Origin of the sequence: Streptomyces sp. NPDC059582 (assembly GCF_042735715.1) — a bacterium.
GTDB lineage: Bacteria > Actinomycetota > Actinomycetes > Streptomycetales > Streptomycetaceae > Streptomyces.
The window spans coordinates 1-53,763 of sequence record NZ_JBHWCC010000038.1 but is presented as its reverse complement, the minus strand read 5'-3'; the positions used below and the strand labels follow the sequence as shown (position 1 = coordinate 53,763).

Below are 53,763 nucleotides of genomic sequence, written 5' to 3'. Positions count from 1 at the left end.
CGAGGGCAACGCCGTGCAGGGGCAGGTGGGTTCGCAGGGGCCGAAAGGCGCAGAAGGCCGCCTGCCGTATGCACGGGAGGCGGCTCTGTCACGCGGTGAGTTGTCGATGGCCGGCCGCGCCCGGGGGATTGGCGCGGCCGGCCATCTCCCTCAGGAGGCGGTCAGGGAACGAGAACGACCTTCCCGAGCTGGGCCCGGGCCTCCATCAGTTCGTGCGCCTTGACGGCGTCCTGGAGGGAGAGCCGCTCGTGGACGACCGGGCGGACCTTGCCCGAGCCGATCATGTCGAGCAGGTCGCGCTGGCCCGCGGCGATGGCCTCCGGCTTGTTGTAGAGCATCGCGTAGAGCGCGAAGCCGGCGACGGTCTTCATCCGGCTGAGGGCCAGCGGGTGGATGGGCTGGATGTTGCCACTGGCCGAACCGTAGAAGACCAGCCGGCCGAACTGGGCGGTGATCTGGATGCTCTTGGTGAGGATGTCGCCGCCGACGGTTTCCAGGACGACGTCCGCGCCGCGGCCGTCGGTGGCGGCCTTGACCTGCTCGTCCCAGTCGTGGTCGGTGTAGTTGATGGTCACATCGGCACCGAGGCCGCGGACGAAGTCCAGCTTGGCCTGGGTGCTGGCGGTGGCGATCACGCGGCCGGCGCCCATCGCCTTGGCGATCTGCACCGCGAGGTGGCCGACGCCGCCGGACGCGGCGTCGATGAGGATGGTCTCGCCGGGCTGGAGCTGACCGGCCTCCTTGATGGCGTGGTAGGCGGTCTGGGCGGGGCTGGGCAGCAGGGTCGCCTCGGCCGCGTCCATGTTCTCGGGAATGGTGATGGTCCAGGCGGAGTCGGCGACGACGTAGTCGGCGTAGGCGCTGTGGTCCACGTCGACCACGACCCGGTCGCCGACCCTGACGTTGGACACGCCCTCGCCCAGCTCCTCGACGGTGCCGGCGACGTCACCACCGGGGGCGCCGGGCAGGTCGGCGTGGCCGCCGATCGGGATGCCCTGCCGGCGCTGGACCTCGGCGAAGGTGACGCCGATGGCCTCGGAGCGGATCAGCACTTCGCCCGGACCGGGCTGCGGCCTCTCCACCTCTTCGACACGCAGCACTGCGGGGGCTCCGTGCTCGTAGTGGCGGACGATGCGCATGGTGTTCTCCCAACTAGGAGGTTTCTTCGAGCCGCGGTCTTGGCCTGCTGGCTCCGCCCAGGATTCCGGGTTGCATTTACATGCTCTTATGCATGTGTTGACGAGTATACACATGATTGCAGACAGTTTTCACCGCTGCCCGCAGGAGGCTCTCTCAGGCCGTTCCGAACCAGGCGGCCAGGGCGGCGCCGAGCCCGTCGCGCAGTTCTGCGGCGGTCGCATCACGGTCCGCGGCCCACGCCACATAGCCGTCGGGGCGCACCAACAGGCCCGCCAGTTCCGGCTCCTGGTCGCAGACCGCCCGAATGTGGCGCACCCGCTCTCCCCCGCGCACGCGCTCACCCCACTCCCCCAGGGCCTGCGAGACCTCGGGGCGGCCGGCGAGGTCGAGCAGCACGCCGGTGGCACCGCGCAGGTGCTCGGGCAGCAGGCTCTTCCCGTCGTCCGCCCGCAGTTCCAGGTCGCGGGCGAAGTCGCCGAGCAGCCGGTGCCCGGGGCCGTCGAGTTCGTAGCGGACCGTCACACCGCTGAGCATCTCGGCCAGGTGCCGGTTGACCTGCTCCTTGCGCATCAAGTCGGTGAAGAGCTCGCGCAGTTGCGTGACGTAGGGGTCCGGGTTCATCAGCGCGATCTGGGCGCGGGTGTTGGCCAGCACCCGGCGGGCGGGGGCCTGCCGCTCCTTGTCGTAGCTGTCGAGCAGGCCCTCGGGTGCCCAGCCGTGGACGGTCGCGGCCAGTTTCCAGCCGAGGTTGAAGGCGTCCTGGAGGCCGAGGTTGACGCCCTGCCCGCCCACCGGGAAGTGGGTGTGGGCGGCGTCGCCGGCGAGCAGGACGCGCCCTTGGCGGTAGCGGTCGGCCTGGCAGGCGGAGTCGGTGAACCGGGACAGCCAGCGCGGGGAGTGGGCGCCCAGGTCGGAGCCCCAGATCTCCCGCAGGCTGGCGGTGAGTTCGTCCATGGTGAGCTCTTCGCCGGGGTCTTGGCCCGGCTCGAAGTCGAACGTGGAGACGCGGTGGTACGTGTCGTCCAGCGGCACGCAGAACAGCAGACCGCGCCCGGTGCGCTCCATGCCCATGGGGGCGCCCTCCCGGTCGGCGAGCACGACGTCGCCGAGGCGGGCCGTCACCCGGCCTCCCGTGCCGGGGAAGCCGATGCCCGCCTCCCGGCGGACCAGGCTGCGGCCGCCGTCGCATCCGACGACGTACTTGGCCCGCAGCGTGTAGCGGGCGCCGGGACCGCTCACGTCGACCTCGGCGCCGCCCTGGTCCTGGCGCACCGCCGTGACGTCGTGGCCGCGCCGTATCTCGGCGCCGGCCTCGACGGCGTGCTCCTCGAGCAGCCGCTCGGTCCGCGTCTGCTCCGAGAGCAGCGCATAGCCGTGGTTGCTGTCGAGCGCGGAGAAGTCGACCCATTCGTCGAGGCCCGCGAAGTGTCCGTTGTTCCATGAGCGGGCGCCCTCGCGAAACCGCTCGACCAGTCCGCGCCGGTCCAGCGACTCCAGCGAGCGGGCGTGCAGCCCGAACGCCTTGGAATGCGGGGACCGTTCAGGCAGCCGTTCCAGCACGACCACGCGAACGTGCGCCATGCGCAGTTCGGCCGCAAGCAGCGTGCCCACGGGGCCTGCGCCGACGACGACGACGTCAACGTCCTGATCGATTACCTCGGTTGCCATGATCCAGCCCTTCTGGGTGCGGAAAGCAGGTGATTGCCGAGTGGATGATCACGGAGAAGATATATGCTTTAAAGCATGCAATAGCTTGTGAGCATACAGATGCTCGCTGCTAGTTAACAACTCGTCTAGGATGTCGTCCATGGACACTCCGACCCAGAGCCCGACCCGGGCAGCAGAGCTGCTCGACGCCGTGGGACCGGCCTTCTCTCGGCTGCGGCGCTCCGCGGCCCTGAATGTCGAGAAGAAGGTGCCGCGCAAGGACCTCACCAGGACCCTGGTGCTCAACATCGTCCAGGACGGTCCGGAACGAGCCGGCCAGGAGATCACCGTCGGTGTGGTCGGCGAGCGGCTCGCCGTCGACCCCTCGGTGGCCAGCCGGATGGTCTCCGACTGCATCTCCTCCGGCTATCTCGTTCGCGCGGCGTCCCAGCGCGACGGCCGCCGCATCATCCTGCAGCTCACCGACGAGGGCGAGAAGATGCTCGCCGGCTTCCGCAGGCACCAGCGGTCCGCGTACGAGCGCATCACCCGGGACTGGCCCGACGAGGAGCGGCTGGAGTTCGCCCGCCTGCTGATCAAGTACACGGACTCCCTCGCCGCGCTGCAGCCGAGCGCGGACCCCGAGTAGACAGCCGCCGGCGCCGGCGGGGCGCACGGTACGCCGCAGTGCGGTCGTGCCGCGCGCCGCGCCCGTGCTCATCCGCGGGCCAGCACCGTCCGCAGCACGTCGGTCAGGACGCCGCTCTCCTCGCCCGCCGGCTCGGCTCCGTGCGAGCGCCAGGCGACGAGACCGTCCGGCCGTACCAGTACCGCGCCTTCGGGCCCCGCCGCGTAGGCGGTGCTCCAGCGCCCCTGCGGATCACCGAGGACGCCGTCCCCGCCCTCCGCTGCCGGCACCACGCGCAGAGCGTCGAGTCCGAGCCCCAGGCGCTGCGCCGCGACGGCCCCGGCACGGGTCCAGGCCGTGCCGCGCTCCCCGGCGAGCAGGACGAAGTCGCGCCCGAACAGATCGAGTGTGGACAGCGGGGCACCGCCCCGCTGCAGCACCACATGCGGTGCCCGGGTGCCCGGTTCACCGCGCAGGGTGCGGGGATCGGACGCGTGCACCGGCGGCTCTTTGCCCGTCTCGGCAACGACCGCGGCGGAACGGACGGCCTGGCCCATCGTCACCGTCAGCTCGTCGGCCACCTCTGCCTGCTGCTCGGGCGTGGCGCTGCCCGAACGCACCGCGAGCTGCAGCGAGCCCTGGCCCGCCGTGTAGGTGGCGACGGGGCGGCGCTCGGTGTCGTAGGTGTCCAGCAGCGCGGCACCGGCCGAGCCCTTGAGCACCATGGCGAGCTTCCATGCCAGGTTGTGCGCGTCGGCGATACCGGTGTTGGCGCCGTAGCCGCCGGTCGGCGGAATGACATGGGCGGCGTCGCCCGCGAGCAGCACCCGGCCGTGCACGAAGCCCTCGGCGACCTGCTCCGCCATGTCCCAGGGAAAGCGCGAGCGGATCGTCACCGCGACCTGCGGCGCGCCGATCGCCGAACTCACCAGCTCGGTGCAGCGGCGGTCGGTGAAATCGTCCAGGCTCTCGCCGTCCTCGGGGCTGTAGCCGACGATCAGGGTGCCTCCGGTCAGCGTGTCGTCGTGCACCAAGATCCCGGTGACCTGGGGGTTCTTCACATGGACGACGCTGTAGCGGCGCTCGCCGAGCACCCCGCTCAGATCCGCCCCGAAGGCGATGCTGACATGCCGGGAGAGGACACCGCGCCCCTGCCGGGGCACCTTGAGGGCCTCACGCACAGTGCTGCGCGGCCCGTCGCAGGCCACCAGATAGCTGCTGCGGACGATGCCGGTGCCGGCGCCGTGTCCGAGCACCGCCGTCACCCCGTCGGGGTCCTCCGCGAAGGAGAGCAGCTCGGTGCCGAATTCGAGCTGCACGCCCAGCTCCTCGGCGCGGGCCCGCAGCAGCGGCTCGAGCCGGTCCTGCGGAAGGAGCAGCAGCCGTGACGGAGTGAGCTCGTCCAGGGTGTCCTCCCCCTGCAACTCCTCGCGGCTGAAGAGGACTTCGCCGGCCAGGGACTCCACCCCGGCCCGGGTCCTGTGGTTGTCGAACCCCGACGCCTCCCGGCGGGCCGCCTCCTCCAGGCCCACCTGCCGCAGCAGCTCGCAGGTGCGCGGGTAGTAGCCGACGGCCCGGGGGTGGACGGAGGTGCCGGGATGCCGCTCCACCAGGGTGCAGGCGACACCGTGGTGAGCGAGGAACACGGCGGCGGACAGCCCGACCAGGCTGCCGCCGACGATCAGTACGGGGGTTTCGCTGGAACTCATCGCGGATCCTTCCCTCGGCACGGACGACGCTCAGGCCTTGAGCGCGTAGGTCGACCAGTACGAGTCGGCCGTGAAGCCGAGCTTCTTGTTGAGCGCGACGACGGCGGTGTCGGTGATGTCGTTGAACACCTGGACCAGGGCGAGCTGTTCGTTCTCGCGTGCCGCCTGGAGCAGGAGTTCCGCCTTCAGCCAGGTGGCGAGGGAGCGGCGGCGCAGATGCGGCAGCACGAGGGTCTCGCCCGTGTCGGCCATGGGGCTGTCGCGTACGAAGAGCGTGCTGTACGCGACGACTTCGGCGCCGCCGTCCGCGACGGCCGCCACCACGTACTGGCGGTGGCCGGCCCGCAGCGCCTCGGCCTCCCGGGCGCGTACGTCCTGCACGGACGGATTGCGCATCCGGGCCTGTCCGTTGGCCTGCCCCTCCAGGGCGCCCCAGGCGCGGGCGTACCCCTGGACGAGGTGGTCGGGGCAGCGTCCGCTCCAGCGCCGCAGCCCGAATCCGGGCACCGGCCGGCGTGCCGCCGCCTCCAGCTGTGCCCGCGCGGGCCCGGCCGGCAGCAGCCGGTTCCGCATGGTCACCGACGTGCGCCGGGCCCCGAGCCCGGTGGCGAAGGCCTCCGCCGCGTCCGTGCGCGGTGCGTCCACCAGCAGCAGCTCCCGGCCGCGATCGCGCAGCGCGGCCTGTGCGGCTTCGGCCAGCGCCCGTCCGGCGCCACGGCGTCGGAAGCCGGGGAAGACCCACAGGGAACCGTGTCCGGGACCGGTCGGGTCGCCCAGGTCGAGGCCGAGTTTCACGACGCCGGCGGGGCGTTCGTCCTCGAACGCGGCCAGCACGATCCGGTCGGCGCCGTGCCGGCGCTGCAACAGCCGGGCGAGAAGCGCCTCCGTCACCGGAGGGTCTCCGGGCAGTTCATGGCTCATGGTGTCCCGGAAACCGGGGAGCAGGGCGGCGATCGTCGCCGGGGCGTCGCCGTCGAGGGTGCGAATCTCCATGGCCGTCACCCTGTCCCCCGGATCTCGAGGCGCTGTCCAGGACAGCTCGACAGCCCTTGGCCGGCGCGGTACGGATGGTGCGGCCGGACACCGAGGAGCCCGCGGCTCCAGAGCGGCCGGGGCCCCTGGGACGTCTCGTTCGCCCCATCGGCCGTCGGGCGGTTGCCGGGATCTTCCGCGACAGCGAGCCGGGCCGGCAGCCGGCCGCGCGCAGCGGACACGCGCAGCGGACATGCCGAAGCCGCCGCAGTCCGGGCCGTCCGGGGCCTGTCCCGGCAGCAGCGGCGCTGAAGCGGGAGCACTTCAGGCGGCCGTGACCGTCGCACCGCTGCTCGCGGTGCTGGTCGCGGCCTCGGGCGTGCAGGGAGTGCGCCGCCGGACCGCACCTGGCCGGACCGGGCCGGGCCGGCCAGGTCGCCGCTGCGTCCCTCGGCAGGGCCTGGGCCGACGGCGGCTACCGCCGGCACCTCGTCGGGCGCCGGACACTCGCGGCAGGGGCAGGGGCATCGCCCGCGGTCCCGGGACGATCGGGACAGCACACCTAGGCGCCTCCCGTGACGCGCAGGGTCTCCCCGTGGGTGTTGCCGTTCGCCGCGGACCCGAGGAAGACGACCGCGTTCGCCACGTCCTCGGGCACCGACATCCGCCCGGAGGGCAGGGTCTTGCCCTTCTCGTCGAGGAAGGCAGCGGGCACGTTGCCCCGTACGGTCTCGGTGAGGGTCTGGCCCGGGACGACCATGTTGACCAGGATCCCTTCCGGGCCCACCTCCCATGCAAGGCTGCGGACCAGCCCGAACAGCGCCGACTTGCCCGCCCCGTACGCCCCTGCGCCCGGCTTGCCCGTGTCGGCGAGCCCGGCGCCGATCATCACGATGCGGCCCCAGGGGCGCCCGCGCATCGCGGGCAGCGCGGCCTGCAGCGTGTGGAACACGGCGTCGACCGAAGTGCGCAGCACCTCCTGCCACTGCTTGGCCGCGACGTCCTCGAAGAGCGGGACCGGCTTGCCGGGGCGCGGAATCGCCTCGCCCCACACCACGGCGTTGTTGACCAGGACGTCGATACCGCCCCATTCCTCGGCGACCCGGCTGACCGCGTCCCGGATCGACTGCTCGTCGGCCAGGTCGTAGCGGATCACCAGCGGGGTGCCGCCGGCCGCGGCCACCAGCCGGGCCGTCTCCTGCGCCCCGGCCTCGTTGGTGTGGTAGGTGATCGCGACGCGTGCGCCCTCCGCGCCGTAGGCCACGGCCGTGGCCCGGCCGATGCCCGAGGATGCCCCGGTGACCAGCACCGCCTTGCCCTGCAGATCGGTCTTCATGAGGCCGCCTTCGTCGTGGGGGGCCGGCCGCCGATGCTCTGTGCGTGCCGGAAGAAGTCCTCGGGGTCGTAGTGCTGCTTGACCTGCCTCAGCCGGGAGAGGTTCTCGCCGAAGCAGTCCGCCTCCCAGCCCTCGCTCACCTGTGAGCTGGGGAAGTTGATGTACGAGCCGGACGCGAGCGGGGCCAGGGCCGCGGCGCAGTTGCCGGCCCAGGCGGTGAGTGCGGCCGCGGTCTCGGCGGACGGCTGCGGATCCCGGGAGGCGATCTGATAGCCGATCAGGAACTGGGCGTCGCGGTGCACATAGGCGGTCTCGGTCCTGGCGACCCGGTTCGCCGCGCCGCCCACCGCGATGCACAGCAGATAGCGCTCCTGGTCGAGTGCCGGGTCCCAGGCGTCGAGCAGTGCCGCGGCCTCGGTCCGCGTCACGGGCCGCCGGGTGAGCCGGTAGCTCTGCCGGGTGTAGGGGTGCCGGTGTCCCTGCGCCTCCGGGTCGGTGCCGGTGCGGTGGCACTGCCGCACGGTCTTGGACCCGCACAGCGCCTCGTGCATCACATCGGCGTATCGGCCGCGGGGGCCGACCGTCCGGCTCACCGGCTTCGCGCCGGCCCGCTCGCAGAGCTCGTCGAGGCTTTCGACGAGCTCTGCGGTCGGCCCGAGATGCACGCCCCAGATCTTGACCACCGGCTTTCCGTCCGGGCCGAACATGCCGGGCAGTACGACCAGGGAGGAGCCGAGTTCATCGGGGCCTTGCGCACACCAGGCCTGCCAGGCCGCGAGGACGGCGACGGCGTCCTCGTACTGCCAGAGCGTTTCGAAGCCGGTCATCATCGGCGCGTGGATGGGCCGCACCTCGAACTGCGTGACGATGCCGAACGTGCCGCCGCCTCCCCCGCGCAGGGCCCAGAAGAGGTCCGGTTCCTCGTCCGCGCTGCAGCGCACGATCCGGCCGTCGGACAGCACCACGCGGGCGGAGACCATCCGGTCGCTGCCGATCCCGAACCTGCGGGTCTGCCAGCCGATTCCGCCGCCGGTCAGGAAGCCGCCCGCGCTCACGGTGGGGAACGTGCCGGTGATGATCTGCCGTCCCTGGGGACTCAGGGCGTCCAGCGCGTCGAGCGACTGGGTGCCGGCGCCCAGGTGCACGGTGGGGCCGCCGGCCTCGATCCGGTTGATCCGTGACAGGTCGATCACGAGGCCTTCGCCGGTGGACCAGCCGTTGAAGCTGTGCCCGCCGCCGCGGACGTGCACCCGCAGACCGCTGTCCCGGGCGTGGCGCACGCAGGCACGGACGTCCTGCGGCGTCCGGCAGTACGCGATCGCGTACGGTGCGACCGAGTCGTACTCGGTGTTCTGCAGCTGGCGGGCGAGCGGGTAGCCGGGGTCCGCCGCAAGGACCAGCTCGCCGCGAAGTCGTTCGCGCAGCATTACTGGTCGATGCCGAACTTGTCGGCCGTGACCTTGGATCCGGAGTGGCCGCGCAGCTTGTTGCCGTGCGGGTCGTAGAAGTCGGCGCCGCCGGTGCCCTGCCAGCGGGACTCGGAGACGAACTCCCCTTCCACGCGGACGTGGGCCTCCCCCACGTGCTTGCCCTCGGGGTCCGCGGCCAGGATGTGGAAGCTGTATTCGAAGGTGTCAGGGCCGGTGGAGCGCCACGTGCCGAGGCCGATGTTCTTGGTGTTCAGCTGGGTTGAGACGACTCCCCCGTCCGCGGCGAAGGAGACGAGTCCGGGAACGGCCTTGCCGTCGTCGTCGAGCTGCGTGGTCCAGGTACCGGCAAGCCGAACGTCGCTCATGACAACTCTCCTCAGAACGCGGGTTGTTGGAACCAAAGTGCGGCGTCGGTCTGGAAGTGCGCTCGAAGCGCCCTGTAGTCGGGACGCAGGGCCGGAGCCCGGTCGGCAGGGGCCGCGGCCCGCGCCGTTGCGGGCTGCGGTTCGAGGCAGCCGAGCATCGCGCCGTAGATCATGTCGAGTTCGGCGACCCGGACCGGCGGCGCGGCGGTCGGGGCGGCCGGGTCAGAGGGCACGGACGGCCATCTCCAGCCCGCCGTCGAGCGGCAGTGGCAGCGAGACATAGCCGCTGTCGGGGCGGCGGACATGGGCCAGGAGGTCCGCCGACCGGCCGGTGCCGACGCCGTCGCCGGCTGGGCAGGCCACGACCATCGCGCCGGGCAGCAGCCGGGGTTCCACCGCCCGCAGGACCGGCAGGAGTCGCTCGGCGGGAGCGCCGAGTACAAGCAGGTCGACGGGCCCCGGCGCGCACGGCAGTACGTCCCGGGCGTCTCCCTCCAGTACGTCGGCGTAGGCCGTGAGGCCGGCCTGCTCGAGCGCGGCCAGGGCACTCAGCGCGCGGGCGGTGTCGGGCTGGCAGCTGACGATGCGGCCGCGGCCGTTGTCACGGAGCGCCGCCGCGATGGGCACTATCCGGGAATCCGCCGCCGAACCGCACGCGACGACCTGTGTGGCGCCGGTGGCGAGCACGAGTTGGTACAGGAGCGTGCCGGTCGCGTCCGCCGCGCTTTCGGCTCCGATGGGGGGTGCGGGGCGGATCGTCTGGGCGGCGGGATCGTGCGCAGGCCGGGTGGACGCGGTACTGGGCATCACAAGACTCCCCCGTGTGGGTACTCCCGATGGCCGGCGAATCGGCCGTCTCGAGAGTTACAGACGCCACCGGGACAGGCGACTGTCGTGGACGCTCCCACCACCCGGGGTCGAGCAGGCCTCGATCTGTGCAGGTCGGCGGCTTTACCTGGCCGCTGCCGTGCGTGGCCGCCCGGCCTGCTTCGCCCGTGTGTCACTCAGCGGCTGAGCCGAGTGACCAGCTCCCGCTTGAGCACCTTGCCGCTCGGGCCGAGCGGGAAGGCGTCGACGAACTCCACCAGGCGCGGGTACTTGTACGCGGCGAGCCGCTGCTTGCTCCAGGCCACGATCTCCCGCGCGAGCACCGCGCCCGGCACCGCGCCGGGCCGCGCCACCACGACCGCGCACACCTCCTCGCCGTGCACGTCGTGCGGGACGCCGACGACCGCGACGTGCGCCACGGCCGGGTGGCGCATCAGCACGTCCTCCAGCTCGCGGGGGTACACGTTGTACCCGCCGCGCACCACCATGTCCTTCTTCCGGTCGACGATGGACAGACAGCCCTCGGTGTCCTTCACACCGAGGTCCCCGGAGCGGAACCAGCCGTCCACCATCACCTCGGCGGTCGCCTCGGGCCGGTTGAGGTATCCGGCCATCACGTTGTGGCCCCGGATGACGATCTCGCCCAGCTCACCGGCGGGCAGCAGCTCGATCCGGCCTTCCACCTCGGCCCTGGCGATCTCCACTTCGACGCCCCAGATCGGCCGTCCCACGGTGCCCGGCCTGCATGGCCACGCCTTCTGGTGGTAGGCGACCACCGGCGACGTCTCCGTCAGACCGTATCCCTCGTAGATCTGGCAGCCGAATGCCTCCTGGAACTCCTCGAGCACCCGTACGGGAAGCGACGAGCCTCCGCAGAACGCGCGGTCGAGCGGGGGCCTGCGCGCATCCTTTGCGGCCGCGTCGAGCAGGGCGATGTACATCGTCGGGACGCCCATGAACACCGTGCACCGGTGGGCCACCATGAGGTCGAGTGCGTGCGGGCCCTCGAACCTCGGCATCAGGACCATGGTCGCCCCGGCCCGGAAGCAGGTGTTCATCCCACAGATCTGACCGAAGGTGTGGAACAGGGGCAGACAGCCGAACAGGACGTCGTCGGCCCGGAAGTCGAACGGGGACAGCATCGTCGTGTCCACGTTCATCGTGATGTTGAGGTGCGTGAGCATCGCGCCCTTGGGCCGGCCGGTGGTCCCGGAGGTGTACAGGACCACCGCGATGTCGTCCGGGTCGCGCGGTACGGCGCGCTGCACCGGCACGGCCCGCTCGGCGAGCACGTCGATCCGGGGAAAGCCGGTGTCAGTGCTTTCCATGACGGTGAACACGTCGACCCCGGCCGCCTCCGCGGCCTTGGCGCCTTCACTCATCAACGGCGCCGCGCAGACCAGCGCTTTCGCGCCGGAGTCCCGCAGGACGTACGCGATCTCGTCCGCTCGCAGCAACGCGTGCACCGGTACCACGACTCCGCCGAGCGCGAGCACGCCGAAGTACGCCATCGGGAAATGCGGTGTATTGGGCAGCAGCAGGGCGACGGTGTCACCGGGCCCGATGCCCCGCTCCCGCAGCACCGCCGCGTACTGCCGGGCCCGGTCCCACAGTTCGCGGTAGGGCACGCTGTCCGTGCCGTACACGATCGCGGGATGGTCGGGCCTGCGTGCCGCGGACTCGGCGAGTATGGCCGCTATCGAGAGGGACATGGCAACCTCCGCGCTCGCGAATCGAAATGCGTGTGGGCATTGCGCGTCGAGCATCGCACGGCGCACCAGGGCAGGCGCGTATTCCATTCCATCGTGCGGCAACCGTGCGGTAATCACGTCGAATACCGTCCGGTGGACGGCCGGTTACCGGGGCGTGGACGGGGAGGGGAGGATTGCGCTGTACAGCCGGGGCGGCGGCCTTTTAACGTGAGTTGTCGGCAGGAAGCCGCCGAGATCCTCACCAGAGAGCGAGTTGACGGCATGACACAGCATCTGGATTTCTTCACCCGCGAACTGGCCGAACTGACCGACGAAAAGCGGGAATTCCTTGAGATCGGCCGTCGCGCCGGACGCTTTCCGAGCGCCATCACGCGGGACAGGCGGGACGGCACCCCTTCCGAAATCAGCGTCTGGTGCAGCAACGACTACCTCGGCATGGGCCAGAACCCCCATGTCCTCCAGGCGATGAAGCAGGCCGTCGACGAGTTCGGGGCCGGTTCGGGCGGCTCCCGGAACATCGGCGGGACGAACCACTACCACGTACTGCTCGAGAAGGAACTGGCAGAACTGCACGGAAAGGAGGCCGCTCTGCTCTTCAGTTCCGGATACACCGCGAACGACGGCGCCCTGTCCGTACTCGCCGGACGCATGGGGAACTGCATCGTCTTCTCCGACGAGCTGAACCACGCCTCCATCATCGACGGTCTCCGGCACAGCCGCGCCGAGAAACACATCTTCCGCCACAACGACACGGCACATCTCGAAGAGCTCATCGCCGCGGCCGACCCCGGCCGGCCGAAGCTCATCGTCCTGGAATCGGTCTACTCGATGTCCGGTGATGTCGCGCCGCTCGCGGAAATAGCCAGGACAGCGAAGAAGTACGGCGCCACCACCTTCATCGACGAGGTGCACGCGGTCGGAATGTACGGGCCCGAAGGAGCCGGCATCGCCGCACGCGAGGGACTGGCGGACGACTTCACCGTCGTCATGGGAACACTCGCCAAGGGATTCGGCACCGCCGGCGGCTACATCGCGGGACCCGCGGCACTGATCGACGCGGTCAGGAGCTTCTCCCGCTCCTTCATCTTCACCACGTCCCTGCCCCCGGCCGTCGCGGCCGGCGCACTCGCCGCCGTCCGGCATCTGCGGGCCTCCGACCAGGAGCGCGACAGCCTGCGGGCCAACGCCCGGCAACTGCACGGGCTCCTAGGCGAACGGGGCATCCCCTTCATCTCGGACAACTCCCACATCGTGTCCGTGTTCGTCGGCGACGACAGCACCTGCAAGCAGGCCTCCGCGCTGCTCCTGGAACGTCACGGCATCTACGTGCAGGCCATCAACGCACCCAGTGTCCGGGCCGGCGAGGAGATCCTCCGTGTCGCCCCCGCCGCCGTGCACACCACCGGCGACGTCCACAAGTTCGTCGAGGCGCTCGACCAGATCTGGGAGGAACTCGACATCGCTCGCAGGTGACGGGCTCCCACGTCACCAGGCCGATCCCATCGAATCTCGAGGCGTGGCGGAAACGATGGCGCGGTCCGAATCGCCAGGCGGCCGGTTCGGTATCCCGTCGCGTCCCGAGATTGGATCGCTGTGGCTGCACACCTTTCCACCGGCCCCCAAGCGTCGCCGGCCACGTTCACCCACTACGTGGCGGCCGTCCTCGCAAGCCTGGAACGGCGCGGAGACGAGACCGCGCTGCGCTGGCGCGGCGCCCCCGTCACCGCGCGGGAGTTCCACCGGTCGATCACCGGCGCCGCTGCGGGCCTGCGGCGTCTGGGGGCCGGGCCGGGTACCACGATCGGGGTGCTGACGGAGGCCAACAGCCCGGTGACGCTCACCGCCCGGTACGCGGCCCACCTGCTGGGCGCGACCGTCGTCCACATCCGCTCGACGAACCCGGGGCTGCTGGCCGCGGAACTGCCCAGCGCCGCGCAGGCGGACGTCCTGCGCGAGACCGGCGCCGACCTGCTGCTGGTCGACCCCCCGCACGCCGACCAGGGCCGGGCGGCAGCGGACCTGCTGGATCGCACGATCGCGCTGGCCGGCTTCGGCGAGTGCGGTGCGGGAATCACGGACATCGCCGCCGGGCCCGTTGCGCCGCAGGAGGGTCCGGTCCTCGCGGCGCCCGACCGCGCGGTGGTGACGTACACCAGCGGCAGCACCGGCCGGCCGAAGGGGATCTGCCAGTCGTTCGCCGCCTGGAACGGCACCGTGCTCGCCGCCTACCCCGCGCTGTCGGACGCCGGTCCCGTGCGGTTCCTGGTGATCACCCCGGTCAGCCACTCCGTCGGGGTCATCCTCGACATCGTGATCGCCGCGGGCGGCACGGTCGTCCTGCATGCGCAGTTCGATCCCGGCGAGGCCCTGCGCGCCATCGAGAGCGAGCGCATCACCGGCACCTACATGGCCGTTCCCCAGCTCTACGCCCTGCTCGACCATCCCCGGCTCGCGGACACCGACGTGTCCTCGCTGCGGCAGCTGATGTACGCGGGCTGCCCGGCGTCACCCGAGCGCCTGGTCCAGGCCGTAGGCGCCTTCGGTCCCGCGCTGATGCAGAACTACGGCACCACCGAGGCGGGCCGGATCAGCGTCCTGGGCCCGCAGGACCACCAGAAGCCGCAGCTGCTGTCCAGCGCGGGACGGCCCTTCCCCGAGGTCGAGTTGCGCATCTGCGACCCGGACTCGGAGCAGGAGCTGGCCCGGCAGCTGACCGGAGAGGTCTGGGTGCGCTCACCGAACGTGATGTCGGGCTACCTGGCGGACCCCGGGCTGACGGCCAGGACGGTGCGCGAGGGGTGGCTGCGCACCGGCGACCTGGGATACCGGGACGAGGCCGGATATCTGTATCTCGTGGGCCGGCTGCACGATGTCATCAAGTCCCATGCGACGAAGATCCACCCGGCGGCGGTGGAACAGGCTCTGATGTCCCATCAGGGTGTGGCGAACGCCGCCGTCTACCGGATGCGGGACGCGGACGAGCTGGAGTTCGTCCACGCCGCCGTCGCCCTGCGCCCCGGCGCGGCCTGTACGTCCGAGCAGCTGCGCCGGCACGTCGGCGTGCGGCTGACACCGCTGCACGCCCCGGTGCGTATCGTGCGGCGCGGTTCCCTGCCCCTGACCGAATCCGGGAAGGTGGACCGGCGGTTGCTCCAGGCGCTGGACGCGTCGACACCCGCCCTGGACGACGTGTGAGCGGCCGGGTCCCTGTCGTGGATGCGGCCTCCTGTGCGGCGCAGGCGGAGCGGAGCGTCCGTTTCCAGGTGCTGGGGCCTTTGGAAGTCATCGGCAACGGCAGGCGGTTTCCTCTGCGCGGCCTCACCCAGCGTGCGGTGCTCGGCTTTCTGCTGCTGCACACCGACCGGGCGGTGGCGACCAGCGACTTGGTGAAGGCGCTGTGGCCGCACGACGCGCCGCCCACGGCACGCAAGATGCTGCAGAACGCCGTTTCGGGCCTGCGCGCGACGTTCGCGAAGGGCGGTATCGGCGCCGAGACGGCGGCGCTGCTGAGCCGGGCTCCCGGATATGCGCTGCGGGTGGACCCCGACTGTCTCGACCTGGCCCGCTTCCGGTCTCTGGCGGGCAGGGGGCGGGCGGAGCTGGCCACCGGTTCCTGGCAGCAGGCAGCCCGCTCCCTGCGAGGGGCCCTGGCACTGTGGCGGGGCTCCGTGCTCGAGGACCTGGTCGAATCGGGTGTTGCCTGGCCGGAGCTGGCCGGCGTCCAAAGCGCCCGGACAGCCGCCCACGAGGACTGCTTCGAGGCCGAGCTGGCCGTCGGCCGCCACCACGAGGTCGTCTGGGAGCTGGAGGTGGCGGCCGGTCTCGATCCGGGGCGCGAGCGGATGTGCGCGCTGCTGATGCTGGCGCTGTACCGCTGCGGCCGGCAGGTCGACGCGCTGGGCATCTACCGCCGGCACCGGGCCCGGCTGTTCGAACAGCTCGGCCTGGAGCCCGCCCGTGAACTGCAGCGGCTGGAGCGGGCCATCCTCAACCACGACCCGGCGCTCGACCTGACAGCAGGGGGCCGCGTGGCGGAGGTCGCCGCGGCTGCGCACGCCGCGGGCGTCACCGCCTGCGCGGCGTCCCGGCAGCACGCCCTCGGCGCCGGAGGCCGGCCTCCGGCCCGTACGGCGCCCTACCCGGCGCTGCGGTCCGAACCCGCCTGCACCACATCGCGCAGCGTCGTGCCCGAGCCCGTGCGGCTCGTCGATCGCGGTCCGGAACTGGAGGTGCTGCGCAGCGTGCTGGACATGACCAGGAAGCGGCAGCGGCCCCATCTGGTCACGGTCCTGGGCGAGTCGGGCAGCGGCAAGAGCCGCTTGGTCTCCGAGCTCAGAAGTGCCCTGCGCAAGGACGAAGGGGCGGTCAGGTGCCTGATCGGGCGCACCCCGCCCGTCGGCCACGGCAGGGGCATGGCCGCACTCGCGGAGATCATCAAGTCCCCGCTGCCACCGGCCCGTCGCGCTGCGGACGCGGTGGACGGCGAGAACGGGCGGGAGGCGTCGGCCGCCGTGCGGGGCGTCCTGGAGCGGATGGCGGCGGCCCGTCCCCTGGTGGCCGTCCTCGACGACGTGCACCGGGCGAACGACACGCTGCTGGACTTCCTCGACGACGTGGTCCGCGGCGCGGCCGCCGTGCCCCTGCTGGTGATCGTGACGGCGCGGCCCGAGCTCCTGGAGCAGCGTCCCGACTGGGGCGGCGGGCTGCGCGCCGCCACCATCACGCTGGAGCCGTTCGCGGAGGCTCAACCGCCCGTCCGCCCGGGGTCGTGAGGCCAGGGGCGCCGGGCGAGCTCGCGGACGAGCATGTTCTCCAGCTCGGTCAGGGGCTGGTCCGGGCGCAGCCGCTCGGGATGGCCGCCCGGCGGCCGGTCGAGGCGGGGCGCGGGCCGGTACGTGTGACCGTTCAGATGGTGCGCGCCGAAGGCCACCAGACCCGTCCAGACCAACTGCCCGCAGCGGTGGATCAGGTGCCGTATCCACCAGGGGTTTCTTCGGAATCTCTGCACACCCGCCTCCCTCTTCGTCCGGGGTTCCCGGACGCGCCGACGCTAGTGCGGGCCGCTCGTGCCCCGGTCGAGCCGCGATCCATCGCGCTTGACGCCGAGATACTTCGGTACCTAATAATGAGGCCATGAACTTTGTTGGGAGCTCAGGGCCGGAAGGGCCACGGCCAGTCGGTGATGCCTCCATCGGGCAGTTGTTCGCCCTCGCCGCACGGCTCTCCGGCAGCATGTGGGTACGGCTGCTGAACGAGCGCCTGGGCATCGGCTGGACGGCCTTCAACATCCTTCGCCAGCTCGGCAACGCGGACGGCCAGACCTCCTCGGAAATCGCGAACGCCACGATGGTGGCGGCATCCACGCTGACCGGAGTGGTGGACACCCTGGAGAAGGACGGACTGATCGAGCGGCGCCGCTCGGACACCGACCGCAGGGTGATCAGGCTGCATCTCACCGCGACCGGGCGGGAGCGCCTGTCGGTGTCCGCCGCCGAGCTCTCCGACCAGTTCGACAGCCTCTTCGACTTCGTCGGCCCCGCCGACGAGCCGGTCATCCGCGGTTTCCTGCTGACCGCCATCGACCACTTCTCCGCCGAGCACGGCGGCCTGCAGCGCGGGCACACGGCCCCCGCTCACCCCTCACACGACTAGAGACTCCGCATGCTGATCCGACTTCTGCGCGCCCATCTGCCCCCCTACGGCAAGCCCATCGCCGTCATCCTGCTGATGCAGTTAGTGCAGACGCTGGCGACCCTCTACCTGCCCTCCCTCAACGCCGACGTCATCAACAAGGGCGTCGTCGCGGGCGACACGGCGTACATCATGCGGGCCGGCGGCGTCATGCTCGCCGTGTCGGCGCTTCAGATCGCCTGCTCACTCGTCGCCGTCTACCTCGGCGCACGCGTGGCCATGGGCTTCGGACGCGACGTGCGCGAGAGCGTCTTCGACCGGGTGCAGACCTTCTCCGCCCGCGAACTGGGCCACTTCGGCGCACCCTCCCTGATCACCCGGAACACCAACGACGTCCAGCAGGTACAGATGCTGGTGCTGATGGGCCTCACCCTCATGGTCGTGGCCCCCATCACCTGCCTGGGCGGCATCGTGATGGCCCTCAGGCAGGACGCGGGCATCTCCGCCATCCTGCTGATCGCCGTCCCCCTGCTCGGCGCGGCCGTCACCGTGATCATCAGCCGGATGAGCCCCCAGTTCCGGGTGATGCAGACCCGTATCGACCAGATCAACCGCGTGCTGCGCGAGCAGATCACCGGCGTCCGGGTCGTCCGGGCATTCGTCCGCGACCAGCGCGAGCAGCAGCGGTTCGCCGACGTCAACACGGACCTCGCCGACGTCGCCCTGCGCGTCGGCCGGCTGATGGCGCTGATGTACCCCACCGTCCTGCTGGTGATGAACGGCTCCTCCGTGGCCGTCCTCTGGTTCGGCGGCCACCGCATCGCCGACGGCGACATGGAAGTGGGCTCGCTCACCGCCTTCCTCACCTACCTCGTACAGATCCTGATGGCCGTCATGATGGCGACCTTCATGCTGATGACGGTCCCGCGCGCCGCCGCATGCGCCGAACGCATCCTGGAGGTGGTCGACACCGAGTCCAGCGTCGTCCCCCCGGCCCGGGCCGCCACCACACCCCCGCTGCACGGCGCGCTGGACCTGCGGGACGCGGAGTTCCGCTACCCCGGCGCCGAGCAACCGGTGCTCAGCGGCGTCGACTTGATCGCCCGCCCCGGCGAGACCACCGCCATCATCGGCCGTACCGGCAGCGGCAAGACCACACTGCTCCATCTCGTCCCGCGTCTCATCGACGCCACCGAGGGCACCGTGCTCCTCGACGGGCTCGACGTACGGGCGTTCGCCCCGGAGGCCCTCTCCACCGCCGTCGGCCTCGTCCCGCAGCGGCCCTACCTCTTCTCGGGCACCGTCGCCTCCAACCTCCGCTACGGCAGACCCGACGCCACCGACGACGAGTTGTGGCACGCCCTGGAGGTCGCCCAGGCCCGCGACTTCGTCGAGCGGATGCCCGACGGCCTCCAGTCCGAGATCTCCCAGGGCGGCACCAACGTCTCCGGCGGCCAGCGCCAGCGGCTCGCGATCGCCCGCACCCTGGTCCACCAGCCCCGGATCTACCTCTTCGACGACTCCTTCTCCGCCCTCGACTACGCCACGGACGCCGCACTGCGCGCCGCCCTCGCACGCGAGACCACCGAGGCCACGATCGTCATCGTCGCCCAGCGCGTCAGCACCATCCGCGACGCCGAACGCATCGTCGTCCTCGACGAGGGCCGGGTCGTCGGCACCGGCACCCACACCGAGCTCATGGGCACCAACCAGACCTACCGGGAGATCGTGCTCTCCCAGCTCACGGAAAGGGAGGCCGCCTGATGCCGGGGTCACACTCCACGGACCGCCGCCAGAACATCCCGCACCAAGGAGCGGCCCGCACGGGGGCGACGGACGCCGTCGTACGCAACGCCCCCCGCAACCACTACATGGGCGGCGGCGGCAAGGCCGAGGGGTCCAAGGACTTCCGCGGCACCAGCCGCCGGCTGCTCGGCATGCTGCGCCCCGAACGGGCGCTGATGGCCGCCACTCTCGCCCTGTGCGCCGGCAGTGTCACCCTGTCGGTGGTCGGCCCCAAGATCCTCGGCCACGCCACCGACCTCATCTTCGCCGGCGCCGTCGGCAGCGGCCTCCCGTCCGGCACGACCACGGCCGAAGCCGCCGAACAACTGCGCAAGCAGGGCCATCAGGCACAAGCCGACACCCTGTCCTCGATGCACGCCGTGCCCGGCGAAGGCATCGACTTCGACCGCATCGGCCACGTGCTGGTCCTCGCGACCGCCGTGTACGTGGTGGCGGCTCTGCTGATCCTGGCCCAGGGCCGGCTCACCGCGGTCATCGTGCAGCGCTCGGTCTTCCGCCTCCGCGAGCAGTCCGAGGCCAAGCTCTCCCGCCTGCCCCTGAACTACTTCGACCGGCAGCCGCACGGTGAGGTGCTGAGCAAGGTCACCAACGACATCGACAATGTCAGCCAGACCCTCCAGCAGACCTTCAGCCAGATCGTGAACTCCCTGCTCACCATCGTCGGTGTGCTGGTCGTGATGTGCCTGATCTCCCCGCTGCTGGCCCTGATCGCCCTGGTGACGGTACCGGCCTCCATCTACCTCGCGGCCGCTGTCGGCAAGCGGTCCCACTCCCACTTCACCCAGCAGTGGGCCGTCACCGGCCGGCTCAACGGTCACATCGAGGAGATGTACACCGGCCACGCGCTGGTCAAGCTCTTCGGACAGCAGGAAGCCGCGGCGAAGACCTTCCGGCAGCACAACGACGCGCTCTGCACGGCCGGCTTCAAAGCCCAGTTCATCTCCGGCATGATCCAGCCCGCGATGATGTTCATCAGCAACCTCAACTACGTACTGGTGGCCGTGGTCGGCGGGCTGCGGGTCGCCTCCGGCAACCTGTCCATCGGCGACGTCCAGGCGTTCGTCCAGTACTCCCGGCAGTTCAGCACGCCCCTCACCCAGGTGGCGAGCATGGCCAACGTGATCCAGTCCGGCGTCGCCTCCGCCGAACGGGTGTTCAGCTTCCTCGACGAGCCGGAGCAGCTGCCCGACCGGGCACAACCGCCACGGCCGGCGCCGGTGCAGGGCCGCGTCGAGTTCCAGGACGTCTCCTTCAGCTACACGCCCGACACACCGCTGATCGAGGATCTCTCGCTGTCGGTCGAGCCGGGCCAGACGGTCGCCATCGTCGGACCCACCGGCGCGGGCAAGACCACCCTGGTCAACCTCCTCATGCGGTTCTACGAGGTCACCGACGGCCGGATCACCCTCGACGGAACGGACATCGCCGAGATGTCCCGGGAAGGGCTGCGGTCGAACTTCGGCGTCGTGCTCCAGGACGCCTGGCTGTTCGGCGGCACCATCGCGGAGAACATCGCGTACGGCGCGGTGGATCCGTCCCACGAAAGCGTCGTCGAGGCCGCCAGGGCCACCCACGTGGACCGCTTCGTGCGCACCCTGCCCGACGGCTACGACACCGTCCTCGGCGAGGCGTCCAACGTCAGCGCCGGAGAGAAACAGCTGATCACCATCGCCCGGGCGTTCCTCTCGGATCCCTCGATCCTGATCCTGGACGAGGCGACCAGCTCCGTGGACACCCACACCGAGGTACTGATCCAGCGTGCGATGCACTCCCTGCGCCGCAACAGGACCAGCTTCGTCATCGCCCACCGCCTCTCCACCATCCGCGACGCCGATGTGATCCTGGTGATGCAGTCCGGCCGCATCGTCGAGCAGGGCACGCACTCCGAACTGCTCGCGGCCGGCACCGCATACGCCGACCTGTACGCCGCCCAGTTCGCCAAGGCGCTCACCGAGGTGGACTGACGAACACCCCCGTCGGGCTTCCCGCCGTACCGACGACGACGGCTGTGGGTCCGGAGCCTTCACGGGGCCCCGGACCCACAGCCGTCGGTGCGCGGCATCCGTCAGCCGAGGACGGGCGGCCGTACGGGAATGCCCGCGTCCTGCAGGCCCGAGTAGTCCACGACCTCCCAGTGCTCCGCGACCTTCCCCTCGACCAGCCGGAACTGGTCGCAGGTGTGCATCAGCAGCCGCCGGCCCGTCGGCGCACGGCCGCGCGAGACACCGGTGAAGTGCCCGCGCCAGGTGGCGAACACCATGACCCGGTCGCCGTCGGCGACCACATGGTCCACCGTGGCCGTGAGGTCGGGGAACGCCGCGAAGTTGCCGGCGAAATACACCTTGAACGCCTCGACCCCGTTGGGCACCGCCGGCATCTGGGCGTTGTGATGGACGTAGTCACGCTCGTAGTACGCCTCCGCCCGGTCCAACCGGTGCCCGGTCAGCACCTCCTCGTAGGCACCGAGTACCAGAGCCGTGTTCTCCCGCTCGGCGGCACCGTGCCGTCCGTCCAGCCCGGCTCGCACCGGGCCGGCCCCTTGGAGGTGCACGGCGCCGAAGGTCCTGAGAACCGAGTAGTCGACGACCGCCCAGTGCTCGGCGATCCGGCCGCCGTCCAGTCTGAACAGCTCGCCGGAGCGCAACTCCAGTTCCCTGCCGCTCGCGGGCCGCCCCGCGAACGGTCCGCTCTGCCGGCCGCGCCAGGTCATGAAGGCCATCACCCGGTCGCCGTCAGCCAGCAGCACGTCGACCGTCACCCTGAGGTCGGGGAAGCCGTGCAGGAGATCGCGCCAGAAGTCGCGCAGGCCCCCTGGCCCCGGCAACACCCGGGGGTCGTGCTCCTGATGGCCCTCGCCGTAGAACGCGTCGAGCCGCTCCAGCCGGTGGCCGTTGTGGAGCTCCTCCACCATGCGCCGGACCAGCCGCTCTCCACTGGTCGGCGCAAAAGCGCTCCGCGCTGCTTCTGTGCTGGCCTGCGATTTCATGGTCCGACCCGCCTCACGTGAAAAGGCCGGCCGCGGCCGGCCGGGGCCGGGCCGCCGCCGGGACACCTGCGTCGATGCTGCACACCGGCCCACGCTGGCAAGAGACTCTGGAGAAACACTCGAAGCGCCCTTGTGGAGCAGGCCCCTGCCCGCCGAGGCCGCTGTCGGCGCCGGGAGGGGTGCCGGTGGCGGGATCCGGGGATGAGCCCGGCACCTGCGGAGGGACAGGCCGAGTGGTGCTGTGCCACAACGCTCGTACAGGATCCGGACGCTCACCGGACGCGCCGCCGGTGGCCGCAGGAGCGCAGCGCATACTGGGCATCGGGAACCCGGGGGGAAGCAGGATGGGAATCGACGACGTCGACGCGGCCACGGACGACGAGCTGTTCGTGGGAGCTCTGCACGAGATCAGCGTGGAGGACGAAGACAGTCCTCTCCCCTGCCTGCTCGCCCTGCACGCGCGGCCGACCCGGTATGTCTTCGAGCGCGCGGCACAGTTGCTGGCGTGCGAGGAACCGCAGGAGCGGGAACTGGGAGCGCGGGTCCTGCGCGAGCTGGGCCACTGCGACGCCGAGGGCCGCCGGCCGTTCACCGAGGAGACGATCGACGCCGTCGTGGCGGAGATGGCCGACGAGCCGGACCCCTGGGTCCTGGGATCGATGATCTCCGCTCTCGGCTACCACCACGCCCAGGAGACCCTCGACCTGGTGCTCGGCTACCAGGCGCACACGGCACAGCCCGTCCGGTTCGCGGTGGCCGCCGCGCTTCCCGGCCTGGCCGACCCCGAGCACACCCAGGACCGGGCCGTCGAGGCCCTCCTGACGCTGGCCGAGGACGACAACGAGGCGGTGCGCTGGTACGCCCTGTACGCGCTGTTCAACGAGACGGCCGGAATCACCGACGCACAGAAGGTCCCGTGGGCCACCGCCCTGACCGAGCGAGGCGACACGCAGCGGCGTGCCCAGCTGCGCCACCTCGGCACCACCCTCGACGAGCACGTCGACACCGCCCTGCGCGACGCCCTCGAACAGACGCGGGACACCTGAGCCACCGCTCTCACGTACCGTGCCGCAGGCGGCGGACATTCCGGGAAAGAAATTCCGAACACCTCTTCCACGCTCCGGGCAGGATGCCTCCGTGCATCACCTCCTGTGCGGGCTCGCCGCCAATCCAGGCCTGTCGTCCGACCTGGTCGACCGGCTGATATCGATCGCGGACGACGACATCGCCGCGGACCTCGCCGGCCGCGCGGACCTCAGCCGCGCACAGGCGCTCGCGTTGGCGGCCCGCGTCGGCGACAGCACGGTGCAGCTCGCCTGCGAGGGCCGGCTGGCCGCTGCCGACATCGATCCCTGTGTCTGGCCGGATGCCGCCCTCGCCCTGCTCGACCAGGGTGCCGGGCGCGAGGAGTGGACGCGTCTGTTCGCGGCGGACCCGGTCCGTGAGCGCCGGGAGAAGCTGGCAGCCTGCCCCGGCCTCCCGTCCGACGTGGCCGACACGCTCGCGGCGGACCCGGATGCCGGTGTCGTCGCCGAGCTCGCGTTGTGGACGACCCCCGACGTGGCCGCGCGGCTCGCTGCGCATCCGCACGCCGAGGTCCGCCGCGCGGTGGCGTGCAACGAGGCGACACCCCGGCCGGTGCTGGCAGCGTTGGCGAGCGGACAGGGACTGCCCGCTGCGCGGCACTGTCTGGTCTGCGACCGCGAGGAAACCCCCTTCGTCCACGATCCGCAGTGCCCACGGCTCGACTGCGACCTGCCGCCGGGCGCCTCCTGCGACGGCTCCCACGAGTCCACCGTCCACGCCATGTGGGAGGCGGCGCTGCGCAACCCTGCCACCCCCGTCGAAGCCGTCGTCCACTTCGCGGACCATCCGTCGATGCTGTTGCGGTGGGCTCTCGCCGCCCGCCAGGACCTGCCCCGGCAGGTCTGCGCGCGGCTCGCCTCCGACCCCGCTCCCGGTGTCCGCGGCGACCTTGCCGAAAACCCCGCGCTCGACGATGCCCTGATCCGAGCGCTGGCCGACGACCGTGACCCCGAGGTGCGCCGCAGGCTCGCGCACCATCCCCGCGTACCGCTCGACGTGCTCACCCGCCTGGCCCGAACCGCCAGGATCGGCGCCACTCCTGTGCCCCGTATCGCCGCCGCCTCTGCCGCCGAGATCGAAGAGCTGGCCACCTCACCGGACCCGGCCGCCCGCATGCTCGTGGCCCAACGACGCGATCTTCCGCCCGAGATACGTGACCGGCTGGCCGACGACCCCGACGCGAAGGTGGTCAAGGCCCTCGCTCCGCACCCCGGCCTCACCGAAGCGCAACTGCGCGCCATGGTCGACCGGCACGGGGTCCGTGTCCTGGCCAAGGTGGCAGCCAACCCGGACGCGCCCCCGGCGCTGCTGGAGGACCTGGTCCGGCACGAACCAGCCGTACAGAAGGTGTTCCGTGAAGTTGCCCGGCATCGCGGGGCGACCGCTTCGGCACTGCTCGTCTGCCTGGCGGACACCCGGGCGAGACGCGTGGCCGCCGGCCACCCGGCACTGCCGCCGCCGGTCATCGCCGAGCTGCTCGCCGACGCGGACTGGCAGGTGGTGCAAGCAGCGGCAGCCAACCCGTCCCTGCCGCCTGCCGTGATGGCGGATCTGGTGTGCCGGCAGTGAGCGCACCGCCCGGCGGCTTCGATCTGTTCGGTCAGGGTGGGGCGACGACACCACACGCTGGGATCCGTTGCGGAGAGTGAGGCTCAGAGCCATGAGGGCCGCCGTACGGGTGCGCCCCGCGTCTGCCCATGCCGCCGCGACCCCGGCGAAAGACGCTCGGCCTCCTCCGGCTGCTCACGCGCCGGCGGGTTGACCGTCCAGGCCGCCGGGGGCGGGCGCCGCAGCCTGCGGATCTGCTCAGCCGGCTTCCGGCCACCTGCGGCCCGGGCCGCATTCGACGGTCGGCGCGGGCGTCGGTGAACTCGTCCGGGGCAGGCGGTGGAGAGCATCGGTGACGGCGCCCGGGTCCACCCGGCTCCCCCCACCGGCAGCCTCACGCATCAGATCCCATTTTGTGACGTTTGCCGCTTGTGGGAGTGAGGGACGCTTGGGGAACAGCAGCGCCGGCCGAGAAAGGAGAAGAAGGCGATGGCACTTCAACATCCCGCGGACCGTGGCGGCGACAGACGCGGCAGATTCGAGCAACTGGCAGAAGCGGCTTCCCGCTTCACCAGCTCCCCCGTGTTCTTCGGTCTGTGCCTCCTCCTCGTCGCGGCAGCCGTCGCCGTGCACGTCGCCGGCCTCGACCTGGAATGGCAGGTGTTCGTCAGCACCTGCATGACCTCGGTGACCCTGCTCCTGCTCGCTCTGCTCAAGAATTCGGAACTGCGGGCCGAACGCGCCATCCAGCGAAAGCTCGACGCGATCGCCGCCGCCATGCTGGAAGCAGGCGAAGGCGCGCCCGGAAAGGCACACCACGACCTGAAGCACGCGATCCGCATGGAGGACGAAACGTAGCTCGCCGCCCGGGCGGGCCCTGCTGCCACCGGGCCCGGCATCTGGCCGAGCTGCGGGAAGGGCTCGCGCCCGTGTCGCAACCGCGCGGGCAGCGTCGGCCCCGCAGACATCGGTGTACCCGACGGCGTCCGCGACGAACGAACGATCCGGTGGGCGGCCGAACGCCCGTGGCCTTGGCGCATGGACGATGTTCCGCCGCTGCTGGTGGTTGGGGGCGGCTTGGCCGCGGTCCCCTTCTGCCTGGTGTGCCTGGCGCGCCGCATACGTCGCCGGGGCACCGCGGGCGCGGCAGTCGTCGTCGACAAAGCCGGCCAGGGCGTGGATGGCGTCGGCGCGGAGCGCGCGCGGGCGAGCAGCTGCTCGCCGAAGGGGGTCAGGCGGGGTTCGCCGTTGCCGGCGGATGATGGCCAGTCCGCCCAGTTCCCGCTCCATCGCGGACGCGGAGTGCGAGACGCCGGAGTGGCTGATGCCGAGTCGTTCGGCTGCGGCAGCGAACCCGCCTGCGTCCAGGACGGCGGTGAATGCGCGAAGGTGCGCGAAATCGATGTTCGTGGAGTCCCTCTGACGAGCGACCGAAGTGCTCAGTTCAGTGCCGGACTCATGACGGCAGGTCACGCGGGATGGTGTCGAGGCGGATCGACGAGGCGGGACCACGGGTACAGCCTCACGGCAGCCTTTGTCACCCGCGGTGTCGCTGCGTCTGAAGGAGACCTCATCGGCTTTCCCGGACCGCGTGAGCTGTTCGTCTGCACGGCGGGTGTTCCGGTGTCCATATGCGGCCGGATCTTCGCCGGGTGTCTCGGGCGGTGGCCGGGGTTTTCGGGTGAGGCGGCCTTTCGGGAAGGCGGGCTGTCGCCGGGTGGCGCTGCTTCAAGCCTTCTGGCCGAGGTGTCGTGCGGTCTCCCCCGCGAACAGGGACTCTCCCGCTTCACCGGGGTGGGCCCGTGGCCTGTTCGCTGTCCGTGCGGGTTCCTCGGGGTGCCTCGTCCGTGTGCGTGTCCTCGTTCGTCAGCCGTACGGCGGTGGTTCGGCCGGTGGTCCGGCCCGGCTGATGCGTCCCGGGGCGGGAACGACGGGCTCAGCGGTGGTTCAGGTACCAGGTGACCTGGTCCTCGTGCCAGCGGGCGGCGTCCACGTACTGCCACGACGCGGCTTCGACCTGGTCCTCGTGCCAGCCGGCGGCGTCGACGAGGTACACGACCTGGACGCTGTGGGCCCCGCGCCGGTCGTCGTCCCGCTCCACCAGGCGGCTGCCGTGACCGTGTTCATGTGCACCGCTCGTGGTGGAGGTGACGACCGAGGAGTGCGCGTGCCGCACGGGGGCCGAGTCGGTGGCCGCCGACGCCGCGCCGCCGGTGGCGAGAAGGGCTCCGCCTGCCAGCGTCGCCGAGGCCAGTGCGATCGAGACGCGCCTGATCATCCTGTTCATGGTCATCTCCTAGTTTCGTGTCGCCGTCCGGAGGGGTGCCTCACGGTTTCGCGTTGCCTTCCGGAGGGGTGCCTCACGTTCGGCTTGGCCCACACTACTCGAGGGGCGCCTCATGTTTGCAGTGACGCTCATCACAGCACGTCAGAGGCATAAATTTGCAGGCGAGAACGCGACTACAGCCGAATACGAGGGGGCCCTCATGTTACGCTCGGGTACATGAGCCAGCACCACGCCTTGTCCGCGACCGCAACCCCGGCCAAGCCCCTGCGCCGCGACGCGCAGCGCAACAGGGACGCGATCGTGGCCGCCGCCCGCACCGCCTTCGCCGAGCAGGGCCTCGGCGCCTCCCTCGAAGGCGTCGCCCGCGAGGCCGGCGTCGCGATCGGCACGCTCTACCGCCACTTCCCCACCCGGCTCGACCTGGTCGAAACCCTCTTCACCGCGAAGTACACGGAACTGCTCGCCGCCGCCGAAGAAGCCGCCGCCATGGACGACGCCTGGGAAGGCTTCTGCCGCTACCTGGAGAAACTCTGCGAGCTGCAGGCCTGCGACCGCGCCTTCAACGACCTCGTCTCCGCCCGGCTGCCCCTGCACGTGGCCGGCCGCGAAATGTACGAACGCGCCAAAGAGCTCAGCAACCAGATCCTGCACAACGCCCAGGAACAGGGCGGCCTGCGCGACGACGTCAACCCGCAGGACATCGCCTTCGTGATCTGGTCGCAGGTCGGCATCATCCAGGCCACCCGCACCACCGCCCCCCAGGCCTGGCGCCGCCACCTGCACCTGATGCTCGACGCCTTCCGCACCGAAGGCGCCCACACACTGTCCGACCCCCCGCTGACCAGCGAGCAGGTCGACCAGACCCTCACCACCCTCCAGTGCACCGACGACGACTGCCGCGAGCAGTAGGAACACGCGCGGCTGATGACTCGCGCTGCAGGATTGCGGAGGTCCGGGTGAGCCCGGTGTGCCGGGACAGGCATCGGTGATCCTCCGGGCCGGGGCCTGTGTCTTCCAGGCCTGGGCCGAAGCGGCGCTGTGCCGATCACCGTTCCATGAGGGGACCTCGAACGGCGAAGACAACTTCACCGCTCCCAGCCACAGTTGGCTGCGCACGCAACGGCGTGACGGCGAGTCGTCCTCGGGTATCGGCTTCCCCGTGATCGAGTGCGTGCGGGATCATGAAGCATGCATCCGGACGCCTGGCACCTCACCGAAGACATCGACGGCTTTCACGCCCGGGCCGGGAGTTTCCTCCGCTCGCGGCCCGTCCTGCACAACACGCCGCTCACCGTGATGGAGAAGTGGCGGACCCGCCCGGGTGCGTTCGAGCCCGGAAGTGTCCTCTTCGGGCGGCTGGAGTCCGGTGATGAGGTCCAGGCGGTCTTCTACCGTCCGCCGTCGCGCCGGCTGACCCTCACCCCGCTCTCCCCCGAGCGGGCCGACGCCCTCGCTGCCCATCTCGCCGACAGCCTCGGCCACACCCTCGCCGGCGTCACCGCGGACCACGACACCGCCACCGCGTTCGCCGAGGCCTGGCAGCGGCACACCGGCGCGACGCCCACCCTCCGCGTCCGGATGCACCTGTACCGCCTCGACACCCTCACCCCGCCGCATCCGCACCCGGAGGGCCACGGCCGGATCGTGGGCGAGCAGGACCACGAACACCTCATGCGCTGGTGCCGTGAGCTCGCCGCGGACCTCGGCGAGAGCGTCACCATCGACGCCGGCTCCTGGGAAGGCACCCGTTTCGCCGAGAAGAGCTACACCTTCTGGCAGAGCCCGGACAACACCCCCGTCTCCATGGCGGGCGTGAACCCGATGGTCGCCGGGATGGTCCGGGTGGACCCCGTCTACACCCCAGCCCGCCTGCGCGGCCGCGGCTACGCGGCCGCCGTCACTGCCGAGGTGAGCCGGGCCGCGCTCGCCGCGGGCGCCACCGAGCTCGTGCTGTACACGGACGCCGGCAACCCCACCAGCAACGCCCTCTACCAGCGCCTCGGCTACCGCCGGGTCGCCGACTGGGCCCCGTACGACTTCGCGTACGCCGAGCCGGAAGCCGGTTAGGGCCGGGACCACGTCAGGCACAGCCGGCCGCGCCGCGCACCGTCGCCGGGACATCGCCTTGGCATTCCCCGGCAGCCGAGCCGGCCTGCGTCAACGGTGGTGGCGGCAGGGCGCGTCTCAGTCGGTGGGGTGCGCAGCGGTATCGGAGATGAGCCGGGTCATCTGGTGCCACAGCTGCCACAAGCGGGGGTTGTCCGCTTCGTCGAGCTGTGGCAGGACCTGTTCCAGATCGGAGATCCTCCGGCGCAGGATTGCCATACGCCGCGCGTCCAGGCGAGCGCCGTTGCTCAGCCAGGTCGTCACGTGCCCGGCGATGTCGGCGTCGAGCAGGACGAGGTCGATGCCTGCCCGTTCGGCAGTGTTGAGCCGGGCAGGCCACGTCTCGTTGCGGAGCTCCTGCAGGAGGCGGGCCACCACGGCTTCGGGCGCATCGGTTCCAGGCACGGCGCTCATCATCGTGGAGGCCGGCACCAGCTGTCATCAGCTGTCATCTGGGTTGTGGCACCGGCGGCAACGGAAGACCGGGGCCCGGTGACCGGCGCCGCTCGGGGAGATGTCCGGTCCGGGCCGTCCCTGGTCCGCCGGAGCGGACCAGGTCGCCGCGCCGGGCGGGCCGGAGCTCGAAGAGCGTCGAAATGTGCGCGCCCGCGGGACTTCCTTCGCCCCCGCGGGTTCCGACGCGGGGGTGCGGCGCGGCACGTGCCGTGTCTGCGTCTCCGGTTGGGGCTGAGGGACGGTAAATGGTCACCTGTAACTGTCGAGTGACGCTTGGAGGTGGCGGATGCGAGTGGGGTTGCACGCGCTCGGCATCGGTGACGGTGCCCGTCCGGAGGTCGTCCGGGCGGTGGCCACAGCCGCGGAGACGCACGGCTTCGCGAGGCTGTGGTGCGGCGAACACGTGGTGCTCGTGGACGCGCCCGTCTCCCGTTACCCCTATGCCGCGGACGGCCGGATCGCCGTGCCCGCGGACGCGGACTGGCTCGACCCGCTGCTCGCCCTGAGCTTCGCGGCGGCGCTCACCGACCGGATCGGGCTCGCCACCGGCATGCTCCTGCTGCCCGAGCACAACCCGGTCGTGGTGGCCAAACAGGCCGCCACCGTCGACATGCTCTCGGCCGGGCGCTTCAGTCTCGGTGTCGGGGCCGGCTGGTCGGCCGAGGAGTTCGCCGCGCTCCAGGTCCCCTTCGCCGGGCGCGGGCGGCGCACCGAGGAGTATCTCGCCGCGATGCGCACCATCTGGGCCGAGGATCCGGCCTCCTTCTCGGGGGAGTTCATCTCCTTCGACGCGATCCGGGTCAACCCGAAGCCGCTGCGCGGCGCACGGCTCCCGGTCATCGTCGGCGGCAACAGTGACGCCGCCCTGCGCCGGGCGGTCGCGTTCGGCGACGGCTGGTACGGCTTCAACCTTCCGGTGGGCGAGGTCCGTTCGCGCGTCGCCGTACTCGCCGACGAGTGCGCCCGCCGCGGTCGCGCCCTCGACGAGCTGACCGTCGCCGTCTCGTTGAGCGACGGCACGCCCGAGCATCTGCCCGACCTTGCCGCGGCCGGTGTCACGGAAGTCGTGGTCGTCGGCGCGCCTCCGTCCGAGCCCCGCGCGGCGGCGGCCTGGACCGCGGAACTCGCCCGGACATGGGATGCGCGCGAGGTGTGACCAGGGTCGGCTGCGGGCGGATCGGGCCTGGGTCAGTGGCCGGCGAGGGCGGGCGCGATCTGCTGCATGAGGCTGAGCATGTCCGGGGCGACCCACTCCTCGGCGATCCGGTCTCCCTCGATGCGGTAGACCTCGATGCTCCGGTAGGCGACCCGTCGGCCCGTTGCCTCGAACTGCTGGAACGCACCCTGGTGAGTGCCGTGGAAGTGGACCAGCACCGTCACCTTGTCGGCCACGCCGAACATGTCCTGGACATCGATCCTCAGGTCGGGGAAGGCCGTGAGCATGGCCTGTGCGCCCTGCCGCCAGACCTCGCGGCCGTGCAGCGGGTCGGGAAGGCCGGGGACGTTCGCGGTGAAGTCCTCCGTCAGCAGCTGCACGCATGCGTCGAGGTCGCCGCTCTCCAGCGACTGGTACGCCGTGCGCAGCAGGGTCATGTTCTTCTCGGCGATGGTGGTCATCTCGGTGTCCTTTCCGGGAGGGCGCCGCGAGCTCGGTGATCGCTGCGGGCCGATGGCGCTCAGTAGAAACCTTGACGTCGCGGCAAGGTCAAGCAGCGGCCCGCGGGGACTCCCCCGGCCCTTCCGTCACAGTTCTGCCGGGCGCACCGCCCGCTCCCCCACAGCCGTGCCGGGCGCGCCGCCCGCTGCTCAGGTCGCCTTGACCTTGTCGCAGCGTCAGGGTTTCTACTGCACTCATGCGAATCGGCGAGATCGCCGCCCTCGTCGGGGTCACCCCTCGGGCCGTGCGGCACTACCACCATCTCGGGCTGCTGCCCGAGCCCGTACGGCGGAGCAATGGCTACCGCGAGTACGGCATCCGGGATGCCGTACTGCTCGCCCGGATCCGGCGCCTGTCCGAGCTCGGCCTCGGCCTCGACGAGGTGCGCGACGTCCTCGCGGACGATGAGGGCCGCGAGCTGGTGGAGGTCCTGCAGGAGCTGGACGAGGACCTCGCACGGCAGGAAGCGGTCATCCGGGAGAGACGCCGCAGGCTCGCCACGCTGCTGGCCGAGGCGCGGGGTGGGCGGCTTTCCGCCGAAGGGCCGCTGTCGCCGCAGCTCACCGAGTTGCTGGCGGGCCTCGGCGAGATGCCGGACTCTCCCATGGCCGTGAAGGACCGGGAGGTTCTGGCCCTCCTCGACACCGTGGTCCCCGAGGCGGAGCGGGTCCGGCTGATGGAGACGCTGCGGGGGATGGAGGAGCACGCGGGCGAGGTGTACGGGCTGCTGGACGCCCTTGCCGGTACGGAGCCGGACGACCCTCAGGTGGCCCGTGCCGCCGCCGCGCTGGCGGCCCTGCTGCCCGACGGCCTGGCCGTGCATCTCTCCGGCAGGGCCGACGCCGGTCTGGCGGAGGTCATCTTCGCGGATCTGGCACCGGCCCAGTCGGCGGCGGTGCGTCGTGCGGTCGAGCTCGTGAGGCAGCGGCGGGAAGGACGGTCATGACGGCGTCGCAGATCCGGGCGACCCCGCCCCGGCCCGAAGCCCCCGCGCGGGGGCCGGCCCTGCGGAAGCTGCGCGCCATCGCGGTGCCCGCCCAGGTCGTGCCGGCCGTCTGCCTGGTCAGCGGGGTTCCGGTGCCCGGCACCGTTGTGCTCGGTGGTGAGCTGCTCCTGCTGCTGCTCCTCAGCGGCGAGGCGTATGTGTGGCTGCGGTTGCGGCGGCTCGGACTGTCCCGGCGTCAGGCGCTCGTGCAGCTCGTGCCCGCGCGCGTGGCACGGTACGTGGCGCACGAGGCGCGGATCATGGCGAGCCTGGTCCGGTGGGCCGCACGCCGTCCGCACGCTGTCGGCGGGGCTGACGCGGTCTTCCCTCACGCCCGCGACCAGGCGGCGATGATGTACGGCTTGACGTTCGTGTGTGTGGCCGAGACGGTCGCCCTGTCGTACCTGCTCGCCGGCTGGCCCGTCGTCCACGCCGTCTTCCTGGTCGTCGATGTCTACACGGTCCTTTTCGTCCTGGGCATGCATGCGGCGGCCGTCACCCGGCCGCACGTCCTGGCCGAGGGTGTCCTGCGCATCCGGCAGGCAGCCCATGTCGACATCCGTGTTCCCGTCGCCCAGATTGCTCTTGTCCGGCGCGAGACGCTGTTCACCCATGAGAAGAGGGACGGCGAGCTGAATCTGGCCGTCGGCGCCCAGACCTCTCTCACGCTCGAACTGGCCGCACCGGTCAATGCGCCCAGGTTCCTCGGCGGCCCCCGCCTCGTACGGGTGATCAGGCTGCACGCCGACGATCCGAAGTCCCTCTACGACGCCGTCGCACGGGCCCGGACCGCGCCTGCATCCGTCGCAGGCACACCTGGGACGGCCTGACACGGAGTCGCTGGTGAGGCAGCTGTCGCCGTCGCGGTCGTCTTGTCGAAGTCCGTCCAGGGCGAGGCGATGCCCGTCGGGTCGGGCGAGGGACTCCAGGACCACCAGGACCACCAGGACCACCAGGACACGGGTGCGGAGGAAGCGGAGGGAGACCGGCTCCGGCGGGCGGGGCGCTGGGCGGCGCGTCGCAGCACGTATCAGTGCGCGGAGGGACGGACCAGTTGGGCGTGGCCGGCGGGTCGGCCGGCGAGCACCGTGTCCAGCCGGGATGCGGTCGGCTTCCTCAGCGTGCCCAGGGAGGACAGCGAGGCGCGCGAGGGTGTGGCGGACGTCGTCGGTGCAGGTGCCGGCTGGGCGGGAGCTGGTCGAGCCGTTGGCGGGTGATCGGTTCGCCAGGGGCGGCCGGGGCGGCGAACAGGGCGGCGTTCGGCGTTCGGGCTGTGCTTGAGCCGGTGCGGGATGCCGCGTCTTGCGTGCTTGCGTGCGGTGTTCGTCTCGATGCGGGTGCGGAGCGCTGTGGGGTGCGTGATCCGGGGTCCTGGTCAGCCGTGGTGCGGCCGTGTCGCTGTCCGGGCAGGCGCCGGCGTCCCGGAATGGGGCGGCGCGGGCCGCGTCAGCGGTGGTTCAGGGCCCACACGACCTGGTCCTCGTACCAGCGGGCGGCGTCGATGTGGTGCCTCGATGCCGCTTCGTCGACCTGGTCCTCGTGCCAGCGGGCGGCGTCGACGTAGTGCCACGACGCGGCCTGGACCTGGTCCGCGTGCCGGCCGGCGGCGTTCCGCACCACCAGGCGGTTGCCGTGGGTGTCCTCATGTGCACCGCTCACGGCGGAGGCGACGACCGCGTGCCCCGCGGGCACCGACGTCGTGGCGGCCGACGCCGCGCCGCCGGCTGTGAGAAGGGTTCCGCCGGCCAGTGCCACAGAAGCGAGGGCGATCGAGAAGCGCTTGGTCATGCTGTTCATGGTCATTCCCCTTACGAGACTGCCTGTGAACCGAGATCCGGAAATCCCGGGTCAGTCGGCTTGCCGCGAGATCATCCGGAGGGGTGCCTCACGTTCAGCTCTGCCACCGTACCCGAGGGGCGCCTCATGTTTACAGTGAGGCTCATCACAGCACGTCAGAGGCATAAATTTGCGGGCGAGAACGCGACTACAGCCGAATACGAGGGGGCCCTCATGTTACGCTCGGGTACATGAGCCAGCACCACGCCTTGTCCGCGACCGCAACCCCGGCCAAGCCCCTGCGCCGCGACGCGCAGCGCAACAGGGACGCGATCGTGGCCGCCGCCCGCACCGCCTTCGCCGAGCAGGGCCTCGGCGCCTCCCTCGAAGGCGTCGCCCGCGAGGCCGGCGTCGCGATCGGCACGCTCTACCGCCACTTCCCCACCCGGCTCGACCTGGTCGAAACCCTCTTCACCGCGAAGTACACGGAACTGCTCGCCGCCGCCGAAGAGGCCGCCGCCATGGACGACGCCTGGGAAGGGTTCTGCCGCTACCTGGAGAAACTCTGCGAGCTGCAGGCCTGCGACCGCGCCTTCAACGACCTCGTCTCCGCCCGGCTGCCCCTGCACGTGGCCGGCCGCGAAATGTACGAACGCGCCAAAGAACTCTGCACCCAGATCCTGCACAACGCCCAGGAACAGGGCACCCTGCGCGCCGACGTCACCCCCCAGGACATCCCCTTCGTGATCTGGTCACAGGTCGGCATCATCCAGGCCACCCGCACCACCGCCCCCCAGGCCTGGCGCCGCCACCTGCACCTCATGTTCGACGCCTTCCGCACCGAGGGCGCCCACACACTGTCCGACCCCCCGCTGACCAGCGAGCAGGTCGACCAGACCCTCACCACCCTCCAGTGCGCCGACGAGGACTGCCGCGAGCTGTCCTGACCGCCTGCGGCCCGCGGAGCGGGGGCCGTCCAGGCCGGGCGTGAAACGGTGGCGTCGTCTCGAAGGCCGCCGCTGCGGGCACTGCCGAGCGCGGCGGTCGGCGCGCGTACGACCTGGCGGGAATGCCCGGTGAGGGTGTCGTGGTGCAGGCCGAGCAGATCGACGGTTTCCGCTCGGCGTTCTCGCGAGCTCCTGGTGTCCGCCGCCGTGCCCGGCCCGCGCCGGGCGGCCGACGGCGCCGCGCTCGGTGCAGCCGTCTACCTGTGCGCAGGCGGACGGGACTTGAGCAGCGCGCCCGCTCAAGGCGGTGATCCTGGAGTACAACCACTCCAGTGAGTACCTCGCCCATGTGCGGACTTGAAACGCCCCTGGGGCGGCTATTGGGTGTTCACGGCCCAGTCGGCGAGTGTGCGGTGGGGGTTGCGGGTTCGTTCGCCGCGCATGAGCATTCGAGCGGAGCTCACCAATTCTTCCGGCGTCACCGCCATCAGCGTTTGCTCGGCATCGCTCATGATGCATTCGACGGATTCATTCAGTTCCGCATCGGTGAGTGGCCGTTGTGGAACCGTTCCGGACTGCATGAGGAGAGCCTGGACCAGGGAATAGAGATTGGCTGTGCCGGGCTCGCGGATGGTCAGGGAGAGATGCACTGACGGGGTACTGCCACAGGCTGTAGCGTAATGCGCGAACCCACGGGGCACATACAGGACCTCGCCGGCGCGGAGCACCGTTTCGAGCGCAACGGGGCCAGGATCTCCCTCGACACGTCCGGGCTCCCAGTACCCATCGGCCGGACCACTGTGCACGTGCCACTTCTTTTCACCGCTGATCTGAATTGCCAGGACATCGGCGTCATCCCGGTGGATGGGGCGCCCCTGAGTGCCGGGCGGTGTCACGAAGTAGAACGCTTCCACGAGCCGATTGAACCGATCGGCGATTTCTTCGGTGAGACCCCTCACCTTTTTGTTCCATTGATCGACGTAGCGAAGGAGCAGGGTCGCCCCTTCCTCTTGCACCAGGCTTCGGACCGCACTCGCGTCCACATATCCGTCGATGCGCTTACCGAGGACTATCCGGGAACCGCAGAATCTCTCCGCAGCCACTCGAGAATGCTCGTGAACCAGCTCGATGTATGGCAGGTGAAGCAATCCGGAATCGAGAATCTCGTCGACATCGGCCACCGTCAGGACGTCCAACGGTGGATCGCTCGGGCGGAGCACGGTTGGCCCTGCCTGCCAGTGCTCGGAAAAGAATGTGTTTTCGTCGGGGATGCAGCGCGCGAATCCACTCATCGCCATTCCTCCTGAATTCATGCTGACTCGTCTACCAGAGTCGATTGGCGTGAGCGTGGGGTCGTGCGTGCTCGATCACCTGCTGAGGCGTGGTATCGGCAAGCCTCATTTTCATGTGGTCCAGGAGTCGGCGTGCTGTGTCAATGAGCGCCTCGTCGCCCAACGGCCGCCCCGGCAGGGAGCAGCCGTCTGTCAGCAGCGACTGAAGAGTCGCGCGTAGATGCGGTGCGGCCGCCTCGCGCATGGTCACGGTGAGATGGCTGGAGGAGGCATCGCCTGCCGCCTCCGCGTGGTGGGCGAACCCGTGCGGGATATAGAGGACATCACCAGGCTTCACGATGGTGTCCAGCAGGACGGGTCCCGGCGTGTCCACTTTCCTGCCCGGTACCCACTGCGGATCCGTCGGCGCCCCATAGATCTTCCACCGCTTCTGGCCGTCGATCTGGATCACCAGGGCGTCACCGTCGTCACGGTGTGCGGGGCTTTGAACGCCAGGTTGTGTGTGGAAGAAGAACGCCTCGGTCAGCCTCCCCGTTCGCTCGGCGACGCTCGACGTCAGGGCGCGCACCCCCGCGTGCCATTGGTCCACGTAGCGCAGGAGAAGTGTGGCCTGCTCGGCGCGGAGCAACTCACGTACAGCTGTCTCGTCGGCGTAGCCGTACAGCGGCTCCCCGGAAACTATGCGGGGAACGCAGTACCGCTCTTCGGGAATCGGTCCGGCGGAGCCGAGGAGTCTGATGTACGGAACGCGGAGGAGACCACCTTTCAGGATGTCCCAGGCGTCCTCGACGGATAGCAGATCGACCGGCGCGCTGGAAGGGTGAAAGATTGTGGGGGTCTTTCTCCAGTGCTCGTTTATAAATGCATCCGCATCTGATGCGAATTGCCCAAGCCCATCCATGTGCAGTGCCCTCCCGGGGCCGTTGTGCCCGGCCCCGGGAGGGCCGGGCACAACGAGTTTTACTTAAGCGTTGTCCCGTAACTGGGCGCAGGGGCTGACTGGTGTCCGCCGACCCCATCAACCTGTCTCGCTATCACCTGACTCGCGCTCTCATCAGCGACCCGTTCAATCAGGTCGGACCGGACACCGACCAGCAGTCTCCAGAGTTGCGGGACAGCGCTTAGCTGATCAGATGAGGTCGTAGTACGGACCGCAGGTGGGGTCGCAGAGCACGTTGGTGGAAACCTCGGACGCCTGCACCGCGGAAGCGGACTGGGACATGGGGACGAAGACCGCACCGCCGGCAACCGTCAGAGCGGCCACGGACATCGCGAGGGTCTTCACCTTCGCCACCTCTGCGAGCTTTGCCGCGATGTTCTCAGTTCCCATAATTAACTCCAATTCGAAGATTAACGCAGCCTTGTCGACTGCAACCGGGCACAGACGTTACCCGGCTCCCCAAGGGCCAAGTGACTCACTAACGCCCAATTAACGAGTTACCGAGGAAATTAACGCAACGCTGACTTTGATTCGTCAGCGGGTCTGGTCGCCGATCGGTTCGACTGTTCGCCGTTCGCCCGTAATGTCCTCTGCCGGTTGAGGGCGGGCCCATGACGCAGGTCAAGCGATGCCGAGCGGTCCAGTGGTCGGCTGAAGGCGGCGTTGTCGTAGCGGATTCCGGTCCGACCCACGCTCTGCCGACCGTTCAACTCTCCTATTTCGTCGCCCAGTTGTGTCGACCTGCATTCCGACCCACGATCGAAATGGATTACGCAGTGGGACTGCAGGCGACCGAGGTCGGCGGCCATGTCGAGGCCGCCGGCGACGAGTTCGGCCCGGCGATGATCGGCCGGCGCGGGCACGGTGAGCGGGAAGTCCTGGCGGCAATCGCGCTCGCGGCCACGACGGGCGACCTGGCCATCCGCTTCCCCCGGCGGCCCGGCGGAGAACCCCGGGCCCGCGGTGTGCTCGTGAGGCCGGCGTGGCCGCGGGTCAGCCGGCCGGGGGCGCCCAGGCCGCCTCGGCCGCCTGGGCCGTGGAATGAACGGGGAAGACCCGGTCCAGGCCGACGACGGCGAAGACTCTGCTGACCGCCGCGGGGACGGCGGCCAGGGCGATGGTGGCGTGCGCGCCGAGGGCGTGGTTGCGTGCGGCGATCAGGACGGTGATGCCGCTGGAGTCGCAGAACGTGAGGCCGCCCAGGTCGACGACCAGCTGCTGGCCCTGTGTGATGGTCAGACCGGGAAGAAGCGCGCGGATCTCGGGAGCAGTGTGGTGGTCGAGTTCCCCGGCCATCTCGATGACGGGGCCGGCGGGGGTGGTGCGGGTGGTGACGTTCAGTTGGGTCACTGCTGCTCTTCAGGGTCGGTTTCGGGCACGCTGACGGCCAGGACCGCGGTGTCGTCGTCCACCCCGGTGCCGAGGGTGTCCAGGAGTTCGCGGATGGCTGCGATGGTGCGTGATGCGGTGGTGGGGGCCAGGTCGCGGGCGAAGTCGAGGAGGGCCTCGTCCCCGTAACGGTCGCCGCGGACGGCGGTGTGCGCTTCGGTGAGCCCGTCGGTGTGCAGCAGGAGGGTGTCGCCGGGATCGAGGCGGACGGTGGTGGTGGCGATGTGGGCGTCGGGCAGCACGCCGATGAGCTGTCCGCCGGGGGTGGGGAGATAGTCGGCGGTGCCGTCGGCCCGGATCAGGAGTGCCGGGGGGTGTCCGCCGCTGGCCAGGGTGATGCGGAAGCCGCCCTGGTCGCCGTCGGGGGTGAGCAGACCGAAGACGACGGTGCAGAACCGCGGGTCGTGGCCGTTGTATTCGTGGTTGAGGACCGTGTTGAGGTTGCCCAGGACCGCGGCCGGGTCCGGGTCGTAGACGGCGGCGGCGCGCAGGGTGTAGCGGGCCAGGGAGGTGACGGCCGCCGCCGCGGCGCCTTTGCCGCACACGTCGCCCAGGAACAAACCCCAGGTGCCGCCCGTGAGGGGGAACAGGTCGTAGAAGTCGCCGCCCACCTCGTCGACGGAGGCGATGTGGTAGTGCGCGGCCACGTCCAGGCCCGGGACGTTGACCAGGGTGGGCGGCAGGAGCGTTGCCTGGAGTGTGGTGGCGAGCTGCCGCAGGCGCAGGCGTTCGCGTTCGGACTCCTGGCGGGCGCGCAGCAGTTCCTGCTCGTAGGCGCGGCGGTCGCGGGCGTCGAAGACGGTGGTGCGGATCAGCAGCGGCTGCCCGTCGCTGCCGGTCTTGACGGTTGACGTCACCAGGACCGGCAGCCGGCCGCCGTCGGCCGTCTTCATCTCCAGGGCGATGCCGCTGATCTCGCCCTGCATGCGCAGCAGCGGCGCGAAGTGGGTCTCGTGGTAGAGCCGTCCCCCGACCGTCAGGAGGTCGGAGAACTTCCTGCGGCCCACCAGGTCCTCGCGTTTGTGGCCCAGCCAGGTCAGCAGCGTGGTGTTGACCTTGGCGATCTGCCCGTCCAGCAGGGTGGACAGATAGCCGCACGGGGCGTTCTCGTACAGGTCCTCGATGCTGTCCTCCAGCAGGGCGGAGAACTGCGTACGGTCGTCGTCCGGGGGTTTTTCGGCGTCCGGGTCGGGGCCCTGGCCGCCTTCTTCGCGGCACATCATCCGAGTGTCCGTGCGAAGGCGCTGATCGCCTCGGCGGTCTCTTCGGGGGCGCTCAGCTGGGGGCAGTGCCCGGTGGCGTTCAGGGTGACGAGTTCGCTGCCCTTGATCTGGGCGTGGACGAAGGCGCCGACCTCCGGCGGGGCGATGGCGTCGCTGGAGCACTGGGCGACCAGGCTGGGCACCGTCACCCGGGACAGGTCGCCGCGGTTGTCGGACAGGAAGGTCACGCGGGCGAAGACCCGGGCGATGTGCGGATCGGTGGCGCAGAAACTGGTGGTCAGTTCCTCGCCCAGTTCGGGACGTTCGGGGTTGCCCATGATGACCGGGGCCATCGCGCCCGACCAGCCCAGATAGTTCGCGTCCAGCGACTGGAGCAGTTCCTCGATGTCCTCGGCGCTGAAGCCGCCCCGGTATCCCGTGGCGGGATCGTCGACGAAGCACGGCGAGGGCGCCAGCAGCACCAGGCCCGCGAAGTACTCGGGGTGCCGGGCGGCGGCCAGGACGCCCATCATCGCGCTCACCGAGTGCCCCACGAACGTCACCGGCCCCAGATCCAGCTCGCGGCAGATCTCCAGCACGTCCTCGACGTAGCCGTCGAGGCTCGAGTAGCGCTCCTCGCTCCACGCCGACAGATCCGAACCGCCCGCTCCCACATGGTCGAAGAGCACCACCGTGAACTCGCGCTCCAGTGCCGGGACCACCAGCCGCCACAAGTTCTGATCGCACCCGAACCCGTGCGCCAGCATCACCACCGGCCCACCGGCACGGCCGGACACTCTCACCTGGTTCCTGCCCCGCACGCTCATGCGGCACATCCTGACAGAGAGGCGGGAAGCACCGTACGAGAGCGCACCGGCGATCGGTTCTGTCCCCCGGGTGCGGCGGCCCGTTCAGAGGAGAAGGGGCGTTTTCCAGGGGGTGTCGCCGGTGGGGCCTTGGTGTGCCGGGCGGGGACGGCCGGCCGGGGGCCGCCTCGGCAGACCGGCCGAGGGGGCCGCCCGGCTGACGCCGGCGGCCCGCGTGGCCCGGCCCGGGCCGCAAAGTGCAGCCGACATCGTGGGCATGCCGTCCCCCGCAGCGGGTAGGCGCTCGGTGCCGGGCTCCAGCAGCCGGTGGCAGACGGGGCTGGTGATGTGGGAGGGGCTTTACATGACGACCGTGACCGAGACGAGCGATGTACGGATAGCCGAGCTGCCGGAGATCGCCGATCCGTCGCGGGTCTCCCCCAAAGATGCCCGGGAGCTGACGCGGCTCTTCCTCGACCGGCTGGCCGTCCTGGAGGAGGGCACGCCCGAGCACCAGTACGCGCGCAACACGCTCATCGAAATGAACGTGTCCCTGGTCCAGTTCGCCGCGGCCCGTTTCCGCAACCGCGGCCCGGACGAGATGGAAGACATCGTCCAGGTCGGCACGATCGGGCTCATCAAGGCCATCGACCGGTTCGACCTCACCCGCGAAGTCGAGTTCACCTCCTTCGCCATCCCCTACATCGTCGGCGAGATCAAGCGGTTCTTCCGCGACACCTCCTGGTCGGTCCACGTCCCGCGCCGCCTGCAGGAAGCCCGCATCGAACTCGCCAAGGCCACCGAGGAACTGCGCAGCCGGCTCGGCCGCACCCCCACCGTCAAGGAACTGTCCCAGCTGATGTCCCTGACCGAGGAGGAAGTCAACGAGGCCCGCATCGCCTCCAACGGCTACGCCTCCTCCTCGCTCGACGCCGCCATCAGCACCAGCGACGACGGCGAGACCGCGCTCGCCGACTTCATCGGCGCCGACGATGCGGCACTCGAACTCGTCGAGGACTTCAACGCGCTGGCCCCGCTGATCGCCGGGCTGGACGAGCGGGAGCGGCGCATCATCCACATGCGGTTCGTCGAGGAGCTCACCCAGGCGCAGATCGGCGAACACCTCGGCGTCTCCCAGATGCACGTCTCCCGGCTCCTGTCCCGCACCATCGCCCGGCTGCGTCAGGGCATGCTCACCACCCAGTAGAGCGGCCCGCCATGTCCGCAGGCGGCGCGGGCGGACATGCGCGCGGCGGGGCTGGTCGAGGCCGGGGAGCACGCCGTGCTCACCGCACCGGAGAAGACCGTTCGGGCGGCAGAGGGCATATCCCGGAGTCTGCGCGTGCCGTACGACCGTCGCTCAGGGCCAGGGCATGGGATCCCCGCAGGACGCGGCCCGCCTGTCGAGCTGGAGCCGGCATCTCCCGACGTTGCGCGACGCCGTACGCGCCGCGGCGATACGCAGCGGGGCGGCCGGCAGCTCCGTGAGGAGTGCAGACCGCCCCGCTTCAGAGCGCGGTTCGGGGCGTCAGCCCTGGTCCGCCTTGGAAACCAGCAGGTTGAGCTTGCTCGTGATGCCGCCCGTGGTCACCGAGATCGTCGTGGTGCCGGGCTTGAGCGCCGTCAGCGCCCCGGTCACCGGGTCGATCTTGGCGACCTTCTTGTTGGAGCTCGCCCAGACGTGGGACATCGGGTCGGCCACCGGCATCGTCGGCGGCTCGTTGATGTCGTTGCCGTTGGCGTTCACGGCGGTCGCCGTGTACTGCTTCGCCTGACCGGCCACCAGGGTGTCGGTGCGCGGAGCGGCCGCGTCGGAGCCGGCGGTGCCCTGGTCGATGGTCATCGACTTGAGCATGGCCTGGACCGAGTACTGGACCGTTCCGTCCTGGTTGACGTGGAACAGCGCGAAGTGGAAGAGGCCTCCCTTGTCGGCGGCCACGTACGGGCGCGTGCCGATGTCGGCGATCGTGAACTGCGGGATGCCCAGCTTCGCGTCCGCCTCGTTGCCCAGCGGGTCGATGAGCTGGTCGGCGAAGCCGCGCGAGTGGCCGTACATCAGCACCACGCGTTGGTGCGGGTGCGACAGCCGGTAGTCCTGGATCAGCTGGAGGTACTGCTGCGCCTCCCAGCGGTTCGAGAACTGGTTCGACTTGTTCGGCGCGTGGTCGTAGGCGGGCATGTGCACGCCGACGAACACCACCGGGGTGGTCGCCTTCTCCAGCTGCTGCGCCAGCCACGGGTACTGCGGCTCCGCGGGCTTCTGGAACTTGTCGGAGACCGCGATCGAGCCGCTGGAGTTGTCCAGGCCGATGAACGTCGCCTGGCCCTGCTTGAACGAGAAGTGCGTGTTCTGCTGGAAGACGTCGGAGAAGTTGGTGTTCTGCGGGATGGTGCCCTGGCTCACCTCGTGGTTGCCGACCACGTCGTACAACGGCAGGCCGAAGCGCTCCCACTGGGCCTTCGCGTAGGAGAGGTCGTCCTTGGTGCCGGTGTCGGCGATGTCGCCGAGGCTCAGCGCGACGTCCGGACGGGCCTGCACCGGCAGCGGTGCGACGGTCTGGCCGGACGCGGTCCGGAACGGCTTGCCGGTCGTACGGTCGACCATGCCGGCGATGTTCTTGACGCTCGTCGAGTCGGGGTTGGCCGCCACCAGGTGGCCGTCGTCGCCGATGATGAACGTCTGCCCGCCGGGCCGGAAGTCGGCCGGATCCTGGGTGTACTGAAGCCAGGACGGGTTGTTCGGGTTGATCGCCTGGTAGGGCGTCTCCTGCGCCGGCGTGCCGACCGAGTACTGGAGCTTCATCCCCGCGAAGGTGAGCTTGCCGACGTTGGCGCCGGTCGCGTTCTGGCCCACCAGGCTGATGTCCTGGATGGTCAGCGGGTAGGACGTGAAGACACCCCAGACCAGCTTCGCGCTGCGCTCGTTCCACCGGTTGTAGTCGCTGGGGGCCAGCTCGAGCCAGAGCCCCATCAGGTGCCCTTCGGGGTCCGAGACGTTGAGGACCATCCACGACTTCTGCGGGGCGGCGCTCTCGACCTTGAACTGGAAGCGCAGGCTCTGCGGCACCTGGCCGAGCTCGTTCTTGTCGGCCTTGGCACCGGCGCCGTTGTTCGGCACCACCCGCACCCGGTGCTGCTTGGTGTCGTTGGGGAACGAGTACTCCACCTGCAGCGCCCGCGCCTGGCCGGAGCCCGGCGGCACGTCGGTGGTCTCGGCGAAGTGGTCGGCGGGCACCGTGACGGCGCCACCGTCCGCGCGCATCTGCCACTCCGCGGCGTTGTCCGCCGTGAGCAGCGGCTTGATGACCGAGCCGATGCTCAGCGTCGCGGTCGCCGTGCGGCCGCCGGCGGCGGCGGTGAGGCGGACCTCGCCGCTGCCCGTGGAGGCCGCGGTGAACACCCCGGTGGCCGGGTCGATCCTGCCCAGGTCGCTACGGTCGAGCGTCCAGGTCACCGACTCCGGCGCGACGGTGACCGCCGCGGACTTGCCGTTCGTGCCCTGCGCCGTGAACTTCTGCGAGGCGTTGTTGGCCAGGCCCTGCTGTGCGGGGGAGATGCTCAGCTGGTCGAACGCCGCCGCCACCGTCAGCTTCACGTGGGCGGTCTTGCGACCCGCGCGCACGGTCAACTTGCCGGAACCGGCAGAGCCGGCCTTGAAGACGCCGTTCGTCCAGGTGCCCAGGCTGCTGGGCTCGGCCGTGACGAAGACCGGGTCGCTGGTGGGGTTCCCGGCGCGGTCCGTCGCGAACGCCTTCACCTTCGAGACGACGCCCTCGGCCGTGGACAGCGCGGCACCATCGTTGATGAATGCCTTCTTCGCCGGTCCGGCCGTCATCGAGGTGGAGTACACGAACAGGCCGTTGGCGACCGGCCGCTCGGAGAGGTCGGAGGGCGTGTTGGCCAGCGTGGCCTGCGTGTCGCCCGGCGAGCGCACCGCCATGGCGGTCGAGCCGCCGCCGTCGAGCAGGACCGCGTCCCGCACGCCGAGCGACCGCATGTAGGAGGCCACCTGCTGCCATCCCACGCCGAGCGCGACGCCTGCCGCCTTCTGGCCGTCGAGCGTCGCCATGACCAGGTGCCCGTCGGCGGTGCTGCCGATCACCGACTCCGGGTGCAGGCCGCTGGGCATCTGGTTGACCGGGTCCTGGAACACCGCGCCGTCCTTGAGGATGCGGCCCGGGCCCTGGATCATTTCCTGGATGTCGTTGTCCGGGCTGATCCGGTGCGTCGTGGTCACGACCGAGCCGACCTTGACGTTCTGCTGGATCCACTGGCCACTCGCGCTGGCCGCGTCCCCGCCGACCAGGCCGTACTGCCGGCCCGAGAGCGAGTCACCGGTGGTCACGCTCGTGATCCGGATCGTCGCACCCTTGTCGTCGGAGGTGCCCAGCGCGACGACCTTGGTGCCGCCGAACCAGGTCTTCGCGACGTCGCCGAGGCGCGGCGTGATCTGCGTGATGCCGTCGCCGGTCGCGTCGGCCAGCCGGTTCACCGAGCTGAGCGGACGGCTCGCGCCGCCGTCGACGGCGACAGAACCACTGAAGACCTGGTTCCCGTACGCGACGGAGCCGTTGCGCAGCACCGAGATCGTGCCCTCGTGGTTCGACGTCGGGCTCTTCCAGATCTCACCGCCGACGATCTCGCCGTCGTTCGCCTGACCGGACGCGTTGATCTGGAAATATCCGCCGTTGATCCCGGCCACCGCTCCGGTACGGACCGCCATCGACGAGGTCGTCTCGTCCTGCGGGTCGACCACGGCGTCGTGCGAGACCACCACGCCGAGGCGCACGTTCGCGTCACGGGTGTCCGCGGACACGACGTTGATCGGCACCCGGCCGTCGATCGAGTCGACCGCGCCGCCCGAGTAGGTGACGCCGTTCGTCACCGTCACCGGCTCGGTCATCGTGTGCTGGGTGATCGTCGACCAGGAGTCGAGCTGCTGGGGGAGCCACGAGGGGTTGCCGGCGGCGGAGGCGAAGGAGACGGCCGGCGTGGACGTGCCGGTCAGAACAAGTGCGAGTGCAGCGACGCCGGTCGCCACCGTCCCGTGACGTCTCACGCGATGACCCCGTGAGACGTCACGCTGTCTTATCAGATTGAACATGATCAACAGTGAACGCTCAGGCACTGAATGCGGCGTTGAGGAAAGATCATCTGTTGGATGAACGTCGGACCACGTTCGTGGTCCGCCCTCCTCCTCGGCTCCGTTGCCGTGCCGATGCTGCTCGTCCTGGTCGAGCACCTCACCTCACCTCGCCGGCAGACCGGCCCGAGGCCCCGGACCAGACGTCCGCGGCCTCCCCGGACGAGGACGAGGGGGCAGACGCGGAAAGTGCGGGTGTGCCCCCGGAGCGGCTGGGATCCTCGCAAGAGGGTCGGACCGTGGCCCTGCTGCGACAGCAGTGGGGGCGGGCACGGACGCCGCCATGGCCGCAGCCGGCCTGCCCGCTCCCGCCCTGCGTTCCCTGCCGCTCAAGAAGAGCCGCCCTGGGGCGCGACTGATCCGGGCAAGAAGGACGGGCAACCGTGTGCGCTCCCAACCGTCAGGCCGAAAGGGCACGTTGCCTGTCCGCATCAGGTGGCGTCGAGCTGCCAGCCGATCACTCCGGTTGAGCCGTCGGCGCCATCGACGTCGATGCGGACCGACTTGAGCGCGGTGATCCGCTGCTGCACCAACGACTGATCGCACGGAATCGCGGTTTCGGCACCCGTGATGGTCGGGGTGAACTTCACCTGCGCACTGCCACTGCCGACGCATATGAGGTTCAGCCTGTAGGTCTTGCCCTGATTCAAACCTGGCTCGGTGTGGATGCCGTCACTGACGCGTTCGGTCCCTGCCTCCACCAGCGTGCCCTTACTGACGGCAGCCAGCGCGTCCTGGACCTGCTTGGTCAGCTCGGCCTCGGACGAGGCAGTCCCGGTGCGGGAGATGCCCGGTTCGGATGACCGTGAGCCGGCGGCGTTGCCGGGCTCGCCGTCGGACGTACACGAGGTGAGCAGGAACGCCGACGCCAGCGCAGCGCATCCGGCAAACCGGGCCCGCAGGCTCGCAGAGATCATGACGTGAATTCCCCCGTACTTCCTGCCGGTCTGCGACGTGGGCAACGTCGCCGTGCCATGGCCGAGCTCGACGGCGCCCCAGCCGCCGCCTGCCGAACGGTACTTCTCCCAGGTCAGCCTGTGGCCCCACGAACCACGCCGCAGGCGACCGTACTTGATCCTGCCGATGCCGTGCGAGGAGTTGCGGCCGCGGCGTGTCTGCAGCACCACCGGTCCGAGGGCGAACAGGACGCTGCCGGGTGTGAACTCGCCGATGTCCCCTCCCAGGACGGCACGATCGCGCCGGCACCTGGCCTGTGGCACGGCCCAGACCCGGCCGATCGTCACCGAACGCCCGCGGTACACAGGTGATTTGGGAGGTGCGGGAGAAGGGGCGGCCCTGACACCCCGGCCCGCCGGTACCGACCCCCACGCCGCTGCCGATGCCGTCCCGGGCGAGGCGGGTCACCTTACGTCGCGATGACCGATGCCCGCCTGAATCGGGGTGCCTAGTGTCATCTCGTCCCTGGTGGCAACGGATCGGAACCGGACCCGGATGCGTCTGCTCACGTACCTCGTCGGCTGCAGTGTCGACGGCTTCACCGCCGGTCCTGACGGACAGGGCGACCCCCTCGGCTTCGACGGCGATCTCAAGGCGGCCGTTCTGGCCGAGTACCCCGAGACCGTCCCCGACCATGTCCGCAGGCCGCTGGGCGTCGTCAGCACGGCGAACAGGCTGTTCGACACGGTCGTCATGGGGCGCGGCGTCTACGAATCCGCTCGGGCGGCCGGTGCCGACAGCCCGTACCCCTGGCTGCGGCAGTACGTGGTCTCCTCGTCCCTGAGACGGCCCGCGTCGGGCGTCGATGTCGTCGCCGGGGACCCGGCGGAGTTCGTCCGCGGGCTGAAGCGGCGGCCGGGCATGGGCATCTGGCTGTGCGGCGGCCCGGTGCTGGCCGGGCGCTTGCTGCGCGAGATCGACAAGCTCGTGGTCCACCGCCACCCGGTGGTGTTCGGGGCCGGCGTTCCGCTGTTCCACGCGGCGTTCGGCCCTGCCGCCTTCACGCTGACCGGCTTGCGGGTCTTCGCCGCCGGCGCGACGGTCACCACGTACACCAAGCAGTAGGAGCACAGGTGTTGTTTCGCCCCACGACCGAGGCCGATCAAGAGCGTGTCGCAGCAGTCATCGTGGATGAACCGGTGGGCTGGATCGACGCCGACCGCTACCTGGACGAGTTGAAGCAGGGGATGTACCGGCCCGAGTGGACCTGGATCGCCGAGGACGACGGACGGATCGTGGGCCGCTCGGTGTGGTGGGGGCAGCAGGACAGCGCTCACCCCGTCGCCCTGGACTGTCTGCATGTCGACCCGGCGCTCCCCGGCCGCGCGCAGGTGGCGGCCGGGCTGCTGACCGCCGCGCTGCGGGCGTTCGCCGACGCCGGTGCGCCCAGAACACCGCAGTACATCCTGACGCTGCCCGTCGGCCGGCGTGACACCCCGGCCGTGGTGGCCGCCGTGGAGTGGCGGCGCCGGGCCGCCGTGGCGGCAGGCCTCACGCACGAGGTGGAACGGCTGCGCCTGCGATGGACGGCCGACGTCGGCCTCCCCGCGTCCAGGGGCCGGCTGACGTTCGCCCCCGCATCGGACGAGGAGTTCCTGCGGCTGTTTCGCCGGGTAGCCGTCGGCAGCCTGGACGACGAGACCCGCAGGAACATCGCCGTCAAGGGCGCCGAAGCCACGGCCAGGGACGAGATGGACTTCTATCTCGGCTGCCCCGGCCGGCGCGAGTGGTGGCGCGTGGCCCGCACCCCGGACGGGCAGGTCGCGGGCCTCGCCCTTCCCTCCGCGACGCCGTATGCCCGCAACGTGGGCTACCTGGGCGTCGTCCCCGAGTTCCGCGGTCATGGGTACGTGGACGACCTCCTCACCGAGATCACCCTCTTCCACGCGGAATCCGGCGCCGAACTGATCACAGCCACCACGGACACCGGCAACGCCCCCATGGCCGCGGCCTTCGCCCGCGCCGGCTACCGGACTTCGGAGATCCGCATGCTGTATTCGGCGCCGGTGGCGTAGGCGCGCAGAGACGCCGGCCGCTTCGCCCGAGGGAGACGGACGGTTGGTGAAGGGCGGCAGCGGGCGCGCCGTAGGAAGACAGCCGTAGGAGCCGTATGAGCCGTATGAGCCGTATGAGCCGTAGGAATCGTATGAAGAGAGGAGAGCCGACTCTGATGCCGGTTTTCATCGAGGAGTTCACCGTGACCGGGGGCGACAGCGGTCCCTACGCGCTCACCACGGGCCCGGACGGGGCGCTGTGGTTCACGCTGGTTCACAGCGGGGGCATCGGGCGTCTCGTGCCCGGAGGGGGACTCACGCACCATCAACTCGATCCGGACTGCGGGCCGACGATCATCACTGTCGGGCCGGACGACGCCTTGTGGTTCACCGAGCACCGGGCGCACCGCATCGGCCGGATCGCCCTCGACGGCAAGGTCGAGGAATTCACCGTGCCGACCGCACAGTGCGGTCCGTTCGGAATCGCCGCCGGGCCGGACGGAGCGCTGTGGTTCACCGAGACCGCCGCCGACCGGATCGGCAGGATCACCACCGACGGCCGGGTGACCGAGTTCCCGCTGCCGGCCACGGGGGCCTACCCGTCCGCGATCACCGCGGGCGCCGACGACGGGATGTGGTTCACCCTGAACCAGGCCGGTGCGATCGGGCGGATCGGCATGGACGGAGCCGTCGCTCTGTACCCGTTGCCGACCGGGTCGGCCGCCCCGGTGGGCATCGCGGCCGGGCACGACGGGGCGGTCTGGTTCGTCGAGATCGGTGCAGGGCAGATCGGGCGGATCGCGCCCGACGGCGCGATCACCGAGTTCCCGCTGCCCGACCGCACGTCCCGGCCGCATGCCATCACCGCCGGCAGCGACGGCACGTTGTGGTTCACCGAGTGGGCCGGCAACCGGGTGGGCTCCCTCACCCCCGACGGCACGGTCACCGTGCACGACCTGCCGACCCCGGGCTCGGAGCCGCACGGGATCGCGCTGGGCCCGGACGGAGCTCTGTGGACAGCGCTGGAAATCGGCGCACTCGCCCGCCTCCGCACGTAACAAGGCAACGAACAACGAACAACGAACAACGAAGCAACGAAGCAACGAAGCAACGAAGCAACGAAGCAACGAAGCAACGAAAGGGAACGCTCATGAAGTACGCACTCGTGATCTTCGAGACCGATGAGTCGCGCCACCGGATCCGGACCGACCGGGCCGCTCACCGAGCGGCGTACGAGACCTGGATCGGCAGGATCGCGGCGGCTGGCAAACTGATCAGTGGCGATGCCCTGGACACCGGGCCGGCCTCCGCGGCGACCGTGCGCAAGGCCACCGGAGCAGCGCCCGCCACGGTGACCGACGGGCCCGCGCACCCCGGCGAGGAGACCCTGGGCGGCTGGTTCGTCATCGACGTGGCCGACCGTGACGAAGCCGTGGAACTCGCCAAGGGGCTCGACACCTTGGAGACCATCGAGATCCGGCCGGTGCTCGAAGGCGCCTGAGTACGGCCCGTTGCGGCATCGCCCCTCCCCCGACGTACAGTGTCGATCATGATGCCCGGTTGCTGGCGGGGGGGCGGACGGTGCAGGGGCGCGCGGAAGAACGGCAGCGCATCGAGCGGATGCTCGCCGACTCTCGGCGCGCAGCGAGCAGTTCACTGCTGCTGCACGGCGAGGCCGGCATCGGCAAGACCACTCTCCTCGAGCATGCTGCCGCCCACGCGGACGGCATGCGCGTGCTGCGGGTCGAGGGCATCGAGTCGGAGATGGAGCTCGCTTTCGGAGGGCTCCATCAGCTCTTCCTGCCGGTGCTCGATCTGCTCGACCGGCTGCCGCGGCCGCAGGCCGGGGCGCTGCGCGCCGTCTTCGGCCTGAGCGACGAGCCCGTACGGGACCGTCTCACCCTGGGGCTCGCCACACTGTCGCTGCTGTCCGAGGCGGCCACGGACGGCCCCCTGCTGTGCCTGGTCGACGACCTGCAATGGCTCGACCGGCCGTCCGGGGACGCGCTGACCTTTGCCGCCCGGCGGCTGCGGGACGAAGGCATCGTCATGCTCTTCGCCACCCGCGGCACCGCGCCGCAGAGCGGATCGAGGGCGCTGCCGCGCGTACACGTCACCGGCATCGACCGGCGGGCGGCCGTGGCGCTGCTGCCCGGCCTCGCTCCCCCGGTCGCCGAGCACATCCTCGACCAGGCGCAGGGAAATCCGCTGGCGCTGCGGGAGTTGGCCGCCGCGCTGACCCCGGCGCAGCGCGCGGGACAGCTGGGGCCGCTGGCGCCGGCCGAGGCACGCCCCGAGCTGCCCCATCAGCTCCAGGACGCGTTCGCACAGCAGATCCGCGGCCTTCCCGACGCGACCCAGCGCACTCTCACGGTGGCCGCGGCCGACGACACCGGGGACCTTCCCACCGTGCTGGCGGCCGCGGGCCGGCTCGACGGGGAGATCAGGGATCTCGCGCCCGCCGAGCGTGCCGGACTGGTCTTCGTCTCCGCGCAGAAACTGCGTTTCCGCCACCCCCTCATCCGGTTCGCTGCCTACCAACAGGCCCCGCTGGCCTGGCGGATCGCGGCGCACCGGGCGCTGGCGGCGGACCTGGACGGCGCCCGGCACGCGCACCGGCGCGCCTGGCACCTGGCCGCCGCGACGACCGGCCCGGACGAAGAGGTCGCCGCGGAGTTGGAACGGGTCGCCGAGTGGGCCGGGAGCAGGCAGGCGATGGCGTCCGCGTCCGCGGCGTACGAGCGGGCCGCCCGCCTGAGCGCCGATCCGCACCGGCACGCCCGCCGCCTGATCACCGCCGCGCAGAAGGCGAGCGAGGCCGGCCAGGACGAACGGGCCCGCGCTCTGACCGACCAGGTGCCACTGCCGTTGCAGGACCCGGGGATGGCGGCGGACTTCGCCCGCGTACGCTCCGTGGTCGAGCTCGGCTACGGCAGCCCCCGCCGGGCCGCCCGCATCCTGGCCGACTGCGCGGACACGATCGCGGCCGACCGCCCCGACAAGCTCGCGCCGCTGCTGACCGACGCCATCCACGCGGCCTTCTGCGCGGGCGACGCACCCCTCATGGTGGAGATCGGCGTCCGCACACCCCAGCTGCCGATCCTGGCCGTGCCCGCCCGCCTCCTGGCGGGCGACCTGCCCGGCGCGCGCCGGGCCCTGGACACACTCGTACGGGCCGCACGCCTCGCCGGCGCCGGGCTCATGGACCAGTTGGTGACCGCGATCTACTGCCACCTGACGGCCGATCACGCGACCGCGCACGAACTGGCCGCCGCGGCGGTCGCCCACTGCCGCGAGCAGGGCATCGGCGGATGGCTGCCCACCACGCTGCATCTGCGCGCCCAGGTGGAGCTGGCGCTCGGCCGGCTCGACGACGCGCACGCACACGCCACCGAAGCGCTCCGGCTGGCCGACGGCTACGACCTGGACCACCGAGCAGCCCATCTGCGCGCCCTGCTGGCGGTGCTGGCCGCCGTCCAAGGGGAGGAGGCGCAGACCCGGGAAGCGGCCGAGCAGGCGCTGGAGTACACCCGTCCGCGCGAGGTCGGACGGGGTGCGGCGGAGGCGCTGTGGGCGCTGGGGCTGCTCGACCTCGGCCTCGGGCGGGCGCAGGACGCGCTGGGCCATCTGGAGGCGGCCCGGCAGGCGGCCGGCCATCCCTTCCTGGCCCGGCATCTGTTGCCGGATCTGATCGAGGCGGCCGTGCGCGCCGGACATCCGCAAGGGGCGCGGGCACCCGCACACCAGCTCATGACATGGGCGGCCGACCTCGGACAGCTCCACTTCACGGCCCAAGCGCACCGCTGCGCGGCCCTGACCAGCCCGGACGCACAGGCCGAGCAGCACTATCTGGCCGCCTTGGACCTGCACACCGACGGCAACGACTTCGACCGGGCGCGCACCCAACTCCTCTACGGCGAATGGCTGCGCCGCTCGCGCCGCAACATCGACGCCCGCGACCAACTGCGCACCGCACTGAAAATCTTCGATCAGCTCAACGCCCGGCCCTGGGCCCACCGCGCTCGCACGGAACTGCAGGCAGCCGGCGAAACCCACGACCCGTCCGACGCCACCGGCTCCCCCCTGACCCGTCTGAGCGCGCAGGAGCGCGAAGTCGTCCGCCTCGCGGCCACCGGCGCCACCAACCGCGAGATCGCCACGCACCTGTTCCTGAGCCCACGCACGGTCGGCCACCATCTCTACCGCGCGTTCCCCAAGCTCGGCATCAGCTCCCGAACAGAACTCGCCGACCTGCTCACGCCCTGACGGGCGCAGACGGACTCGCGGAGGCATCCACCGCGGCGAGCCGTTCGCGGCGCGGCGCGTCTGTTGGGCTGCCGGTGGACGCGTTGCAGGGTGCGGACAGCGCGGATCCCGGCACCCGTGGCGGCTGCCGGGATCCGGAGTGCGGCGTCTACGCGCCTACTTGGGCTTGATGGCGTCCTTGGCCTTCTCCTTGGCCGCGCGGAGGTCGCCCTTGGACTCCTCGGCGTGCCCCTTGGCCTTGAGGGACTCGTTGCCGACCGCTTTGCCGACGGCCTTCTTGACCTTGCCCTCGGCCTGCTCGCCCTTGGCCTGAGCCTTCTCGTCCGCAGCCACAACCACTCACACCCTGTTCCTGCTCGAAATCGATTCGCCCCACGGGTCACCCCGGATTCGCTTCTCAAACCGGAAAGTTGCCGTACGGCATTTCACAGCTACCGCCTCCGTGCGAGATGAGATCCGCAGGAGTGAAGATCCCTGCGCTGGGCACCTGTGGGCTCGGAGGTTGATAACTATGGTTCCCGTTCTTCTTGTTCTTCTGCTCGCTCTGATCCTCTTCGGTGCCGGTTTCGCACTCAAGGCCCTGTGGTGGATCGCCGTCATTGTGCTGGTCGTATGGGTACTCGGGTTCGTGATCCGTCCTGCGGGCAGCGGCGGCAAGCGTGGTCGCTGGTACCGCTGGTAAACGGGCCTGAACAGCGCGCTGATATGGGTGGGTCCCGACGCCATGCGTCGGGAC

At 70.6% G+C, this 53,763-nt stretch carries 48 protein-coding genes and 1 pseudogene; 23 read left to right on the top strand and 26 right to left on the bottom strand.

Going from position 1 to position 53,763, the window contains the following annotated elements:
* Positions 1-161: 161 nt before the first annotated feature.
* Complete coding sequence (locus ACFV0T_RS28245) at positions 162-1,139, bottom strand: zinc-binding alcohol dehydrogenase family protein (protein WP_385784865.1); 978 nt, start codon at positions 1,137-1,139, stop codon at positions 162-164.
* Positions 1,140-1,293: 154 nt separating this feature from the next.
* The gene (locus ACFV0T_RS28240) at positions 1,294-2,808 is read right to left on the bottom strand and encodes an FAD-dependent monooxygenase (protein WP_385784862.1); all 1,515 of its coding nucleotides are present in this window, start codon (positions 2,806-2,808) and stop codon (positions 1,294-1,296) included.
* A gap of 139 nt (positions 2,809-2,947) precedes the next feature.
* On the opposite strand from ACFV0T_RS28240, the gene ACFV0T_RS28235 reads away from it, so the two are divergent.
* Positions 2,948-3,436 (top strand): MarR family winged helix-turn-helix transcriptional regulator, encoded by a 489-nt coding sequence (locus tag ACFV0T_RS28235; protein WP_385784859.1) that lies wholly within the window; start codon positions 2,948-2,950, stop codon positions 3,434-3,436.
* Between the two features lie 68 nt (positions 3,437-3,504).
* Here ACFV0T_RS28235 and ACFV0T_RS28230 read toward each other — a convergent pair whose 3' ends face one another.
* The 8 genes from ACFV0T_RS28230 to ACFV0T_RS28195 form a co-directional block, all read right to left on the bottom strand.
* Positions 3,505-5,124 carry an FAD-dependent oxidoreductase gene (locus tag ACFV0T_RS28230; RefSeq protein ID WP_385784857.1) on the bottom strand — a complete coding sequence of 540 codons (1,620 nt, stop codon included), beginning with the start codon at positions 5,122-5,124 and terminating at the stop codon, positions 3,505-3,507.
* A 30-nt stretch (positions 5,125-5,154) separates the two neighbouring features.
* Positions 5,155-6,117 carry a GNAT family N-acetyltransferase gene (locus ACFV0T_RS28225; protein ID WP_385784854.1) on the bottom strand — a complete coding sequence of 321 codons (963 nt, stop codon included), beginning with the start codon at positions 6,115-6,117 and terminating at the stop codon, positions 5,155-5,157.
* Between the two features lie 541 nt (positions 6,118-6,658).
* Positions 6,659-7,432 carry an SDR family NAD(P)-dependent oxidoreductase gene (locus ACFV0T_RS28220; protein WP_385784851.1) on the bottom strand — a complete coding sequence of 258 codons (774 nt, stop codon included), beginning with the start codon at positions 7,430-7,432 and terminating at the stop codon, positions 6,659-6,661.
* The gene (locus ACFV0T_RS28215) at positions 7,429-8,859 is read right to left on the bottom strand and encodes an FAD-binding oxidoreductase (RefSeq protein ID WP_385784848.1); all 1,431 of its coding nucleotides are present in this window, start codon (positions 8,857-8,859) and stop codon (positions 7,429-7,431) included. The genes ACFV0T_RS28220 and ACFV0T_RS28215 overlap by 4 nt, the downstream gene beginning before the upstream one ends.
* Complete coding sequence (locus tag ACFV0T_RS28210) at positions 8,859-9,227, bottom strand: hypothetical protein (protein ID WP_385784845.1); 369 nt, start codon at positions 9,225-9,227, stop codon at positions 8,859-8,861. Before ACFV0T_RS28210 ends, ACFV0T_RS28215 begins: the two co-directional genes overlap by 1 nt.
* Positions 9,228-9,238: 11 nt before the next feature.
* A complete protein-coding gene (locus ACFV0T_RS28205) occupies positions 9,239-9,460 on the bottom strand; it encodes a hypothetical protein (RefSeq protein WP_385784842.1) in 222 nt (73 codons plus the stop codon).
* Complete coding sequence (locus tag ACFV0T_RS28200; protein WP_385784839.1) at positions 9,450-10,034, bottom strand: O-methyltransferase; 585 nt, start codon at positions 10,032-10,034, stop codon at positions 9,450-9,452. Before ACFV0T_RS28200 ends, ACFV0T_RS28205 begins: the two co-directional genes overlap by 11 nt.
* Positions 10,035-10,231: 197 nt before the next feature.
* Positions 10,232-11,767, bottom strand: a complete 1,536-nt coding sequence (locus ACFV0T_RS28195) for a long-chain fatty acid--CoA ligase (protein WP_385784837.1) — start codon at positions 11,765-11,767, stop codon at positions 10,232-10,234.
* A 261-nt stretch (positions 11,768-12,028) separates the two neighbouring features.
* Here ACFV0T_RS28195 and hemA point away from each other — a divergent pair, with 261 nt between their 5' ends.
* The 3 genes from hemA (at position 12,029) to ACFV0T_RS28180 (ending at position 16,539) form a co-directional block, all read left to right on the top strand.
* The gene (hemA, locus tag ACFV0T_RS28190; protein WP_385784834.1) at positions 12,029-13,240 is read left to right on the top strand and encodes a 5-aminolevulinate synthase; all 1,212 of its coding nucleotides are present in this window, start codon (positions 12,029-12,031) and stop codon (positions 13,238-13,240) included.
* Positions 13,241-13,360: 120 nt separating this feature from the next.
* Entirely contained in the window at positions 13,361-14,962 is a 1,602-nt protein-coding gene (locus tag ACFV0T_RS28185) for a class I adenylate-forming enzyme family protein (RefSeq protein ID WP_385784830.1), read from the top strand.
* Positions 14,963-15,030: 68 nt separating this feature from the next.
* Positions 15,031-16,539 carry a BTAD domain-containing putative transcriptional regulator gene (locus tag ACFV0T_RS28180; RefSeq protein WP_385784827.1) on the top strand — a complete coding sequence of 503 codons (1,509 nt, stop codon included), beginning with the start codon at positions 15,031-15,033 and terminating at the stop codon, positions 16,537-16,539.
* Here the strand turns inward: ACFV0T_RS28180 and ACFV0T_RS28175 are convergent.
* The gene (locus ACFV0T_RS28175) at positions 16,512-16,775 is read right to left on the bottom strand and encodes a DUF6059 family protein (protein ID WP_385784824.1); all 264 of its coding nucleotides are present in this window, start codon (positions 16,773-16,775) and stop codon (positions 16,512-16,514) included. The genes ACFV0T_RS28180 and ACFV0T_RS28175 overlap by 28 nt on opposite strands.
* A 125-nt stretch (positions 16,776-16,900) precedes the next feature.
* Here ACFV0T_RS28175 and ACFV0T_RS28170 point away from each other — a divergent pair, with 125 nt between their 5' ends.
* The 3 genes from ACFV0T_RS28170 (at position 16,901) to ACFV0T_RS28160 (ending at position 21,168) form a co-directional block, all read left to right on the top strand.
* Positions 16,901-17,419: a MarR family winged helix-turn-helix transcriptional regulator gene (locus tag ACFV0T_RS28170; protein ID WP_385784821.1), complete on the top strand. Its 519-nt coding sequence runs from the start codon at positions 16,901-16,903 to the stop codon at positions 17,417-17,419.
* A 9-nt stretch (positions 17,420-17,428) separates the two neighbouring features.
* Positions 17,429-19,162, top strand: a complete 1,734-nt coding sequence (locus ACFV0T_RS28165) for an ABC transporter ATP-binding protein (protein ID WP_385784819.1) — start codon at positions 17,429-17,431, stop codon at positions 19,160-19,162.
* 107 nt (positions 19,163-19,269) lie between these two features.
* A complete protein-coding gene (locus tag ACFV0T_RS28160; RefSeq protein WP_385784955.1) occupies positions 19,270-21,168 on the top strand; it encodes an ABC transporter ATP-binding protein in 1,899 nt (632 codons plus the stop codon).
* Positions 21,169-21,269: 101 nt separating this feature from the next.
* On the opposite strand, the gene ACFV0T_RS28155 is transcribed toward ACFV0T_RS28160, so the two are convergent.
* On the bottom strand, positions 21,270-22,115 hold the full coding sequence (locus tag ACFV0T_RS28155) for an ester cyclase (RefSeq protein ID WP_385784816.1): 846 nt from the start codon (positions 22,113-22,115) through the stop codon (positions 21,270-21,272).
* 419 nt (positions 22,116-22,534) lie between these two features.
* Here ACFV0T_RS28155 and ACFV0T_RS28150 point away from each other — a divergent pair, with 419 nt between their 5' ends.
* The 3 genes from ACFV0T_RS28150 to ACFV0T_RS28140 all read left to right on the top strand — a co-directional run bounded on the left by ACFV0T_RS28150 (position 22,535) and on the right by ACFV0T_RS28140 (position 25,682).
* Positions 22,535-23,236: a HEAT repeat domain-containing protein gene (locus ACFV0T_RS28150; RefSeq protein WP_385784813.1), complete on the top strand. Its 702-nt coding sequence runs from the start codon at positions 22,535-22,537 to the stop codon at positions 23,234-23,236.
* Positions 23,237-23,327: 91 nt separating this feature from the next.
* Positions 23,328-24,845: a hypothetical protein gene (locus ACFV0T_RS28145; RefSeq protein WP_385784811.1), complete on the top strand. Its 1,518-nt coding sequence runs from the start codon at positions 23,328-23,330 to the stop codon at positions 24,843-24,845.
* A gap of 468 nt (positions 24,846-25,313) precedes the next feature.
* A complete protein-coding gene (locus ACFV0T_RS28140; RefSeq protein WP_385784809.1) occupies positions 25,314-25,682 on the top strand; it encodes a low affinity iron permease family protein in 369 nt (122 codons plus the stop codon).
* Between the two features lie 399 nt (positions 25,683-26,081).
* Here ACFV0T_RS28140 and ACFV0T_RS28135 read toward each other — a convergent pair.
* Positions 26,082-26,297 (bottom strand): annotated as a pseudogene (locus ACFV0T_RS28135) (LysR family transcriptional regulator); the annotation flags it as partial.
* A gap of 463 nt (positions 26,298-26,760) precedes the next feature.
* Positions 26,761-27,111, bottom strand: a complete 351-nt coding sequence (locus tag ACFV0T_RS28130; RefSeq protein ID WP_385784806.1) for a hypothetical protein — start codon at positions 27,109-27,111, stop codon at positions 26,761-26,763.
* 216 nt (positions 27,112-27,327) lie between these two features.
* Between ACFV0T_RS28130 and ACFV0T_RS28125 the strand changes: the two genes are divergently transcribed.
* The gene (locus tag ACFV0T_RS28125) at positions 27,328-28,020 is read left to right on the top strand and encodes a TetR/AcrR family transcriptional regulator (RefSeq protein WP_385784803.1); all 693 of its coding nucleotides are present in this window, start codon (positions 27,328-27,330) and stop codon (positions 28,018-28,020) included.
* Between the two features lie 279 nt (positions 28,021-28,299).
* On the top strand, positions 28,300-29,178 hold the full coding sequence (locus ACFV0T_RS28120; protein ID WP_385784800.1) for a GNAT family N-acetyltransferase: 879 nt from the start codon (positions 28,300-28,302) through the stop codon (positions 29,176-29,178).
* Positions 29,179-29,295: 117 nt separating this feature from the next.
* Here the strand turns inward: ACFV0T_RS28120 and ACFV0T_RS28115 are convergent, their stop codons facing one another.
* On the bottom strand, positions 29,296-29,622 hold the full coding sequence (locus ACFV0T_RS28115) for a hypothetical protein (RefSeq protein ID WP_385784797.1): 327 nt from the start codon (positions 29,620-29,622) through the stop codon (positions 29,296-29,298).
* 337 nt (positions 29,623-29,959) lie between these two features.
* On the opposite strand from ACFV0T_RS28115, the gene ACFV0T_RS28110 reads away from it, so the two are divergent.
* The gene (locus ACFV0T_RS28110) at positions 29,960-30,829 is read left to right on the top strand and encodes an LLM class F420-dependent oxidoreductase (protein ID WP_385784794.1); all 870 of its coding nucleotides are present in this window, start codon (positions 29,960-29,962) and stop codon (positions 30,827-30,829) included.
* A 32-nt stretch (positions 30,830-30,861) separates the two neighbouring features.
* Here the strand turns inward: ACFV0T_RS28110 and ACFV0T_RS28105 are convergent, their stop codons facing one another.
* Positions 30,862-31,290: an ester cyclase gene (locus ACFV0T_RS28105; RefSeq protein WP_385784791.1), complete on the bottom strand. Its 429-nt coding sequence runs from the start codon at positions 31,288-31,290 to the stop codon at positions 30,862-30,864.
* A 236-nt stretch (positions 31,291-31,526) separates the two neighbouring features.
* Here ACFV0T_RS28105 and ACFV0T_RS28100 point away from each other — a divergent pair, with 236 nt between their 5' ends.
* A complete protein-coding gene (locus ACFV0T_RS28100) occupies positions 31,527-32,276 on the top strand; it encodes a MerR family transcriptional regulator (protein WP_385784788.1) in 750 nt (249 codons plus the stop codon).
* Positions 32,273-33,145 (top strand): hypothetical protein, encoded by an 873-nt coding sequence (locus ACFV0T_RS28095; RefSeq protein WP_385784786.1) that lies wholly within the window; start codon positions 32,273-32,275, stop codon positions 33,143-33,145. Before ACFV0T_RS28100 ends, ACFV0T_RS28095 begins: the two co-directional genes overlap by 4 nt.
* Before the next feature lie 616 nt (positions 33,146-33,761).
* On the opposite strand, the gene ACFV0T_RS28090 is transcribed toward ACFV0T_RS28095, so the two are convergent.
* Entirely contained in the window at positions 33,762-34,112 is a 351-nt protein-coding gene (locus ACFV0T_RS28090; protein WP_385784784.1) for a hypothetical protein, read from the bottom strand.
* Positions 34,113-34,342: 230 nt separating this feature from the next.
* On the opposite strand from ACFV0T_RS28090, the gene ACFV0T_RS28085 reads away from it, so the two are divergent.
* Entirely contained in the window at positions 34,343-35,038 is a 696-nt protein-coding gene (locus tag ACFV0T_RS28085; protein ID WP_385784782.1) for a TetR/AcrR family transcriptional regulator, read from the top strand.
* A 377-nt stretch (positions 35,039-35,415) separates the two neighbouring features.
* Here the strand turns inward: ACFV0T_RS28085 and ACFV0T_RS28080 are convergent, their stop codons facing one another.
* The 6 genes from ACFV0T_RS28080 to ACFV0T_RS28055 all read right to left on the bottom strand — a co-directional run bounded on the left by ACFV0T_RS28080 (position 35,416) and on the right by ACFV0T_RS28055 (position 40,688).
* Complete coding sequence (locus tag ACFV0T_RS28080; RefSeq protein WP_385784779.1) at positions 35,416-36,330, bottom strand: JmjC domain-containing protein; 915 nt, start codon at positions 36,328-36,330, stop codon at positions 35,416-35,418.
* A 31-nt stretch (positions 36,331-36,361) separates the two neighbouring features.
* On the bottom strand, positions 36,362-37,231 hold the full coding sequence (locus ACFV0T_RS28075) for a JmjC domain-containing protein (protein WP_385784776.1): 870 nt from the start codon (positions 37,229-37,231) through the stop codon (positions 36,362-36,364).
* 228 nt (positions 37,232-37,459) lie between these two features.
* A complete protein-coding gene (locus ACFV0T_RS28070; protein ID WP_385784773.1) occupies positions 37,460-37,660 on the bottom strand; it encodes a hypothetical protein in 201 nt (66 codons plus the stop codon).
* 603 nt (positions 37,661-38,263) lie between these two features.
* Complete coding sequence (locus ACFV0T_RS28065) at positions 38,264-38,620, bottom strand: STAS domain-containing protein (RefSeq protein WP_385784770.1); 357 nt, start codon at positions 38,618-38,620, stop codon at positions 38,264-38,266.
* Entirely contained in the window at positions 38,617-39,879 is a 1,263-nt protein-coding gene (locus ACFV0T_RS28060; RefSeq protein WP_385784768.1) for a PP2C family protein-serine/threonine phosphatase, read from the bottom strand. The genes ACFV0T_RS28065 and ACFV0T_RS28060 overlap by 4 nt, the downstream gene beginning before the upstream one ends.
* On the bottom strand, positions 39,879-40,688 hold the full coding sequence (locus ACFV0T_RS28055) for an alpha/beta fold hydrolase (protein WP_385784765.1): 810 nt from the start codon (positions 40,686-40,688) through the stop codon (positions 39,879-39,881). Before ACFV0T_RS28055 ends, ACFV0T_RS28060 begins: the two co-directional genes overlap by 1 nt.
* Positions 40,689-41,031: 343 nt before the next feature.
* Here ACFV0T_RS28055 and ACFV0T_RS28050 point away from each other — a divergent pair, with 343 nt between their 5' ends.
* Positions 41,032-41,874: an RNA polymerase sigma factor SigF gene (locus ACFV0T_RS28050; protein ID WP_385784762.1), complete on the top strand. Its 843-nt coding sequence runs from the start codon at positions 41,032-41,034 to the stop codon at positions 41,872-41,874.
* A gap of 321 nt (positions 41,875-42,195) precedes the next feature.
* Here the strand turns inward: ACFV0T_RS28050 and ACFV0T_RS28045 are convergent, their stop codons facing one another.
* Positions 42,196-45,726 carry a phosphodiester glycosidase family protein gene (locus ACFV0T_RS28045; protein WP_385784759.1) on the bottom strand — a complete coding sequence of 1,177 codons (3,531 nt, stop codon included), beginning with the start codon at positions 45,724-45,726 and terminating at the stop codon, positions 42,196-42,198.
* Between the two features lie 515 nt (positions 45,727-46,241).
* A complete protein-coding gene (locus ACFV0T_RS28040) occupies positions 46,242-47,054 on the bottom strand; it encodes a hypothetical protein (protein WP_385784756.1) in 813 nt (270 codons plus the stop codon).
* Between the two features lie 208 nt (positions 47,055-47,262).
* Here ACFV0T_RS28040 and ACFV0T_RS28035 point away from each other — a divergent pair, with 208 nt between their 5' ends.
* From ACFV0T_RS28035 to ACFV0T_RS28015, 5 genes are all read left to right on the top strand, one after another.
* Positions 47,263-47,832 (top strand): dihydrofolate reductase family protein, encoded by a 570-nt coding sequence (locus tag ACFV0T_RS28035; protein ID WP_385784754.1) that lies wholly within the window; start codon positions 47,263-47,265, stop codon positions 47,830-47,832.
* A 62-nt stretch (positions 47,833-47,894) separates the two neighbouring features.
* Positions 47,895-48,782, top strand: coding sequence for a GNAT family N-acetyltransferase (locus ACFV0T_RS28030; RefSeq protein ID WP_385784751.1), 888 nt, complete (start codon positions 47,895-47,897; stop codon positions 48,780-48,782).
* Between the two features lie 155 nt (positions 48,783-48,937).
* Positions 48,938-49,819 carry a virginiamycin B lyase gene (locus ACFV0T_RS28025; protein WP_385784748.1) on the top strand — a complete coding sequence of 294 codons (882 nt, stop codon included), beginning with the start codon at positions 48,938-48,940 and terminating at the stop codon, positions 49,817-49,819.
* A 92-nt stretch (positions 49,820-49,911) separates the two neighbouring features.
* Positions 49,912-50,262 carry a YciI family protein gene (locus tag ACFV0T_RS28020; RefSeq protein ID WP_385784745.1) on the top strand — a complete coding sequence of 117 codons (351 nt, stop codon included), beginning with the start codon at positions 49,912-49,914 and terminating at the stop codon, positions 50,260-50,262.
* A gap of 80 nt (positions 50,263-50,342) precedes the next feature.
* Positions 50,343-53,027: an ATP-binding protein gene (locus ACFV0T_RS28015; protein WP_385784743.1), complete on the top strand. Its 2,685-nt coding sequence runs from the start codon at positions 50,343-50,345 to the stop codon at positions 53,025-53,027.
* 156 nt (positions 53,028-53,183) lie between these two features.
* Here ACFV0T_RS28015 and ACFV0T_RS28010 read toward each other — a convergent pair whose 3' ends face one another.
* On the bottom strand, positions 53,184-53,360 hold the full coding sequence (locus ACFV0T_RS28010) for a CsbD family protein (RefSeq protein ID WP_385784952.1): 177 nt from the start codon (positions 53,358-53,360) through the stop codon (positions 53,184-53,186).
* Between the two features lie 178 nt (positions 53,361-53,538).
* On the opposite strand from ACFV0T_RS28010, the gene ACFV0T_RS28005 reads away from it, so the two are divergent.
* Positions 53,539-53,709, top strand: coding sequence for a hypothetical protein (locus ACFV0T_RS28005; RefSeq protein ID WP_010982177.1), 171 nt, complete (start codon positions 53,539-53,541; stop codon positions 53,707-53,709).
* Positions 53,710-53,763 lie beyond the last annotated feature (54 nt).

Excerpts from the sequence above, each read along its gene's own strand:
- ACFV0T_RS28235 (WP_385784859.1), top strand. The coding sequence starts at position 2,948 with ATGGACACTCCGACCCAGAGCCCGACCCGGGCAGCAGAGCTGCTCGAC.
- hemA (WP_385784834.1), top strand. The coding sequence starts at position 12,029 with ATGACACAGCATCTGGATTTCTTCACCCGCGAACTGGCCGAACTGACC.
- ACFV0T_RS28170 (WP_385784821.1), top strand. The coding sequence starts at position 16,901 with ATGAACTTTGTTGGGAGCTCAGGGCCGGAAGGGCCACGGCCAGTCGGT.
- ACFV0T_RS28140 (WP_385784809.1), top strand. The coding sequence starts at position 25,314 with ATGGCACTTCAACATCCCGCGGACCGTGGCGGCGACAGACGCGGCAGA.
- ACFV0T_RS28200 (WP_385784839.1), bottom strand. The coding sequence starts at position 10,034 with ATGCCCAGTACCGCGTCCACCCGGCCTGCGCACGATCCCGCCGCCCAG.
- ACFV0T_RS28155 (WP_385784816.1), bottom strand. The coding sequence starts at position 22,115 with ATGGTGGAGGAGCTCCACAACGGCCACCGGCTGGAGCGGCTCGACGCG.
- ACFV0T_RS28210 (WP_385784845.1), bottom strand. The coding sequence starts at position 9,227 with ATGAGCGACGTTCGGCTTGCCGGTACCTGGACCACGCAGCTCGACGAC.
- ACFV0T_RS28195 (WP_385784837.1), bottom strand. The coding sequence starts at position 11,767 with ATGTCCCTCTCGATAGCGGCCATACTCGCCGAGTCCGCGGCACGCAGG.
- ACFV0T_RS28245 (WP_385784865.1), bottom strand. The coding sequence starts at position 1,139 with ATGCGCATCGTCCGCCACTACGAGCACGGAGCCCCCGCAGTGCTGCGT.
- ACFV0T_RS28075 (WP_385784776.1), bottom strand. The coding sequence starts at position 37,231 with ATGGATGGGCTTGGGCAATTCGCATCAGATGCGGATGCATTTATAAAC.
- ACFV0T_RS28035 (WP_385784754.1), top strand. The coding sequence starts at position 47,263 with ATGCGTCTGCTCACGTACCTCGTCGGCTGCAGTGTCGACGGCTTCACC.
- ACFV0T_RS28110 (WP_385784794.1), top strand. The coding sequence starts at position 29,960 with ATGCGAGTGGGGTTGCACGCGCTCGGCATCGGTGACGGTGCCCGTCCG.
- ACFV0T_RS28230 (WP_385784857.1), bottom strand. The coding sequence starts at position 5,124 with ATGAGTTCCAGCGAAACCCCCGTACTGATCGTCGGCGGCAGCCTGGTC.
- ACFV0T_RS28100 (WP_385784788.1), top strand. The coding sequence starts at position 31,527 with ATGCGAATCGGCGAGATCGCCGCCCTCGTCGGGGTCACCCCTCGGGCC.
- ACFV0T_RS28105 (WP_385784791.1), bottom strand. The coding sequence starts at position 31,290 with ATGACCACCATCGCCGAGAAGAACATGACCCTGCTGCGCACGGCGTAC.
- ACFV0T_RS28215 (WP_385784848.1), bottom strand. The coding sequence starts at position 8,859 with ATGCTGCGCGAACGACTTCGCGGCGAGCTGGTCCTTGCGGCGGACCCC.
- ACFV0T_RS28025 (WP_385784748.1), top strand. The coding sequence starts at position 48,938 with ATGCCGGTTTTCATCGAGGAGTTCACCGTGACCGGGGGCGACAGCGGT.
- ACFV0T_RS28005 (WP_010982177.1), top strand. The coding sequence starts at position 53,539 with ATGGTTCCCGTTCTTCTTGTTCTTCTGCTCGCTCTGATCCTCTTCGGT.
- ACFV0T_RS28055 (WP_385784765.1), bottom strand. The coding sequence starts at position 40,688 with ATGAGCGTGCGGGGCAGGAACCAGGTGAGAGTGTCCGGCCGTGCCGGT.
- ACFV0T_RS28160 (WP_385784955.1), top strand. The coding sequence starts at position 19,270 with ATGGGCGGCGGCGGCAAGGCCGAGGGGTCCAAGGACTTCCGCGGCACC.
- ACFV0T_RS28125 (WP_385784803.1), top strand. The coding sequence starts at position 27,328 with ATGAGCCAGCACCACGCCTTGTCCGCGACCGCAACCCCGGCCAAGCCC.
- ACFV0T_RS28080 (WP_385784779.1), bottom strand. The coding sequence starts at position 36,330 with ATGAGTGGATTCGCGCGCTGCATCCCCGACGAAAACACATTCTTTTCC.
- ACFV0T_RS28090 (WP_385784784.1), bottom strand. The coding sequence starts at position 34,112 with ATGAACAGCATGACCAAGCGCTTCTCGATCGCCCTCGCTTCTGTGGCA.
- ACFV0T_RS28220 (WP_385784851.1), bottom strand. The coding sequence starts at position 7,432 with ATGAAGACCGATCTGCAGGGCAAGGCGGTGCTGGTCACCGGGGCATCC.
- ACFV0T_RS28240 (WP_385784862.1), bottom strand. The coding sequence starts at position 2,808 with ATGGCAACCGAGGTAATCGATCAGGACGTTGACGTCGTCGTCGTCGGC.
- ACFV0T_RS28095 (WP_385784786.1), top strand. The coding sequence starts at position 32,273 with ATGACGGCGTCGCAGATCCGGGCGACCCCGCCCCGGCCCGAAGCCCCC.
- ACFV0T_RS28070 (WP_385784773.1), bottom strand. The coding sequence starts at position 37,660 with ATGGGAACTGAGAACATCGCGGCAAAGCTCGCAGAGGTGGCGAAGGTG.
- ACFV0T_RS28150 (WP_385784813.1), top strand. The coding sequence starts at position 22,535 with ATGGGAATCGACGACGTCGACGCGGCCACGGACGACGAGCTGTTCGTG.
- ACFV0T_RS28060 (WP_385784768.1), bottom strand. The coding sequence starts at position 39,879 with ATGTGCCGCGAAGAAGGCGGCCAGGGCCCCGACCCGGACGCCGAAAAA.
- ACFV0T_RS28165 (WP_385784819.1), top strand. The coding sequence starts at position 17,429 with ATGCTGATCCGACTTCTGCGCGCCCATCTGCCCCCCTACGGCAAGCCC.
- ACFV0T_RS28020 (WP_385784745.1), top strand. The coding sequence starts at position 49,912 with ATGAAGTACGCACTCGTGATCTTCGAGACCGATGAGTCGCGCCACCGG.
- ACFV0T_RS28050 (WP_385784762.1), top strand. The coding sequence starts at position 41,032 with ATGACGACCGTGACCGAGACGAGCGATGTACGGATAGCCGAGCTGCCG.
- ACFV0T_RS28120 (WP_385784800.1), top strand. The coding sequence starts at position 28,300 with ATGCATCCGGACGCCTGGCACCTCACCGAAGACATCGACGGCTTTCAC.
- ACFV0T_RS28225 (WP_385784854.1), bottom strand. The coding sequence starts at position 6,117 with ATGGAGATTCGCACCCTCGACGGCGACGCCCCGGCGACGATCGCCGCC.
- ACFV0T_RS28130 (WP_385784806.1), bottom strand. The coding sequence starts at position 27,111 with ATGAACAGGATGATCAGGCGCGTCTCGATCGCACTGGCCTCGGCGACG.
- ACFV0T_RS28085 (WP_385784782.1), top strand. The coding sequence starts at position 34,343 with ATGAGCCAGCACCACGCCTTGTCCGCGACCGCAACCCCGGCCAAGCCC.